Source organism: Thermodesulfovibrio thiophilus DSM 17215 (assembly GCF_000423865.1).
Taxonomy (GTDB): Bacteria; Nitrospirota; Thermodesulfovibrionia; order Thermodesulfovibrionales; family Thermodesulfovibrionaceae; genus Thermodesulfovibrio; species Thermodesulfovibrio thiophilus.
On sequence record NZ_AUIU01000018.1, the window covers coordinates 1 to 56,798 of the forward strand.

Annotated in this window: 61 protein-coding genes, 4 tRNA genes, 1 pseudogene and 1 riboswitch (1 of these 67 running past the window's edge); of the genes and pseudogenes, 23 read left to right on the plus strand and 43 right to left on the minus strand. The window is 34.1% G+C overall.

The annotated features are described in order from the left end of the window. The first annotated feature begins 240 nt into the window (after positions 1 to 240). Positions 241 to 314, plus strand: a tRNA-Arg gene (locus G581_RS0108950). A gap of 359 nt (positions 315 to 673) precedes the next feature. Here G581_RS0108950 and G581_RS11810 read toward each other — a convergent pair. The 9 genes from G581_RS11810 to G581_RS0109000 form a co-directional block, all read right to left on the minus strand. Beyond that, entirely contained in the window at positions 674 to 1,141 is a 468-nt protein-coding gene (locus tag G581_RS11810) for a rhodanese-like domain-containing protein (protein WP_051179160.1), read from the minus strand. A gap of 512 nt (positions 1,142 to 1,653) precedes the next feature. Continuing rightward, the gene (gene pyrF, locus G581_RS0108965) at positions 1,654 to 2,355 is read right to left on the minus strand and encodes an orotidine-5'-phosphate decarboxylase (protein ID WP_028845522.1); all 702 of its coding nucleotides are present in this window, start codon (positions 2,353 to 2,355) and stop codon (positions 1,654 to 1,656) included. After that, positions 2,352 to 2,900 (minus strand): dCTP deaminase, encoded by a 549-nt coding sequence (gene dcd / locus G581_RS0108970; protein ID WP_028845523.1) that lies wholly within the window; start codon positions 2,898 to 2,900, stop codon positions 2,352 to 2,354. Before dcd ends, pyrF begins: the two co-directional genes overlap by 4 nt. 5 nt (positions 2,901 to 2,905) lie before the next feature. Beyond that, entirely contained in the window at positions 2,906 to 4,807 is a 1,902-nt protein-coding gene (locus G581_RS11815; protein WP_051179162.1) for an ATP-binding protein, read from the minus strand. A 2-nt stretch (positions 4,808 to 4,809) separates the two neighbouring features. Beyond that, positions 4,810 to 5,031 (minus strand): sulfurtransferase TusA family protein, encoded by a 222-nt coding sequence (locus tag G581_RS0108980; RefSeq protein ID WP_028845524.1) that lies wholly within the window; start codon positions 5,029 to 5,031, stop codon positions 4,810 to 4,812. Further along, positions 5,024 to 5,266 carry a HypC/HybG/HupF family hydrogenase formation chaperone gene (locus G581_RS0108985; protein WP_028845525.1) on the minus strand — a complete coding sequence of 81 codons (243 nt, stop codon included), beginning with the start codon at positions 5,264 to 5,266 and terminating at the stop codon, positions 5,024 to 5,026. Before G581_RS0108985 ends, G581_RS0108980 begins: the two co-directional genes overlap by 8 nt. Next, a complete protein-coding gene (locus G581_RS0108990) occupies positions 5,236 to 5,727 on the minus strand; it encodes a HyaD/HybD family hydrogenase maturation endopeptidase (protein ID WP_028845526.1) in 492 nt (163 codons plus the stop codon). The genes G581_RS0108985 and G581_RS0108990 overlap by 31 nt, the downstream gene beginning before the upstream one ends. 73 nt (positions 5,728 to 5,800) lie before the next feature. Beyond that, on the minus strand, positions 5,801 to 7,471 hold the full coding sequence (locus tag G581_RS0108995; RefSeq protein ID WP_028845527.1) for a nickel-dependent hydrogenase large subunit: 1,671 nt from the start codon (positions 7,469 to 7,471) through the stop codon (positions 5,801 to 5,803). A 15-nt stretch (positions 7,472 to 7,486) separates the two neighbouring features. After that, positions 7,487 to 8,500 (minus strand): hydrogenase small subunit, encoded by a 1,014-nt coding sequence (locus G581_RS0109000; protein ID WP_028845528.1) that lies wholly within the window; start codon positions 8,498 to 8,500, stop codon positions 7,487 to 7,489. A gap of 274 nt (positions 8,501 to 8,774) precedes the next feature. Between G581_RS0109000 and G581_RS0109005 the strand changes: the two genes are divergently transcribed. Beyond that, positions 8,775 to 9,092, plus strand: coding sequence for a hypothetical protein (locus G581_RS0109005; RefSeq protein WP_028845529.1), 318 nt, complete (start codon positions 8,775 to 8,777; stop codon positions 9,090 to 9,092). Between the two features lie 181 nt (positions 9,093 to 9,273). Next, positions 9,274 to 10,437, plus strand: a complete 1,164-nt coding sequence (locus G581_RS0109010) for an MFS transporter (RefSeq protein ID WP_028845530.1) — start codon at positions 9,274 to 9,276, stop codon at positions 10,435 to 10,437. On the opposite strand, the gene G581_RS0109015 is transcribed toward G581_RS0109010, so the two are convergent. The 10 genes from G581_RS0109015 to mltG all read right to left on the minus strand — a co-directional run bounded on the left by G581_RS0109015 (position 10,415) and on the right by mltG (position 20,123). Then, positions 10,415 to 11,056 (minus strand): response regulator, encoded by a 642-nt coding sequence (locus G581_RS0109015; protein ID WP_028845531.1) that lies wholly within the window; start codon positions 11,054 to 11,056, stop codon positions 10,415 to 10,417. The genes G581_RS0109010 and G581_RS0109015 overlap by 23 nt on opposite strands. Beyond that, the gene (locus G581_RS11820) at positions 11,049 to 13,010 is read right to left on the minus strand and encodes a sensor histidine kinase (protein WP_169368432.1); all 1,962 of its coding nucleotides are present in this window, start codon (positions 13,008 to 13,010) and stop codon (positions 11,049 to 11,051) included. Before G581_RS11820 ends, G581_RS0109015 begins: the two co-directional genes overlap by 8 nt. Before the next feature lie 181 nt (positions 13,011 to 13,191). Continuing rightward, positions 13,192 to 14,427, minus strand: coding sequence for a glucose-1-phosphate adenylyltransferase (gene glgC, locus G581_RS0109025; RefSeq protein WP_028845532.1), 1,236 nt, complete (start codon positions 14,425 to 14,427; stop codon positions 13,192 to 13,194). A 14-nt stretch (positions 14,428 to 14,441) separates the two neighbouring features. Next, positions 14,442 to 14,945: a C39 family peptidase gene (locus G581_RS11295; RefSeq protein ID WP_051179167.1), complete on the minus strand. Its 504-nt coding sequence runs from the start codon at positions 14,943 to 14,945 to the stop codon at positions 14,442 to 14,444. Then, a complete protein-coding gene (gene prmC, locus G581_RS0109035) occupies positions 14,942 to 15,793 on the minus strand; it encodes a peptide chain release factor N(5)-glutamine methyltransferase (protein ID WP_028845533.1) in 852 nt (283 codons plus the stop codon). The genes G581_RS11295 and prmC overlap by 4 nt, the downstream gene beginning before the upstream one ends. After that, complete coding sequence (gene prfA / locus G581_RS0109040; RefSeq protein WP_028845534.1) at positions 15,790 to 16,851, minus strand: peptide chain release factor 1; 1,062 nt, start codon at positions 16,849 to 16,851, stop codon at positions 15,790 to 15,792. The genes prmC and prfA overlap by 4 nt, the downstream gene beginning before the upstream one ends. After that, positions 16,844 to 17,731 carry a DUF1385 domain-containing protein gene (locus tag G581_RS0109045; RefSeq protein ID WP_028845535.1) on the minus strand — a complete coding sequence of 296 codons (888 nt, stop codon included), beginning with the start codon at positions 17,729 to 17,731 and terminating at the stop codon, positions 16,844 to 16,846. Before G581_RS0109045 ends, prfA begins: the two co-directional genes overlap by 8 nt. An 81-nt stretch (positions 17,732 to 17,812) precedes the next feature. Beyond that, positions 17,813 to 18,013 carry a 50S ribosomal protein L31 gene (gene rpmE, locus G581_RS0109050; RefSeq protein WP_028845536.1) on the minus strand — a complete coding sequence of 67 codons (201 nt, stop codon included), beginning with the start codon at positions 18,011 to 18,013 and terminating at the stop codon, positions 17,813 to 17,815. Positions 18,014 to 18,076: 63 nt separating this feature from the next. Next, entirely contained in the window at positions 18,077 to 19,132 is a 1,056-nt protein-coding gene (gene ispG / locus G581_RS0109060) for a flavodoxin-dependent (E)-4-hydroxy-3-methylbut-2-enyl-diphosphate synthase (RefSeq protein ID WP_038065782.1), read from the minus strand. Next, positions 19,125 to 20,123, minus strand: coding sequence for an endolytic transglycosylase MltG (gene mltG / locus G581_RS11300; RefSeq protein WP_051179169.1), 999 nt, complete (start codon positions 20,121 to 20,123; stop codon positions 19,125 to 19,127). The genes ispG and mltG overlap by 8 nt, the downstream gene beginning before the upstream one ends. Positions 20,124 to 20,198: 75 nt before the next feature. Here mltG and selD point away from each other — a divergent pair, with 75 nt between their 5' ends. The 3 genes from selD to G581_RS0109085 all read left to right on the plus strand — a co-directional run bounded on the left by selD (position 20,199) and on the right by G581_RS0109085 (position 22,735). Then, entirely contained in the window at positions 20,199 to 21,224 is a 1,026-nt protein-coding gene (gene selD, locus G581_RS0109075) for a selenide, water dikinase SelD (protein WP_083962692.1), read from the plus strand. 112 nt (positions 21,225 to 21,336) lie between these two features. Further along, a complete protein-coding gene (locus G581_RS0109080; RefSeq protein WP_028845540.1) occupies positions 21,337 to 21,816 on the plus strand; it encodes an Hsp20/alpha crystallin family protein in 480 nt (159 codons plus the stop codon). 43 nt (positions 21,817 to 21,859) lie between these two features. Further along, on the plus strand, positions 21,860 to 22,735 hold the full coding sequence (locus G581_RS0109085) for an NAD-dependent epimerase/dehydratase family protein (RefSeq protein ID WP_028845541.1): 876 nt from the start codon (positions 21,860 to 21,862) through the stop codon (positions 22,733 to 22,735). Here G581_RS0109085 and G581_RS0109090 read toward each other — a convergent pair. After that, a complete protein-coding gene (locus G581_RS0109090) occupies positions 22,732 to 23,967 on the minus strand; it encodes a molybdopterin molybdotransferase MoeA (RefSeq protein ID WP_028845542.1) in 1,236 nt (411 codons plus the stop codon). The genes G581_RS0109085 and G581_RS0109090 overlap by 4 nt on opposite strands. A gap of 109 nt (positions 23,968 to 24,076) precedes the next feature. Here G581_RS0109090 and G581_RS11305 point away from each other — a divergent pair, with 109 nt between their 5' ends. Together G581_RS11305 and G581_RS0109100 are read left to right on the plus strand one after the other, a co-directional pair. Continuing rightward, positions 24,077 to 24,817, plus strand: a complete 741-nt coding sequence (locus G581_RS11305; protein WP_051179174.1) for a segregation and condensation protein A — start codon at positions 24,077 to 24,079, stop codon at positions 24,815 to 24,817. Further along, positions 24,795 to 25,274 carry a metallophosphoesterase gene (locus tag G581_RS0109100; RefSeq protein ID WP_028845543.1) on the plus strand — a complete coding sequence of 160 codons (480 nt, stop codon included), beginning with the start codon at positions 24,795 to 24,797 and terminating at the stop codon, positions 25,272 to 25,274. The genes G581_RS11305 and G581_RS0109100 overlap by 23 nt, the downstream gene beginning before the upstream one ends. On the opposite strand, the gene G581_RS0109105 is transcribed toward G581_RS0109100, so the two are convergent. Further along, entirely contained in the window at positions 25,248 to 26,183 is a 936-nt protein-coding gene (locus tag G581_RS0109105; RefSeq protein ID WP_028845544.1) for a radical SAM protein, read from the minus strand. The genes G581_RS0109100 and G581_RS0109105 overlap by 27 nt on opposite strands. Before the next feature lie 274 nt (positions 26,184 to 26,457). On the opposite strand from G581_RS0109105, the gene G581_RS11310 reads away from it, so the two are divergent. Then, on the plus strand, positions 26,458 to 27,438 hold the full coding sequence (locus G581_RS11310) for an NAD(P)-binding domain-containing protein (protein ID WP_051179176.1): 981 nt from the start codon (positions 26,458 to 26,460) through the stop codon (positions 27,436 to 27,438). Here the strand turns inward: G581_RS11310 and thiC are convergent. From thiC to thiS, 4 genes are read right to left on the minus strand one after another with little or no spacing between them, the layout of a single operon-like run. Beyond that, positions 27,410 to 28,696, minus strand: coding sequence for a phosphomethylpyrimidine synthase ThiC (gene thiC / locus G581_RS0109115; RefSeq protein ID WP_204365495.1), 1,287 nt, complete (start codon positions 28,694 to 28,696; stop codon positions 27,410 to 27,412). The genes G581_RS11310 and thiC overlap by 29 nt on opposite strands. Next, complete coding sequence (gene thiE / locus G581_RS0109120; protein ID WP_028845546.1) at positions 28,693 to 29,307, minus strand: thiamine phosphate synthase; 615 nt, start codon at positions 29,305 to 29,307, stop codon at positions 28,693 to 28,695. The genes thiC and thiE overlap by 4 nt, the downstream gene beginning before the upstream one ends. After that, a complete protein-coding gene (locus G581_RS0109125) occupies positions 29,304 to 30,077 on the minus strand; it encodes a thiazole synthase (RefSeq protein WP_028845547.1) in 774 nt (257 codons plus the stop codon). The genes thiE and G581_RS0109125 overlap by 4 nt, the downstream gene beginning before the upstream one ends. A 1-nt stretch (position 30,078) precedes the next feature. Beyond that, complete coding sequence (thiS, locus tag G581_RS0109130; protein ID WP_239639058.1) at positions 30,079 to 30,282, minus strand: sulfur carrier protein ThiS; 204 nt, start codon at positions 30,280 to 30,282, stop codon at positions 30,079 to 30,081. Between the two features lie 55 nt (positions 30,283 to 30,337). Continuing rightward, a riboswitch (TPP riboswitch) is annotated at positions 30,338 to 30,443 on the minus strand. 119 nt (positions 30,444 to 30,562) lie between these two features. Between thiS and rd the strand changes: the two genes are divergently transcribed. Together rd and G581_RS11315 are read left to right on the plus strand one after the other, a co-directional pair. After that, positions 30,563 to 30,724, plus strand: coding sequence for a rubredoxin (gene rd / locus G581_RS0109135; protein ID WP_028845549.1), 162 nt, complete (start codon positions 30,563 to 30,565; stop codon positions 30,722 to 30,724). Between the two features lie 15 nt (positions 30,725 to 30,739). Continuing rightward, positions 30,740 to 31,228 (plus strand): ferritin family protein, encoded by a 489-nt coding sequence (locus G581_RS11315; RefSeq protein ID WP_051179178.1) that lies wholly within the window; start codon positions 30,740 to 30,742, stop codon positions 31,226 to 31,228. 26 nt (positions 31,229 to 31,254) lie between these two features. Here the strand turns inward: G581_RS11315 and dapB are convergent, their stop codons facing one another. Further along, positions 31,255 to 32,058, minus strand: a complete 804-nt coding sequence (dapB, locus tag G581_RS0109145; RefSeq protein ID WP_028845550.1) for a 4-hydroxy-tetrahydrodipicolinate reductase — start codon at positions 32,056 to 32,058, stop codon at positions 31,255 to 31,257. Then, positions 32,012 to 32,230: a DNA gyrase inhibitor YacG gene (gene yacG / locus G581_RS11955; RefSeq protein ID WP_083962693.1), complete on the minus strand. Its 219-nt coding sequence runs from the start codon at positions 32,228 to 32,230 to the stop codon at positions 32,012 to 32,014. The genes dapB and yacG overlap by 47 nt, the downstream gene beginning before the upstream one ends. A 59-nt stretch (positions 32,231 to 32,289) precedes the next feature. Between yacG and G581_RS0109150 the strand changes: the two genes are divergently transcribed. Genes G581_RS0109150 through G581_RS0109160 form a run of 3 tightly spaced genes read left to right on the plus strand, consistent with a single transcriptional unit; the run spans position 32,290 to position 35,623 of the window. Beyond that, a complete protein-coding gene (locus tag G581_RS0109150) occupies positions 32,290 to 34,044 on the plus strand; it encodes an adenosylcobalamin-dependent ribonucleoside-diphosphate reductase (protein WP_028845551.1) in 1,755 nt (584 codons plus the stop codon). Next, complete coding sequence (locus G581_RS0109155; protein WP_028845552.1) at positions 34,041 to 34,883, plus strand: ABC transporter ATP-binding protein; 843 nt, start codon at positions 34,041 to 34,043, stop codon at positions 34,881 to 34,883. Before G581_RS0109150 ends, G581_RS0109155 begins: the two co-directional genes overlap by 4 nt. Beyond that, the gene (locus G581_RS0109160; RefSeq protein ID WP_028845553.1) at positions 34,880 to 35,623 is read left to right on the plus strand and encodes an ABC transporter permease; all 744 of its coding nucleotides are present in this window, start codon (positions 34,880 to 34,882) and stop codon (positions 35,621 to 35,623) included. Before G581_RS0109155 ends, G581_RS0109160 begins: the two co-directional genes overlap by 4 nt. Before the next feature lie 49 nt (positions 35,624 to 35,672). Here G581_RS0109160 and G581_RS0109165 read toward each other — a convergent pair whose 3' ends face one another. The 5 genes from G581_RS0109165 to G581_RS0109185 are packed head-to-tail and all read right to left on the minus strand — an operon-like array spanning position 35,673 to position 43,539. Beyond that, complete coding sequence (locus G581_RS0109165) at positions 35,673 to 36,791, minus strand: radical SAM/SPASM domain-containing protein (RefSeq protein WP_028845554.1); 1,119 nt, start codon at positions 36,789 to 36,791, stop codon at positions 35,673 to 35,675. After that, positions 36,767 to 38,119, minus strand: coding sequence for a sigma-54-dependent transcriptional regulator (locus G581_RS0109170; protein WP_038065787.1), 1,353 nt, complete (start codon positions 38,117 to 38,119; stop codon positions 36,767 to 36,769). Before G581_RS0109170 ends, G581_RS0109165 begins: the two co-directional genes overlap by 25 nt. Further along, on the minus strand, positions 38,119 to 40,812 hold the full coding sequence (locus tag G581_RS11320; protein WP_051179182.1) for a bifunctional acetate--CoA ligase family protein/GNAT family N-acetyltransferase: 2,694 nt from the start codon (positions 40,810 to 40,812) through the stop codon (positions 38,119 to 38,121). Before G581_RS11320 ends, G581_RS0109170 begins: the two co-directional genes overlap by 1 nt. After that, positions 40,799 to 43,279, minus strand: a complete 2,481-nt coding sequence (gene gyrA, locus G581_RS0109180; RefSeq protein WP_028845556.1) for a DNA gyrase subunit A — start codon at positions 43,277 to 43,279, stop codon at positions 40,799 to 40,801. Before gyrA ends, G581_RS11320 begins: the two co-directional genes overlap by 14 nt. A 59-nt stretch (positions 43,280 to 43,338) precedes the next feature. Then, a complete protein-coding gene (locus tag G581_RS0109185; protein ID WP_028845557.1) occupies positions 43,339 to 43,539 on the minus strand; it encodes an FmdB family zinc ribbon protein in 201 nt (66 codons plus the stop codon). 90 nt (positions 43,540 to 43,629) lie between these two features. Between G581_RS0109185 and G581_RS0109190 the strand changes: the two genes are divergently transcribed. Genes G581_RS0109190 through G581_RS0109200 form a run of 3 tightly spaced genes read left to right on the plus strand, consistent with a single transcriptional unit; the run spans position 43,630 to position 45,466 of the window. Beyond that, the gene (locus G581_RS0109190; protein WP_028845558.1) at positions 43,630 to 43,872 is read left to right on the plus strand and encodes a hypothetical protein; all 243 of its coding nucleotides are present in this window, start codon (positions 43,630 to 43,632) and stop codon (positions 43,870 to 43,872) included. Next, the gene (locus G581_RS0109195) at positions 43,873 to 44,535 is read left to right on the plus strand and encodes a phosphorylase family protein (RefSeq protein WP_028845559.1); all 663 of its coding nucleotides are present in this window, start codon (positions 43,873 to 43,875) and stop codon (positions 44,533 to 44,535) included. A 40-nt stretch (positions 44,536 to 44,575) separates the two neighbouring features. Then, a complete protein-coding gene (locus G581_RS0109200; RefSeq protein WP_028845560.1) occupies positions 44,576 to 45,466 on the plus strand; it encodes a mechanosensitive ion channel family protein in 891 nt (296 codons plus the stop codon). Between the two features lie 346 nt (positions 45,467 to 45,812). Here the strand turns inward: G581_RS0109200 and G581_RS0109205 are convergent, their stop codons facing one another. The 5 genes from G581_RS0109205 to G581_RS0109225 all read right to left on the minus strand — a co-directional run bounded on the left by G581_RS0109205 (position 45,813) and on the right by G581_RS0109225 (position 50,161). Then, a complete protein-coding gene (locus tag G581_RS0109205; protein ID WP_028845561.1) occupies positions 45,813 to 46,646 on the minus strand; it encodes a TraB/GumN family protein in 834 nt (277 codons plus the stop codon). Continuing rightward, positions 46,643 to 47,488, minus strand: a complete 846-nt coding sequence (locus G581_RS0109210) for a hypothetical protein (protein ID WP_028845562.1) — start codon at positions 47,486 to 47,488, stop codon at positions 46,643 to 46,645. Before G581_RS0109210 ends, G581_RS0109205 begins: the two co-directional genes overlap by 4 nt. Continuing rightward, positions 47,482 to 48,372 carry a hypothetical protein gene (locus tag G581_RS0109215; RefSeq protein WP_028845563.1) on the minus strand — a complete coding sequence of 297 codons (891 nt, stop codon included), beginning with the start codon at positions 48,370 to 48,372 and terminating at the stop codon, positions 47,482 to 47,484. Before G581_RS0109215 ends, G581_RS0109210 begins: the two co-directional genes overlap by 7 nt. 79 nt (positions 48,373 to 48,451) lie before the next feature. Next, positions 48,452 to 48,922 (minus strand): rhodanese-like domain-containing protein, encoded by a 471-nt coding sequence (locus tag G581_RS0109220; RefSeq protein ID WP_028845564.1) that lies wholly within the window; start codon positions 48,920 to 48,922, stop codon positions 48,452 to 48,454. Between the two features lie 222 nt (positions 48,923 to 49,144). Beyond that, a complete protein-coding gene (locus G581_RS0109225; protein ID WP_028845565.1) occupies positions 49,145 to 50,161 on the minus strand; it encodes an alpha-hydroxy-acid oxidizing protein in 1,017 nt (338 codons plus the stop codon). Between the two features lie 47 nt (positions 50,162 to 50,208). On the opposite strand from G581_RS0109225, the gene G581_RS0109230 reads away from it, so the two are divergent. Beyond that, positions 50,209 to 50,281, plus strand: a tRNA-Ala gene (locus G581_RS0109230). Between the two features lie 150 nt (positions 50,282 to 50,431). On the opposite strand, the gene G581_RS0109235 is transcribed toward G581_RS0109230, so the two are convergent. Beyond that, a complete protein-coding gene (locus tag G581_RS0109235) occupies positions 50,432 to 50,836 on the minus strand; it encodes a site-specific integrase (RefSeq protein ID WP_028845566.1) in 405 nt (134 codons plus the stop codon). Between the two features lie 88 nt (positions 50,837 to 50,924). Next, positions 50,925 to 51,461, minus strand: coding sequence for a transposase (locus G581_RS0109240; RefSeq protein WP_028845567.1), 537 nt, complete (start codon positions 51,459 to 51,461; stop codon positions 50,925 to 50,927). Here G581_RS0109240 and G581_RS12465 point away from each other — a divergent pair. The 3 genes from G581_RS12465 to G581_RS0109250 all read left to right on the plus strand — a co-directional run bounded on the left by G581_RS12465 (position 51,460) and on the right by G581_RS0109250 (position 51,914). After that, a complete protein-coding gene (locus G581_RS12465; protein ID WP_156875253.1) occupies positions 51,460 to 51,612 on the plus strand; it encodes a transposase in 153 nt (50 codons plus the stop codon). The genes G581_RS0109240 and G581_RS12465 overlap by 2 nt on opposite strands. Positions 51,613 to 51,760: 148 nt before the next feature. Then, positions 51,761 to 51,834: transfer RNA gene (locus G581_RS0109245), tRNA-Ile, on the plus strand. Positions 51,835 to 51,841: 7 nt separating this feature from the next. Continuing rightward, a tRNA-Ala gene (locus G581_RS0109250) sits at positions 51,842 to 51,914 on the plus strand. 9 nt (positions 51,915 to 51,923) lie between these two features. Here G581_RS0109250 and G581_RS12470 read toward each other — a convergent pair. Next, a pseudogene (locus tag G581_RS12470) lies at positions 51,924 to 52,133 on the minus strand (tyrosine-type recombinase/integrase); the annotation flags it as partial. Positions 52,134 to 52,300: 167 nt separating this feature from the next. Then, entirely contained in the window at positions 52,301 to 52,777 is a 477-nt protein-coding gene (locus G581_RS11325; RefSeq protein ID WP_051179184.1) for an SH3 domain-containing protein, read from the minus strand. A gap of 257 nt (positions 52,778 to 53,034) precedes the next feature. On the opposite strand from G581_RS11325, the gene treZ reads away from it, so the two are divergent. Then, on the plus strand, positions 53,035 to 54,849 hold the full coding sequence (treZ, locus tag G581_RS0109260) for a malto-oligosyltrehalose trehalohydrolase (RefSeq protein ID WP_028845568.1): 1,815 nt from the start codon (positions 53,035 to 53,037) through the stop codon (positions 54,847 to 54,849). A 143-nt stretch (positions 54,850 to 54,992) separates the two neighbouring features. On the opposite strand, the gene G581_RS0109265 is transcribed toward treZ, so the two are convergent. Together G581_RS0109265 and G581_RS0109270 are read right to left on the minus strand one after the other, a co-directional pair. Beyond that, entirely contained in the window at positions 54,993 to 55,415 is a 423-nt protein-coding gene (locus tag G581_RS0109265; RefSeq protein WP_156875254.1) for a hypothetical protein, read from the minus strand. Between the two features lie 160 nt (positions 55,416 to 55,575). Then, positions 55,576 to 55,767 carry a hypothetical protein gene (locus tag G581_RS0109270; protein WP_028845570.1) on the minus strand — a complete coding sequence of 64 codons (192 nt, stop codon included), beginning with the start codon at positions 55,765 to 55,767 and terminating at the stop codon, positions 55,576 to 55,578. Positions 55,768 to 56,065: 298 nt separating this feature from the next. Here G581_RS0109270 and phnD point away from each other — a divergent pair, with 298 nt between their 5' ends. Further along, a protein-coding gene (gene phnD / locus G581_RS0109275; RefSeq protein WP_038065791.1) for a phosphate/phosphite/phosphonate ABC transporter substrate-binding protein crosses the window boundary here: on the plus strand, positions 56,066 to 56,798 show its 5' portion. It continues 143 nt past the right edge of the window; 733 of the gene's 876 nt are visible here — the first part of the coding sequence; the start codon lies at positions 56,066 to 56,068; the stop codon falls past the right edge of the window.

The following is a 56,798-nucleotide window of genomic DNA, read 5'->3' on the forward strand; positions in this document are numbered from 1 at the left end:
ATAGCGTTTCAAGTCCTCAAGTGTTACCTGTCCAGTCGATGCAAGAAAATAAGATGGCACAGAGTGATTGCCTTTATCCAATATATATTTCATAAGGAAAGAATAATATAAAACTGAATCAACATTCAAGGGAAAAATCGCCTTTCATCCCCTCCCTCACGGAAGGGAACTCCTCGGCGAGAAAGTTAAATAAATCAATGTTGAAATAAAATAGTTAAAATTTTTAAAATAGCATATTGTGCGCCTGTAGCTCAGTCGGATAGAGCAACTGCCTTCTAAGCAGTGGGCCGGGGGTTCGAATCCCTCCAGGCGCGCTTCTAAAATTTTTCAAAAAAACCAAAATCTTAAATTTCTACAAAAAGTAACAGTAAAAAATTGATATTATAAAACTACAGATTTAACTGAAAGTGTGGGGAAATTTAATTATCTTAATTTTCCAAAAAAGAACACCGCAACATCTTGACATAACAGTTGACCAAGCTAGAACAAACAGGAAAATTGCTGCATCAAACTAGGCAACAAAAATTAAAGAAAACTTTGAAAAAGATATATACTAAACATGCTAAAACCCCAGAAACTCAGCAGACTAACAAGATAATAGTGTGTCTAAGTTCTGGGGTCCATTTTATAATCCAACAAAAATAAAATATTTCATTTTTATTAATCTCAGCCGTTATTTTTTAATGCCTTTACCCATACCCTGAGGTTCACCCTTTTCTATAGCTTCTTTAGCCTGTTGCCAGGCTTCAAATCCACCTTTAAGATTATAAATATTCTTATATCCAAGTTTTTTTAAATCACAAGCCACAATGGAACCTCTTCCGCCAGTTTTGCAATAAATAAGATAAGTTTTTTCTTTATCTGGCAACCAGTTATAAGCCTGAAAATCCATCAACCCTCTTGGAGCCCATATTGCACTGGGGATATGTCCATCAATGTATTCTGGATATTCACGAACATCTACAATAATAGCTCCTTTTGCAATTAATTCTTTCGCTCCCTTTACATCGACTACATTAATGCCACATTGTTGAGCTTCTTTGACTCTTTCATCACTGAGTGGAGTTGCAGCCCAGGTAAAGTTTGTTAAAATTAAAACAACAAATGAGACCTTAATTAAAGTGTTAATCAATCTTCTCATAATGAACCTCCTAGACAAAAATTTTTTATCTGCAAAACAGATAAAGTAATTAGTAATTTTATAATATTTAAATTTTATTTGTTTGTCAATCTAACGAAATTCTTCAAAAACAATCTCTCTCTGAAAAGTAATTGTTTGCCCAGAATTGAAAAAACGAGCAACCATTCATTTAACCTAATTAATGGTAAATTTAATAAATGGAGGTTATCAGAATGGTTGCACAGTTCAGAAAGGAGCTTTTGTCCCTTTCTATCCCCAAATGAGAATTAATAATGCTTCATTTTTTAAGGAGTTTGAGGGACACAGTCCCTCAAAGAGTATACAAAATGAAGAGCAAATATTTAATCATCAAGCACAATAAAATATGCGCATAATACCTACCTCAGTATGTTTCTTGGTCTAACCAACTCCTTACAATCTTAATTAAATCATCTATTCTGAAAGGGGCAGGAAATAAAACCTCATCTAAAAGGGATTGTAAAAAATGTTAAATGATTATTTGCAGTATAGTTTTATTGGAAAATACTTTGAATCGTTTCTAAGGGATTTTGTGAAGAAGTGATAGCTCTTCCAACAACAATATAATCTGCACCACGTAAAAATGCCTCTTTTGGAGTAACAGTTCTTTTTTGGTCATTTGATTCTGCTTTAAAAATCCGAATACCAGGTGTTACAACTAAAAAGCTCTGCCCGCATAACTCTTTTATCGCGTTAACCTCATGGGCAGACGAGACAACACCATCAAGCCCTGCGTTTTTAGCCATTAAGGCAAGTCTTTTTACAAAATCCACAACAGACAAATTTATCCCGATATCTTGTAAATCCTGTTCATTAAGACTTGTTAAAGAGGTAACTCCAATTATTTTTGTAGTTAAATCTTCTCTGAACGCATGCTCTTTAACGGCTTCAACAGCTTTTTGAAGCATATGAAAGCCTCCAGTTGTATGCACTGTAAGCATATCGATATCATGCTGCAAAGCTCCTTTAATGGCTTTATATACAGTGTTTGGAATATCATGAAGTTTCAGGTCAAGGAAAATCTTTTTATTAAGTCTTTTAATCTGGTTTATTATATCTGGCCCCTCGTTTATAAAAAGCTCAAGTCCAATTTTATAAAAATTAATCCATCCCTCAAGAGTTCTGACAATATTTAAAGCATTGTTTTTATCAGAAAAATCAAGAGCAACTATAATCCGACTGGTATCAATACTCATATTTTAGGTAATACTATGCCTTGTTGAGCCTGATATTTGCCTTTTCTATCAGCATAGGAAACCTCACACTCTTCTTCTGCCTTAAGAAATATCAGCTGTGCAATTCCTTCGTTTGCATATATTTTTGCAGGAAGTGGTGTTGTATTTGAAATTTCAATGGTTAAAAAACCCTCCCACATTGGTTCAAGAGGCGTTACGTTTACAATAATGCCGCATCGAGCATAGGTTGACTTGCCAATACAGATAACAAGCACGTCTCTTGGGATTCGAAAATACTCAACAGAACGGGCAAGAGCAAAGGAGTTCGGTGGAATTATGCACACATCTCCTTTAATCTCAACAAAGCTCTTAGGATCAAAATCTTTTGGATCAACAACAGTGTTGTTTATGTTTGTGAATATTTTAAACTCATCTGCCACTCGCATGTCATATCCATAGGAACTTACACCATATGATATAACTCCCTCTCTTACAAGTCCTTCTTCAAACTGTTCAATCATTCCCTTCCGAGCCATCTGTTTTATCCATCTGTCATTTCTTACCATACTATTTACTCCTTTTCATCAATAATATTTCTTATTTTCTGTAAAATTTCTTCAGAGTCTAAACTTTTTTCTACAGAGATAACATCTTTTAAAGCAACTGGATGTCCGCTCATTATGATAATTTTTGCATCTGGTTTAATTGCTTTTATTCTTTTCATAACCTCTAAACCGGGTAATCCAGGCATAACAAGATCAATAAGGCATAACGCGATTTTATCCTTGTTTATTTCAAATATGTTTAATGCTTCATTTCCATTTTTTGCTTCATATACTGTATATCCATATTCTCTAAGAAAAGAAGATATGAAGCCTCTGGCCTGTTCATCATCGTCAACAACAAGAACTGTTTCTGTGCCTTTTAATGATTGTCTGTCCATAATTTGTCTTGCTTTTTTTTCTTTTACAGGCAAATATATTTTAAATGTAGTTCCCTTGCCGGGTTCGCTATAAACATAAATTTGCCCATTATACTGTCTTATAAATCCAAAAACTGTTGATAATCCAAGTCCTGTACCTTTACCCTGTGGTTTTGTTGTAAAAAATGGTTCAAACAATCTCTGTTTTGTCTCTTCATCCATTCCAATACCTGTATCAGTAATACATAACGCAATATATTGACCAGGTTTTATAAGAGGATGCGTATAAGCGTATGCATTGTCCAATAAAAGTTCTTTAAGTCCTATGGTGAGTTCGCCACCTTCTGGCATTGCATCACGGGCATTGGTAATAAGATTCATCAAAATTATCTCAAGGTGCGCAGGATCTATTTCGTAGAATAGTTCTGTTTCAGGAAGGGTTAACTTAAGGTCAATATCTTTTCCTATAATTGGTTTTATAAATTCAAAAAATTCTTTAAGATATCTATTCAAATTGATAGGCTTAATACCTGACAGCTCTTCTTTTCGACTAAATGTAAGTAATTTTTTTGCAAGATCTTTTGCTCTTTCTCCCGTCTCAATTATTTTTTCTACAAAATTTTTCAGCGAAGGGTCTTCTATTTTTGCATGTAAAAGTCCTGCAAATCCTATTATTCCGGTAAGAATATTATTAAACTCATGGGCAATTCTTCCAGAGAGAAAACCAAGAGATTCCATTTTCTGTGAGTGAATAAGCTGTTGCTGTATCTTTTTTCTTTCTGATATATCAATTATTGAAACAATTGATTTTTTTGTATAAGGAATCATTCCTACATTAAGTAGTATATCTTTTGTTTTACCTGTTTTATCTTTTAGCTTTGACTCATACTGTCTTGGAGCTAAAGATGGCGATATTCTTCTTAATTTATGATATTCAATCATTTTATCTAACACTTCTTCAGTGAAAAATGCTGTCCACTTCATTTTTCCTTCAATATTCTCTTTATTGTATCCAGTTAAAGCTTCAAATTCAGTATTTGCATATTCAACAGTCATATCCTCTTCAACAACAATTATTGCAGTCCCAACATATGAAAAGATGGCTTTTTCCTGCTCAAGAAGTTGAAGTATCTCCTGATCCTGTTTTTTTATATTTTCGATGTAATTAAGGAATGTTTCTTTTTGCTTATTGATAAGTTGTCCAAGCATTTGGACAATTTCTAACTGAGAGTCCTCTGAAGCAGTTGCTGAAAAATCTCCCTCTTGAATTCTCTTTAAAACATCAAAATGTTCACATATCCCTAGCGCAAGCTCATGCGTAAGATTAATCATGCTTTCAACTTCTTCTGATAGTTTATTGATTGAATTAATAAGCCTTTGAACTGCATATCTTTTAAATGTCAGTTCTATTCTATGTGATGTGTCTCCCTGAGCTATTTTATTCAAAACATCTGAACATAAATGAAGAACTTCACTTATAGAATACCTGTATTCACAGGAAGGATTATCACATCTTAAGTATCCACCATAAGAACAGGGATTTTCTTTCATTACTAAATCCGTATTGTTACCTTTATTTTATTCCCAAATCTTTCAATATTCAGGATAGTTTTACCAAGTTTTAAACACCAGGCCTTTATATCTTTTTCGAAAGTTGGACAATCACTAACTATATCAATAACTTCGCCCTGCTTAAGCTGTGAATAAAGACTGCTTAATTTAAGAATTGGCAAGGGGCATCTAAGTCCTGAAAAATCTAAGAACCTATCAGCCAACCCTTTCCTGTTCCTCCATCTCCTGGAATATCTTCTGGAATATCTTTAGTGCTTCTTCTGCCTCAGGTGGATCCATTTTGTTTATTGCAAATCCTGCGTGAACCAAAACATAATCTCCGATCTTTGGTTCCTCAGGCAATAACATAAGAGAAATCTGCTTTTTCAACCCCATTACATCCACTGTTGCCATGTAGCCATCAAGCTCTATGATTTTTGAAGGGACTGCAAGACACATTTTACACCCCAGCTTTCAATTATTTTTAAAATTTCCTCAATTAATTTATTTAGTTTACCAGCTATAGTGTCAGAAAGGTCAAGTCCGACATCGATAGTTTCAGGCTGAATCCCCACGAGGATCAATTCTTCAGGCATTACATCCATAAAACGAGCAACATCTAAAAGGTCCTGTACTCCTACATGATGAATTGAAAGTTTTGTTTTTAAATATGGAGGGATTTCGTCCTCCTTTAAAATTTTTATAAAACCCGGTTCTTTATGAAAATCAACTACATCAACAATAATAATCTTATCGAATTTTTCTATATAAGGCAGTAGATCAAGACCTAGAGTACCTCCATCAATAAGCTCGATTTCTGGTTCAAATTTATAGTTCTCTTTTAAAATTTCAGTAACTTTTGGGCCAGCTCCTTCATCTTTCATGAGTATATTTCCAACACCGATAATGCCTATTTTCATTTTCTTCTCCTACAATAAAAAATAAAAAGCCCTCCATTTTAAGGAGGGCTTAAAGCAGTTAGTTAAATACAGATTACTCCTCTTTGATCTCAATTGTATGCATACCACATGCCATACATGGATCATAAGAGTGAATGGTTCTCAAAAGTTCAAGAGGTTTATTGGAATCAGCAACCGGTGTTCCAACCAGAGCTTCTTCAACAGGACTTCTCTGTCCCTTGTGGTCCCTCGGAGAAAGATTCCATGTTGATGGAACAACCATCTGGTAATTTGCAATCTTTGCATCTTTTATGACAACGAAATGAGCAAGGCATCCACGTGGTGCTTCATGGAACCCAACTCCCTGACACTCTTTAGGCCAGCTCTTCGGATTCCATTTGTCTGTATCTGCAATCTTTGTATCGCCTTTCTTCATATTAGCAGCAAGCTCCAGTATATACTCTTTTGTCTTTTTTGCCATAAGCAGAGTTTCAATTCCTCTTGCAGCGGTTCTTCCCAGAGTTGAAAACAAAGCTTCCGGGCCAACCCCTAGTTTCTTTAAAACCATATCAGCAACTTCTTTTACATCATGATGTCCTGATGCATATGCGACAAGGACTCTTGCAAGCGGACCAACCTCCATTGGAAGCTCATCGTATCTTATTGCCTTGCCCCAGCTGTATTTCCCTTCTACATTGAGATATTCATAGGGTGGCTTTGGTCCTGTATAGTTAGGAGTTGTTTCACCCTCCCATGGATGTAGTCCTGCATTTTCGCCCTTTGAATATTTATACCATGAGTGAGTTATGTATTCCTTGAATTTTTTATGGTCAAATTTTTCTATTTTTGCTAGATTCTTATTGATTATTACTCCTCCAGGGAAGTAAAATTTACCATTAGCATCTGGATAATCTCCATATACAAGGAAATTACCGAAACCACCAATTCCCGCCCAATCTTTATAGAATGATGCTACTGCAAGAAGATCAGGTATGTAAACTTTTTCCACAAATTCTATTGCTTTATCAGCATACTTAAGCATAAAAGCAATGCTGTCAGCATTCAATGCGTTCTGGCTTTCTGGATCAACAGGTGTTGACTGACCCCCAACAATAAATGTCTGAGGATGGGGGTTTTTTGATCCAAGAAGAACCTGAATCTTTATTATCTCTCTTTGTATATCCAGAGCTTCAAGATAGTGAGCTACTGCCATAAGATTTGCCTCAGGTGGCAGTTTATACGCTGGATGACCCCAGTATCCATTAGAAAATATTCCAAGTTGACCTGATTCAACGAAAGCTTTAACTTTATCCTGCACAGCTTTAAAATAAGTTGCAGAATTTTTGGGCCAGGAAGATATGCTCTTTGCAAGCTCTGAAGTTTTTTGAGGATCTGCTTTTAAAGCTGATACAACATCGACCCAGTCAAGCGCATGAAGATGATAAAAATGAATAATATGGTCCTGAACATTCTGATTGGCCATTATGATGTTTCTTAAAATTCTCGCATTTTCAGGAATTTTTGCTCCGATTGCATCCTCAACAGCCCTTACTGATGCAATTGCATGAACAGTAGTACAAACACCACACGCTCTCTGTGCATAAGCCCATGCATCTCTTGGGTCTTTTCCCTTTAAAATAATTTCCATACCACGCCACATTGTGCAGGAAGAATAAGCATCCTTTACTTTGCCATCACTTACAGTGGCTTCAACTCTTAAATGTCCTTCTATCCTTGTTACAGGATCAATAACTAATCTTGCCATACATACCCCCTTTATTTATTCTTTTTTATCTTTTCTTGAAATTAAACCAGATACTGCCATTGCACCAAGCCCTACCTTAGCATAAAAGTGATTTTTCTCAGCAGATGCGTAAAGATTGTTATCCCAGAACTTGGGCTCTGAACAGCTAATACATGGATGCCCGGCCATAATAGGCCAGCTAACTCCCTCATTCCATCTTATTGTAGGACAGTTATGATTTGTAAAAGGACCCTTACATCCCATTTCAAATAGACACCATCCCTGTCTGTGTCCTTTATCTCCCCATGCTTTGACAAACTCACCTGTGTCAAAGTGTCCTCTTCTTTCACAGTTATCATGTATAAGCTTTCCATAGGCAAAAAGCGGTCTTTTTAATTTATCAACTGATGGAAGTTTACCAAATGTCAGGAAATATACAACTGTTGCAGTAAAGTTTTCAACATTCAGAGGACATCCAGGAAGGTTTATGACAGGCTTATCCTTAATAACATCCATTACACCAACAGCACCAGTTGGATTTGGCTTTGCTGCTGGTACTCCGCCAAAGCATGCACAGTTTCCAACCGCAATTACTGCCATAGCATCCTTGCATACTTCTTTAAGTAAATAATCTGAAGATTTGCCACCAATTGTGCAGTAAACTCCTCCATCTTTTGATGAAATTGCTCCTTCAACAACTACCAGGTATTTACCTTTGTAATTCTTGATTGCATCGTTAAGTGATTTTTCGGCCTGATGCCCTGCTGCAGCCATTATTGTTTCGTGATATTCAAGAGATATAACATCAAGAACAATCTTACCTATTGCTGGCTTGCTTGCTCGTAGAATGCTTTCAGAACAACCTGCACAGTCTTGATATTCAAGCCATACAACTACTGGTTTTTGTTTTTTTTCCATTGCTTCAGCAATTGTTGGAACAAAGGAAGAGGATAGCCCTAAAACCGCTGCGGTAGTACCACAGAACTTCAGGAAGTCTCTTCTTGAGACTCCTTTACGCACCAATCCTTCATAGATTGTTTCCCTTTCCATATATACCCCCTGAAAAATTTTTTGTGTATAAAAGTGTATAATGTTTTTTTAAATTTGTCAACTTTTTCCGTATTTTCAGGAAAATAAAATTGTGTTCAATCAATAAATCAAAAGTTATAACATAACTAAGAAAAGCTTAAAAGATAAGAAAATTGATATGTCCTCTTCTAAAATAAAAATATTTGGACAGAATCCACTAGGTTACTAAAAAACAAGCAAATAACAAAATATTTAAGGTTTTCATTATAAACCCAAATAAGTTATAATTAATCATATGTTGTCAGCTAAAATTTATAAAAAATTAATAATTTTAATTTTTATCCTATTATGGCAAAGTCCTGTTATTTTTGCCCAATCTGATATTGATTTCGATCACAATACTTCTCTTAAAAATTGTTTAACACAATGTGACAAGACATATAAGGCAGAAATGGTAGGATGCAACATGGGTTCATTAGTGGGAGCTGATTCCAAACCTATGAGAGATAATGCAGCAAGCGTTATGTGTTACCAAAAAGCAAAAGAAAGCTACAATAACTGTCGACAAACTTGCCAGTCAAAAGAAATAATAATTCAGGATAAAGAAAAATAAATCTATTTTTTAAACAAAATGTCTACCGCATTTCAGTAGTAATGCTTACCACTTCTTTCCAGAAAGTCCATAAATATTAATTTAATAATCCCTTTTATTATTATGTTTAAAAGCTAGGTTTAATTTGGATCATTTATAAAAGTTTAAAAAACAAAATTATAGCATTATAATAGTAGATATTATGCCAATTAAAGAGTTTATTGCCATTATTTATACTACTGTAATGACCATTTCGGCACTGCATATGCCAGAACCACTATTACCGATACTGGCTGGTTCTTTAAAAGTTGAAATGGATACTATACCACTTATTATGAGTGCGACATATATTCCTCTGACAACTATTCCTCTGATTTCTGGAATTATGCTTAAATTTCTTTCGCCGAAAAATATGATCCTTCTTGCAGCTTTAATACATTCATTAATTGTTTTTTTGATTTCTATTGCAGAAAATCTCTATTTAGTTATTTGTTTGAGATTTATAGAAGGTTTTTTAATTTCAGCTATTCTTACTTCAAATACCACTTATATTGCATTAAAATCTGTACAGGGAAGAATTCAATTTTTTATTTCATATTATATTGCCTTTACCATCATTGGTGGATTGTTTGGAAGGATTTTCAGCAGTATCATAGCTAACTATTTTGGATGGAGAATATGTTTTCAAATAATGTCTGTAAGCTTACTTATAGTTATTCCCGTGGTTTATTATTTTCTTGAAAATATAAAATTACCAAAAAGCATTGACACTAAAAGCCACAGTGATCAAGATAGTTTTAAAGAATTAAAAATGGTTTTTTTGGATAAAACATATCTATATATTTATATTTCTATTTTCTGTCTGTTTTTTGTTTTTTCAGCTATAACTAATTTTTTACCTTTTAGAATTAAAAACATTGATAAAGAAAGCAGTCAGATAGTTATAGGATTTATTTATACTGGATATATCACGGGAATATTTATGTCTTTTATTGCAACTTCAATAATAAAATGGATCGGAAATGAAAGAAAGACCATGCTCGCTGGTTTTATTATGTATGGTTTTTTCCTTCTATTATTGAGTATACCTAGTATACCGATAATTTTTCTTACAATGTTTGGCTTTTGCTCGGGTATGTTTCTTGTGCACTCAGTTGCTTCTGGTTATCTCAATAAAATAGCAACAATACCAAAAAGTCTTGTTAATGGGGCATACATTGCTTTTTATTATTCTGGTGGCGTTCTTGGTTCATACATTCCAGGTCTTATATATAAAAATTTTGGATGGGGAACTTTTATAGGATTATTATTTGTTTTCATTATTACCGGCCTGTGTATTATAACTAAACTATCAGACCATGCGTGATAGCATAGTTTATAATTTCGGCATTATTCTGTAGTTCAAGTTTTTCAAGAATCCTGGCTCTGTAAGTACTTACAGTTTTAATGCTTATAGAAAGATCCTTTGAAATTTCTCTAAGAGTTTTTCCTCTGGCTATCATAAGCAAAACCTGAAACTCTCTTTCTGAAAGTTTTTCATGAAGAGGTATATCATTAGATTTATCAAGATAATGAAGCAATTTTTCTGAAAAACTCTGAGGAATATATTTACCGCCCTTGACTATTTTTTCAACAGCTCTTAAAAGTTCTTCAGGATCCGCAGATTTTGTTATATAACCTGAAGCTCCTAATTTTAATGAACGCATTGCATATTGTTCTTCTGGATACATACTCAGCATTAGTACTTTTACTTCAGGATATAATGTTTTAATTTTTTTTAAAGTTTCTATCCCATTAATATCTGGCATGGCTATATCAAGAAAAACAATATCAAACTTTTCCCTTGAAATAATATCAAGAGCTTCGTGTCCGTTTTTTGCCTCTTTACAGTCCTCGATATAAGAAGTATCAAGAAGAATTTCTTTTAATCCTTTTCTAAAAAGAGTATGGTCGTCAATAATTAAAACTTTGAGTTTTTCAATCATCGGGCTTCAAAGGCAATGAAATGATCACCTCTGTTCCTCCTTCTGGTATTCTGTGAATATCAATGGTTGCATTTATAGAGTATGCTCTTTCTCTCATAGCCATCAAACCAAATGATCCTAAACTCTTTATTTTTTCTTCTGATATCCCTATCCCATTGTCTTTAATAATCAATGAAAGACTTCCATCAGACCTAAATATTTTAATATTTACTTCCGTAGCTTTAGCATGTCTGGCTATATTTGTAAGACCCTCCTGAAAGATTCTAAAAAGATTTAAAGATACATTTTTTGATAAATTAAAACCATCATCTGATATGGTAATATTACAATGTATTGAAGTATTTCGTTCAAATTCTCTAATCTGCCACATTATAGCATCCTGAAGGCTTAAGTGGTCAATAAGTGATGGACGTAGCCTGTTTGATATATTCTGAACCTGTTTTATCAACGCATTTACTATGCTTAATGTCTCGTTAAATTTTTTTCGCAAATTATAGTCCTCGATTCGTTTTTTTATCCATGACAGACTTAATTTTAAAGCAGTTAGAGACTGACCCAACTCATCATGAATTTCTCTTGCAATCTCTTTTCTTTCATTCTCTCTTATATTCTGTAAATATAAAGAGAGTTTTCTCAATGCTTCTTTGGATTTTGTCAGTTCTTCTTCAATGCGTTTTCTATAAGTAATATCCCTTCCTATTGTTTTTGTTTTAACAAAATTGCCTTTCTCATCAACTTCAACAAACACATTTAATGAAGCAGTAAACTCAGAGCCATCTTTCCTTATAAAATCTCTTTCTATTTGAATAAAATTATAGTTATCTATTAAAGGGAAAAATTTTGCCTGAGCTCTTTTTGAATCTTCTGTCATGAAATAAGTCAAAGGTTTGCCTATTATTTCTTCTTTTTTGTAGCCCAACATTTTTGCTTCTGTTTCATTACACTCAATAATTATTCCGTTTTTATCAACAGAATGATACATATCAGGCGCATTATCATAAAGATCCCTGTATTTTTTTTCTGAAATTCTCAATTCTTGTTCAATTTTCTTTCTTTTTGAAATATTGATTGCAAGAATAACTATTATCAGGGATAAAGTAATAAAAACTAGAATAATCATAATTAAGGTGTCTCTGTATTTTATGAAAAAACTTTCAGGAATATTTATAACTCTACTTTCTCTGGGAAGTTGTTTTAAAGATATGTTGAATTTTTTAAGTTCTTTGTAATCAAACATGTATTCGTTTGGGCTATCTTTAATTACAGGAATTTCAGAAGGTAATTTACCATGCAAAACCTCTAAAGCAAGTTCTCCAGCTTTTTTGCCCTGCAGGAACGCACTTGTCAGCTTTCCTCCTACAATACCTCTGCCAAGATAGAAATCCCATACACCATATATTGGAACCCGACTATGAGAGTAAAGCAAATCAAGACTCTCTTCATAGGCAAAAAAATTACCAGTTCTGTCCCTGTTTGCAAGGAGAAGGAGTATGATGCTTTTAGATGGAATTTTTTCAACTTCTTTTGGCAATTCTTTCATATCAGGATTTTCAAGCATAATGAAATTTATGCTGCTTGGAAATCTTGGTAATATTTCAATAAGACTTTTTTTCATCGCAAGCCCTGTAGTTGTTATATCATTAATAATATAAACTCTCTGAGTATCACGATGAAGTTTAAGTGCAATATCAATGGTTCCCGCAATATCTGTCTCTTCAGCAACTCCTGTGAACCATTTTCTATGTTTTTCTATTAATTTATCAGAGAAGTCATTAACACCACAGAAAATAACAGGTGTACGGTAAAACAGTTGTTGATAATATTTTCCTATAAACAGCAAAGCGTCATTGTCAGAGACAACTATCAGATCGAACTTAATTCCATTGTACTTTTGTTTCATGAAATTAAAAAACTTTTCAAAATATCTTTCTCCATAAAAACGTTTAGTGTCCATATATTCTATATAAAAATCGATATGGTCTTCCTCAGGTTTTAATGATTTTTTAATGCCCTGCAATATATTGTCCGTCCAGCTTAATCCCTGATGGTAAGAGTTAATGACTAAAATCTTTTTCTTTTCCTGAGCGTTTGCAGATAAACAAAAACAACAACAGAAAATAAAAATAATACAACTTTTAAATATGTTTAATTTCCTTAATCCATTCATTATATCGTGCTGCTCTTGGAAGAATACATATCCCTGAAACATCTATATGACATCGAAAACGATCCTTTTCAGGTGAAAGACCAATTTCTTCTCCATCATAGACAACATTTTTTTTGTCAATTATAACACGAGAAAGTTTACTGTTTCTTTTTATGACAACATCATCCATAATAAGAGAATCCGTTATCTCGGTATTTCTTTCAACTATCACTCCACTTCCTATAAAAGAGTTTTCTATCTTGCCTCCGTATATCAAAGCTCCATCAGCAATAACACTGTTTTTTATTTCTCCATCAAGAATTTTTACAGGTGGACCATCATATTTTGCAGGATAAATTGTCCACATTTTATTGTCAATCTCAAAGATTGGTTTTTCCCCAAGCATATCCATATGTGCATCAAAGTATGCTTTAATTGTACCTACATCTCTCCAGTAACCCTGTTCCTCATAAGGTTTAATATCTGAGACTCTGTTTTTGCCAAAATCATAAGCATAAACACTATAACCTTTTTCCACAAGGTCCGGAAGGACATGAGCACCAAAATCATGTTGTTTTTTCTTTTCAGCACGCACCAATGCATCAATCAAAATGTTGGTATTGAATATATAATTGCCCATTGATACATAAGCCATTTCAGGATTGTCAGGCATCGATATTGGTTGTTTAGGTTTTTCCTGAAATCCTGTTATTCTCTGGTCTGGTTGTGTTACTATAACGCCAAATGATGAGGCTTCTTTTATTGAAACAGGTCTTGCAGCTACTGTAACCTGAGCGTTATTTTCAATATGAAATTTTAACATCTGCCTTATATCCATCCTGTAAATATGATCTGCACCAAAAATTAATACAATATCTGTTTCATGATCTTTAATTAAGCCTATATTTTGAAAAACTGCATCAGCTGTTCCCTGAAACCATTCAGGTCCCATTCTCATCTGAGGAGGGACTACTGTCACAAAATGATTGCGTCCAACAGAGGAAAAAAACCAGTTCTGCCTGATGTGTTCGATAAGGGACTGAGATTTATATTGAACAAGAAGATATATTGAATAAACATAAGAATTAACAAGATTACTCAAAACAAAATCAACTATACGATATCTTGCTCCAAAAGGCACAGAAGGTTTTGACCTGAAAGATGTTAATGGAAAAAGTCTTTCACCTTTACCACCTGCAAGAACTATTGCCAATACATCAGGCATGGATTAAGTCCTCCTTATCTTGTTATTAAAAGTGTCCAGAAATCTGTCTTTCTCCATTTTTTTAAAAAATCATGGATTTTTATTTTTTTATTCATCTCTGTTCCAGAATTTACTATAACAAAATCATCACTAAATCCTACAACCACCATAAAATGATATTTTCTATAAAACCAGTATCCCTCATCTGTCATTACAATCAAAGGTTTGTCAGCCTGAATTTTTTCTTTTATATCTTCGATACTTCCTGTGTATTGAACAGCTTTAAAGCCCCTTTTTTGTGCAAAGATAATCATATCAAAATCAGATGTTCCACGTGCTCCTTTACTGTAAATATCTTTTGCTATTTCATCAGGTGTTATTTCCATCCCCAGAAAATTCAAAACCGTAGCTAAAGATGAAGGACCACACTGAAAATCTTCAGAAGGGAAAAAAGGAACAGAATTGATTATATATTCCTGAGCATTAAGAACTTGTGGAAACAGAAAAAAGAAAATTATAATATACTTTAAACTTTTCATACTACTCTGTTTTTTAATATCATAACTCTTTCAATTCCTGCAAGGTCTTTTACGTTTTTTATTATTTCAAAGCCATTAGATTTTGAAATATCTTTAACTGTTTCTGTCTGTCCCAACCCTAGTTCCAGAAAAATCAGTCCATCATTTATGAGATATTCTTTCGCTCTTTTTAATATTTCTCTGTAAAATTGCAGTCCGTCTGCTCCACCGTTCAAAGCCTCGAAAGGTTCATAATCTTTAACTTCACTCTGTAATGTATAAATTTCTTCTGTTTTAATATATGGTGGATTGGCAGTAATACATGTAAATAATTTTTTTTTTAGAGGTTCAAAGAGATTGCCAACAATAAAGCTGGCATTTTTGATATTATTCAGGGTTTTAGTTTCATTCGCATAAAAAATCGCTCTTTTTGATAAATCAATACCATATACTTTAGATTGGGGAATGTTTTTAGCAATTGCAAGTGCAATACAGCCTGAGCCTGTGCACAGATCCAGTATTGTTTTCCCTCGATTTATAATTAAGTCTTTCCTTTTGATAACTTCTTCAACTAAAATCTCTGTCTCAGGCCTCGGAATCAACACTCCTTGCCCAACTTTTATTCTGATATTATAAAACTCGCATTCTTCCAGAATATACTGTAGCGGTTCTTTTTTTAAACGTCTTTTGACAAGGAAATTGATAGTTTCAGCCTGTTCAGAAGTCAGATCAGGATTTTGAGTATAAAGCTTTATTTTTTCAATTTTTAAAACATGGCAGACAATATCCTCTGCTTGTTTTTCTGGATGGTCAAAGTTTTGTTCTTTTAAAACTCTGACTATCTCTTTTATTTGATCAAAAGCTTTCACATCTCCTTAAGCTTTTCTGCCTGATAGTAGGATGTTAATGCATCAATCATTTCGTCAAGATTTCCGTTTAAAACCTGGTCAAGCTTATATAGAGTCAATCCTATTCTGTGGTCTGTAATCCTGTTCTGAGGGAAGTTGTAAGTTCTTATTCTTTCACTTCTTTCACCTGTTCCTACCTGCCCCTTTCTCTCAGCAGCCCTTTCTGCTTCTTTTTTCTGTGTCTCTATTTCAAACAAACGAGCTCTTAAAACCTTCATGGCCTTTTCTCTATTTTTCATTTGAGATCGTTCATCCTGACATTGAACAATTATTCCTGTTGGAATATGAACAATTCTCACCGCCGAGTAGGCAGTATTTACTGACTGTCCTCCCGGTCCTGATGCGCAAAATGTATCAATTCGTAAATCTTTTTCATCAATTTTTATATCAACCTCCTCCGCCTCTGGAAGCACTGCTACTGTTGCAGTTGATGTATGAATCCTGCCTGATCCTTCTGTTAAGGGAATTCTCTGAACTCTATGCACTCCGCTTTCATATTTTAATTTGCTGAATGCACCCTTGCCTGAAATTGTGGCAATTATTTCTTTCAAACCTCCTAATCCTGTTGAATGAGTATCAATAATTTCCACTTTCCAGCCTTTTGATTCAGCATATTTTGAATACATTCTGAACAGATCTGCAGCAAAAAGAGCAGCTTCCTCACCGCCTGTTCCCGCTCTTATTTCAAGAATTACATTTTTCTCATCTCTTGGGTCTTTTGGTAAAAGTAAAATTTTAAGTTCCTGTTCAATCTGAGATTTCCTTCTTCTGAGTTCCTGCAACTCTTCTTCAGCAAGCTCCTTTAACTCTGAGTCATTACTTTTAAGTATCTCTTCAGTCTCTTCAATCTGTTGAAGAACTTTTTTATATTCTCTAAATTTAGTAACAATAGGCTCAAGATTGAGTCTTTCCTTAGAATATTTCATGTATTCTTCTTTGTCTGAAATTATATCAGGGGTTGAAAGAGCCTGTGTTATTTTTTCATATTTATTTTCTACTTCTATTAATTTTTCAAGCATTGGATTCTTTCTCCTTTTCAGAAAAGCTTAATACTGCTTTCAAAGCTTCGCATGCAACCTCTATTTGTGAAGAATCTGGCTCTTTTGTAGTAATTTTCTGAAAGCCAAGACCAGGAAATATAATAATTCTACCGAGAAAATTATTTTGCCATTTTGCAGAGAGTTTTAAAATTTCATAAGATACTCCTGCAATAACAGGTAAAAGCACAATTCTTGATACAGCTTTCAACAAAAAGTTCCATGAAGATGGAATCATTGAAAATACAAGTATGCTTATAATAAGAACAATAAATATAAAACTTGTTCCACATCTTACATGAAGTCTTGAATATTTTTGTATATTTTCAGCAATCAATTGCTCTCCTGATTCAAAAGCATTTATAGTTTTATGTTCAGCCCCGTGATAGGCAAATATTCGTTTCATCTGTGACCACATGCTTATTATAACCACATATCCTATGAATACAAATATTCGTATAATGCCATCAACAAAGTTAAAAATAAACGAATTTGTTGATACAATTTCCATTAAATAACCTGTTAGCCTGGTCATATACAAAGGTAAAATAATAAACAAGGATATTCCTATTATCAATGCTAAAAACAATGATAGAGCTAGACTCCATGGGCTTGACTTTTCTTCCTTAAAAACAACTTTACTGCTGAAATCTATCGCTTTCATACCAAGCCAGAGGGTTTCAAAGAGAATAAAAAATCCACGAATTACAGGTATTTTTGAAATAACACTCTGTTTTTTAAATTTTTCTGATTTGATTATAATTTCACCGTCTGGGTTTCGAACAGCAACAGCCCACCCCTTTGGTGATTTCATCATAACTCCTTCAATTACAGCCTGTCCACCTACAGTAACATCTTTCATTTCTTATACTCCTGAGATTGCAAATAAAAAGGGGTTAGAAAAATGTATAATTTATCTAACCCCCTGCACAAAACTTAACAGCTATTTTTTACCGTATTTCTTTATAAACTTCTCTACTCTACCTTCTGCATCAACAATCTTCTGCTTTCCTGTGTAAAAAGGATGGCATTTAGAACAAATATCCACTTTAATAACAGGTTTTGTTGAACGAGTGATAAATGTTTCACCACATGCACATACAACCTTTGCCTCTTTGTATTCAGGATGAATTTTTTCTTTCATCTTCTCCTCCGTCATAAAGTTTAACAATTAATTTTATCCTGAAATATATTTTTTTAGCAAGCATTAAGGTTTTATCTCATCAAGTAAGGCTTTCACAACTTCACTTTCTTTAACAGTTTTTACTATTTTACCTTTTACAAAAACTATCCCCTGTGCTCTGCCCCCGGCAATTCCATAATCTGCTTCTCTTGCCTCACCGGGACCATTAACAGCACATCCCATAACAGCAACTTTTAAAGGTTTTTTTATATTTTTCAATGCATTTTTTACCTGTTTTACCATTTTTTTTATATCTACTTCACATCTTCCACATGTAGGACAACTTATTATTTCAACCCCATACTCTCTCAATCCTGTTACTCTTAAGATTTCATACGCAACATTAACCTCAATAACTGGTGAATCAGTTAATGAAACTCTTACTGTATCACCGATTCCTTCAAGAAGTAACATTCCTATACCAATAGCACTTTTTACCGCTCCCTCTGGTATGGGCCCTGTTTCTGTAATGCCAACATGCAGTGGATAGTCATGCTTGTTACTGAAGAGATTATAAGCCTCTACTGTTTTTAACACATCAGAAGCTTTAAGAGAAACTTTAATATCATGAAAGTCGAGTTCTTCAAGTATTTCAATATGTCTTTCTGCTGCTTCCACCATTGCCTGCGCAGTTGGATCACTGTATTTTTGCAGTAAATCCTTTGGCAATGAGCCTGCATTAACACCTATTCTGATTGGAACTTTTTTATCCTTTGCAGCATTAACAACTTCTTTTACTTTCCATTTAGCACCAATGTTTCCAGGGTTAATTCTTAATCCATCAACACCCTGAAATATTGCTTCAAGTGCAAGCATATAGTTGAAATGAATGTCTGCAATTAGAGGAATCTTTATTTTTCTTTTAATTTCTCCCAAAGCTCTGGCAGCCTCCATATCCGGCACAGCCACTCTTATAATTTCACATCCAGCTCGTTCAAGTTGTTTTATCTGTCTTACAGTTTTTTTTATATCTCTTGTATCTGTCTTGGTCATAGATTGAACAGCAACAGCAGCACCATTTCCAATTGGTACATTGCCTATATAAAGTCTTCTCGTTTTTTTTCGTTCAGACTTATTCATCACTCTTATTTCCTCTTAACATATTGATAGCTGAAATATGAGCCTGATAATCAACGGAGAATTCATGAGTACCGTCGCCTTTGGAAACAAAATAAAGATAAGGCACTTTTGCAGGATATAAGGCAGCAAGAATTGATTTTAACCCCGGACATGCAATAGGTCCTGGTGGAAGTTTTTTGATTATATAAGTGTTGTATGGAGATTTATTTTTAAGGTCCTTTTTCGTAACACCAGTTTTGTATCTTTTTACCCCATAAATTGCTGTTGGATCTGCCTGTAGAGGCATTCCAATCCTGAGCCTATTATGATAAACTGCTGAAATTAAAGGCTTTTCCTCTTCAACCTTTGCTTCTTTCTCAATTATTGATGCAAGTGTTACAACTTCATTTACAGTCCACCCCATTTTTTCTGTTTGTTTTCTTAATTCTTCATTATATACCTGCCAGAATTTTTTAATCATCATTGTCAATATTTCATTTATATTCATTCCTTTAGGAATCTCATAGACAGAAGGAAATAAATAACCTTCTATGCTTGGTGCCTGTATATTCATGGAACTCAAGAAAGCTGGATCAGTAGCAAGATTCCATAGTGCCTGTTTAAATTCAGGATTAATCTGTGCAAGTTTATCAGCTATTTCATAAAGACTATCTCCCTCTATAACAGTCAATTTATACTCAATTATTCTGCCTTCGAGTAATTTCTTTAAAATATCAAGCATTGTCATATCTTTTGTAATCAGATAATAACCAGCCCTTGCCTTTTTTTCTATGCCAAGCAGTTTGCCAGCGATTATAAACACATGCTCGTCTTTTATAAGACCTTTGTCTTTGAAAGTTGATGCTATTGCATAAAAACTCGCACCTTTTGGAATGTAAACTTCTATGTCTTTATGAATTTTCAGAGGTTTTTCAAGAACTATTGCTACATAAATGCTGAAAAAACAAATATATAGCATGAAAACAACTACAAGAGACTTCCAGAATTTCATTTTGAAATATTATCAAATAATTAATCTAAATCGCAACTTTTATGATAGAATTTAATATAAACAAGAGGAGAAAACATGCTTACAGAAAAAGTTAAAGCTGCTGGTTGAGCAGCCAAAATAGGTCCTGGGGACCTGGAGGAAATTTTAAAATACATATCTTTTCCATCAGATGCAAATCTTCTTGTTGGTTCTGAAGACTGGTCTGATGCAGGGATATATCGATTAAAAAATGATCTCGCAATAGTGCAGAGTATCGATTTTTTCACTCCCATTGTTGATAGTCCATATGGGTTCGGACAGATAGCAGTTGCAAATGCATTAAGTGATATCTATGCTGTTGGCGCAAAGCCTATTTTAGCTCTTAATATCGTCTGCTTTCCAATAAATGATATGGAGAAATCGATTCTTGGAGAAATTTTAAAAGGCGGTGCTGATAAACTTAATGAAGCTGGCGCTTTAATGATAGGAGGACACAGCGTAGAAGACCCTGAAATCAAATATGGAATTGCAGCTACAGGAGTTGTTCATCCTGAAAAATTTGTCACAAATAGAGGAGCCAAAAAAGGAGATATTCTAATTCTTACAAAACCTATTGGCACTGGAATTTTATCAACTGCTCTTAAGGGAAAGCTTCTAGATAAAACAATAACACATCTTCTCACTCAAACAATGTCAACATTAAATAAAACAGCATCAGAAGTTATGATGGAAACTGGAGTAAATGCATGTACTGATATTACAGGATTTGGATTATTAGGACATACCCTTGAGATGGCAAGAGCAAGCAAGGTAACGATCAAAATATGGAAGAATAAAGTGCCCTTGCTCCCAAAAGTTTATGATTTTGCCTCCATGGGAGTGGTTCCTGCAGGCGGAAGAAGGAATGTAAAGTACTGTTCAAAAGCAATTGATACTGGCAATACAGACCCTATAACTCTTGATATTCTTTCAGATCCTCAGACATCAGGCGGCCTTCTGATGTCTGTTCCATCAGATAAAGCAGATAGTTTAATTTCACAATTAAAAAATAAAGGAATTCAATCCGCAACAGCAGTAGGCGAAATCATAGAGGAAAGTCAGGGGAAAATTATTATCTCTTGACATGATATGTATAAAAAAATTTAATAAAACCTCTTGACAAATTTGATTCTTAGTTGTTATATTTAGTCAGATAATATCAATACAATAAAAAACTTAAAAGGAGGTGTTAACTATGGCAAGAAAAGAAACAAAAGATGTAGCAAGAATTGAACCTTCAATCATGGCTCCTTTTGAAGAAATTGACCGTCTTTTTGATGAATTTATGAGAAGACCTTTTTCTATTTTTGGTTCACTTATGCCAAGATTAAGGGCTGAAGCCGAGGTAATATCCCCTGCTGTAGACATATATGAAGAGGGTGATCATCTGGTTGTAAAAGCAGAGCTTCCTGGTATAAACAAAGAAGATATTGATGTAAAAATAACTGATGACTATATCACCATTTCTGGCGAGAAAAAGAAGGAAGAGAAAGTAGAACAAAAAGATTACTACAGATATGAGCGTTCTTATGGTTCCTTCTCAAGAACATTCACGCTTCCAGTGGATGTTGATATAGATAAAGCTCAGGCAAAGTTTGAAAACGGTGTGCTTGAGATAAGAATTCCAAAAACAGAAGAAGCAAAGACAAAAGAAAGAAAACTTCAGATCGAGTAAATATGCGGGAGGGCAAATGCCCTCCCTTTAACTTTAACAATAAATGTTAAAACTTCTTATTACAGGTGCAACAGGATTTGTCGGACGATATGTTGTAACCCAGGCATTACAAAAAGGTTATGATATTCATCTGATTGTGAGAAATTATCAAAAAGCAATAGCTCTATTTGGAAAAGAAATTAAAACTTACCAAATTGATGACCTGACCCAGAAAACTCAATTAGCAAAAATAATAGAAAACATTAGCCCTCAATATGTTATTAATCTCATAGGAATTATTAAAGAAATAAAATCACAGGCGGTCACTTTTGAAAAAGTGCATTATGAGTATTCAAAGTGTCTTTTTGAAGTTTTAAAGGATTATTCTGCAGTCAAGGTTATCCATATGAGTGCTCTTGGAGTTGATGAAAAAGCTCCTTCCAGATATCATAAAACTAAACTTATGGCTGAAAAGGAGTTGATTAAAAGCGGAATTCCATTTGTGATAATTCGTCCTTCTTTTATTATAGGTCCTGAACAACTACTTTTTGTAAAGCTAAAATCAATTTTAAAGAAGACTCCTGTGTTACTCTTTCCCGATATTCACAATTACTTTTTTCAACCGGTTGACGTAAGAGATGTTGCAACTTGCTTTTTAAATGCAATCGAGCATGAAGAAAATGAAATTTTTGAACTCTGTGGAGATCAAAAAGTAAGTTTGAAAGATATGGTTAAGGATTTTATAAAAACTGTTGGAGGTAAAGTTTTATTTATAGCTATACCCGGATTGTTTCTAAAATTATTTGCAACTGAACAGTATAAAATGATGTGGAAAGATAATATATGCGGACATTCTATAGATGCTTTATCAATGCAAAAAATTTTAGGCAGACAACCAATTCCATATAAAGAACAGATAAAATGGGCAGCTAAATTCTAATCTATAATTATGACAGAAACTTCTTCGCCTTCTTCAACTCCAAGAAGGTCTGAAGGAATGCGAAGAACACCATCAGCCTTTACAAGGCTCATTATCAGTCCAGATTTACTCAAAAGAGGATCTGCCCATATTTCACCATTTTTTTCTTCAAGATGAACTCTTATGAAATCCTCTCGTCCAGCCTGAGAGTGAATACTGCGTGCTATCCTTGCCTTTATAATGTTTTTAAATATTTTATCCGTTAACCCGAGCATCTGATTGAGCACAGGTTTTACAAAAAGTTCAAAGCATATATACACAGCAACAGGATGACCTGGAAGTCCAAAAACAGGCTTGCTATTGCAGAGTCCTCCGATAACAGGTTTGCCAGGTTTTATTGATGCTCCGTGAAAAAGAACTCCTGGCAACCCTAGTTCATCAATAATTTTTGCTGTTAGATCTTTAATGCCAGCAGAAGTTCCACCTGTTATAAGAACAACATCACTGATTTCATGAGCTTTTTTTGTAATCTCCTTTATCGCAGTGTAATCATCTCGTACAATTCCCATTTTTAATGGTATGCCTCCGCACTGCATTGTTAATCCTGCAAGAGTAAAAGAATTAACATCTCTTACTTTACCCAGTGTGTTTTTCTCTGTATGAGGAATTATTTCATCTCCAGTGAGAATTATTGAAACAACAGGCTTTTTTATCACCTGCAGTTCTGTAATTCCCAGTCCTGCAAGAGCTCCAATATCCTGAGGCTTCAGTTTATGTCCTGCTTTTATTACAACTTCTCCAGTTTTTGTATCCTCGTCTCTAAATATTACATTTTCCCCAGGAGATACAGCTCGCAAAATTTCAATCATGTTCTCAGATACTATGTTTACATGCTCAATCATAACAACCGCATCTGCTCCAGCAGGAAGCATACCCCCGGTAGCTATTGAAGCGGCTTCACCATTGGACAGGCTAAAGTCAGGGATAGCCCCCATGGGTATATCTCCTTTGATTGTGAGATAAGCTGGTGAGCTTTCTCTGGCACCAAATGTATCAGATGACCTCACTGCAAAGCCATCAACAGTTGAACGCTCAAATCCCGGAAGGTCTTCTTGTGAAAGAACATCCTCAGCAGTAACTCTATCATATGTCTCTTCAATAGGCATTGTTTCAGATGGGAGGCATCTAAAAGAAATTTGTTCAAGAATAATCCTGATAGCATCTTCTGGAAGCAGATATTTTTTATCAAGCATATTGTCTCATTATACAATGAACAACTCTCACATAACCAGTTATGTTAATAAAATTTATATGTGTTATAACATAACAAGTTATGTATGCTAAAATTTTAATTAAGATACAATGTTCATAAACCAATCAGAGATATTGAATAACCATATACTTCAGGTGGCTTTACCTGTATTTGAAGGACCTCTTGATTTGCTTTTTTATCTGATAAAGCAAAATAAAATTGATATTTATGATATTCCGATAGCTCTTATCACCAAGCAGTATCTTGCATATCTTGATATTATGAAAGAACTTGACATTAATATTGCCTCAGAGTTTCTTCTTATGGCATCCACTCTGATTTATATTAAATCAAAAATGTTGCTTCCCAAACCAGAGCAACAAGATGATGAAGATGATCCCAGGCAGGAGCTTGTTGATCAATTAATCGAATACCAGCAGTTTAAAGAAGCATCGAAAGCTCTAAAAGAACGTTATAATGTATGGTCAAAAGCCTATCCAAGAAAAACCTCGAATGAAGAAGAGTTTTCAATTCAGGAACTCAGCATATTTGACCTATTAACAGCCATTAAAAAAATTTTTGACAAACCTGCGCCAAAGATATATATTCCACAGGAAACTGTCAGGGTTGAAGAAAAAATTGAGGAAATTCTGAATGTATTGAATTTAAAAAAATCAGTTGTTTTTGATGAACTCTTCAATCCAGGAGTTACAAAGCTTGAAATTATAGTAACATTTCTCGCATTACTGGAGCTGTTAAGACTCAAGATTGTTAAAGCTTATCAGGAAAAACCTTTTGGTGGAATCTTAATAAATATGGAGGATAACAATGAAAGCAGGAGTTATATCTGACACACATGACAATATGGAAAATATAAGGAAAGCTTTAAAAATTTTCAATGAAAACAGTGTAAAAGCAATACTTCACGGTGGAGATTTTGTTTCTCCGTTCACATGGCGAGTTTTTAAGAATTTTGATGGTGAGTTTTACGGAGTGTTTGGAAACAATGATGGAGACAGAGTTCTTTTAAAAAAAATGTATGGAGACAGAATTCAGCCTCAGATAAGAATGATTGAAATCGAAGGAAGGAAAATCGCGTTGATGCATGAACCTCAGATGATTGATGCACTTGCTCAATCAGGTAATTTTGATATTGTCATTTATGGGCATACTCATGAGGTTGATATTCACAAAATAAACAATACATTGATTATAAATCCTGGAGAGGCATGTGGCTGGCTTTATGGAAAAGCAACAGTGGTGCTTTTAAATCTTGATGACTTAAAGCCAGAGTTGATCGCTCTTTAAATAGAGCCAACAGTCAATTCTTGTTAGTCCATATTTAAGAGCAATCCTGATTGCATCATCAAACTCTTTTTTTGTGATTCTTCTATTGAGTTCAGGATATTCATCAGCCTGCCAGCATGGTCTGTACTGATTCATTATGTTTATGTAAGTATTTTTGGAAATTTTTGAAATAAAATTTAAAACATCCTCTGTGCCTGCTATATTGTTCGGTAAAACAAGATGCCTTACAATTAACCCACGAATTGCAACTCCATCTTGATTGATAATCAAGTCACCAACCTGTCTGTGCATCTCTATCAATGCCTGTTTTGCAATTTCTACATAGTTTTTAATCTTCGAGTATTTTTCTGCAAGACTGCTGTCTCCATATTTAAAATCAGGCATATAAATATCAATTATTCCATCAAGATTTTTCAAGCTTTCAATAGCTTCATATCCTCCAGAGTTATAAACAATTGGAATTTTTAAACCTTTTTCTCTTGCAATATAAAGTGATTTAAGTATTTGAGGAATCTGATGGGTTGGAGTAACGAGGTTTACATTGTGGCAGCCTGAATTCTGAAGATAAAGCATAATAGAAGCAAGATCTTCATAAGAGACCTCTTCACCCTCTCCAAGATGGCTTATTGTCCAGTTTTGGCAGTATACGCAGGCTAAATTACAGAAGCCAAAAAAGATTGTTCCAGAGCCATATTGTCCAACAAGAGGAGCTTCCTCTCCAAAATGTGGTCCCCAACTTGAAATATATGCTTTATCAAGCACCCTACAGGCTCCTCTTTTACCAGCTGTTCTATCAACACCGCAGTTTCTTGGACAGAGACCGCATTTTCTGATTATGTCAAAAAAATATTCGATCTTTTTTTTAAACTCATTATCTGAAAATTTAAGGTATGCAGGAATAAATTCCATAAAGTTATATTAGCATATCCTTAAGCTACCAATAGAATGCAGATTACATCCTGAATAAAATTTTCAGGATAAAAACATCATTAAATTTGAAAGCTGTTTTCCTTTAAAATAAAATTTCTTTGAAATAGTTTTAAGTTATACATTGTCAAACCTCTTATCTTTTTACGGTTATCCATTCTTTTCAATTATACGAAAACAATTCTTTTTAAAGAGTATTTTTGAGGGAGGTTCACAGTTTGTAAAGAAATGAAGTTTATCAGTATAATAAAAACTTATGAGAAGATTATTAGTTGCTATAATTGGTGCAGGTCCTGCAGGCATTGCTGCTGCAGTTGAATTAAAAGCAGCTGGGATAAAAGATGTTGCTATTTTTGAAAAAGCAGGTCATTTTTGTTCTACTATAAGGAGGCTCTATCCTGAAGGCAAAAGGGTGGATAAATATTACAAAGGCATCAATATCAATTCAGAAGGAGTTTGTTCGTTTGAAACAGAAACAAAGGAACAATTTCTTGAAAGAATGGCAAGATACATTAATGATTATCAGATAGAAATCAATTACAATATAGAGATCAATGGATTAGAAAGGCGTGAAAATTTTTATATTATCAAAGCAGGAACATATCCAGTTGCTGAAGCTTATGTTGTTATTATTGCTACAGGTGTTTTTGATAGACCAAAAAAGCCACCGTATCCAATTCCTGAAGAAATAAAAAATAGAATTTTTTTTGAAATTCCGAAAGAATTACCAGAGGATGAAAAAATATTGATTGTGGGCGGGGGAAATACAGCTGCTGAATTAGCATGTATTTTAGCAGGAAAGTGTGATGTATATTTATCTTATCGAAGACCTGAATTTTTTAGAATTAATGAAGAAAACCTCAAAGAGCTTGAACAAAGAAAAGATTATATAACTTTTTTTATGGGTACGGAAATAAAAGGATTAGAACCTGCAAATGATGCAGTAAGAGTTGTTTTCAACAATGGGCATACTGAGGTATTTTCGAAAGTTTTTTACTGTCTGGGTGGCAGCACTCCAAAAAACTTTCTTGAGAAAATGGGAGTTCGTATTAAAGATTCTTTACCTGAAATTGACGAATTTGGAGAAACCAATCTTGAAAGAGTATTTCTTGTCGGTGATGTAGCTGTAAAAAGAGGAAGCATACTCTATGCATTTCATATGGCTCATATATCAGTAAGAAGAATTATAGAAAAATATTTAAAAAACTTTACTCGACAGCCTGTCTGGAAATCTTAATAGCACAAAATTCTCCACACATACTACATACCTGCTCATCCTTAACAGGAGGCCTTTCCTCACGCATTGCCTTTACTTTGTCAGGATTAAAACATAATGAGATCTGTCCCTGCCAGTCAAAGTTTCTTCTACAATCAGCCATTTTTTTGTCTCTTTCCCATGCTTTTGGATTTCCCTTGGCAAGATCCGCAGCATGTGCAGCTATCTTTGAAGCAATCACTCCCTCTTTCACATCTTCTTTATCAGGAAGTCTTATGTGTTCAGAAGGTGTGACATAGCAGAGAAAATCTGCACCATAATAACCAGCAATCGCGCCTCCAATTGCCGCTGCAATATGGTCATATCCCATGGCACAATCTGTAACAAGAGGACCAAGAACATAAAATGGAGACTCTTTGCAGATATGTTTCTGAAGTTTGATATTTGTCTCAACATGATTGAGTGGAAGATGCCCAGGTCCTTCAATAATACATTGAACACCTTCTGATACTGCAATATCTTTCAGTTTTCCTATTGTTATGAGTTCAAGGATTTGATATTTGTCTGTAGCATCAGCCAGACATCCAGGTCTCATTCCATCGCCAAGACTAAGAGTCAAATCATATTTTTTTGCAATATCAATGAGTCTATCAAAATATTCATATAATGGATTTTCTCTTTCATTCCGACAAATCCAGTCGGCAAGTATTGAACCACCTCTGCTTACAATTGGTAAAACTCTATGTCCCTTTTTAAGCATTTCAACTATTTTCATTGTTACGCCACAGTGAACAGTTATGAAATCAACACCATCCATTGCATGCTGTTCAATTACCTCAAATATATCATCAACTGTCATTTTAACAATGCTCCCATATTTTTCAATTGCTCTGACAGCAACTTCATAAATTGGAACAGTGCCCAGACTTACAGGAGAATGTTCAATAATCGATTTCCTCATCTCTTTTAGAGGCCCTCCTGTTGACAGGTCCATAACAGCATCAGCTCCGTATTTAACTGAAATCTGAAGTTTTTCAAGCTCCTCTTTAATATCAGTTTTATCTTTTGATGTGCCTATGTTTGCATTTATTTTTGTTCTTAATCCTTTTCCTATCCCAAGAGGCTTTATATTTCTTTCTTTATTCCTTGTTATTACAGCCTTTCCTGAAACAATAAGCTCTGCCAGAGCATCTGGTGAAATATCCTCTTCCATTGCCACCTGTTTCATCTCTTCAGTTATAATGCCTTTTTTGGCTAATTGTATTCTTGTCATGGTTATTCTCCTAAAATTTTTAAATATTGTTTAACAGCTTCTTCGATATTTGATTGAGCAAGAATGCCGCTTATCAATGCAACTCCATCACAGTGTGAAAAAACAGTTTTCATATTATCATGTTTGATTCCTCCAACTGCGAAAACAGGGCATCTGACTTTTGATTTAACTTTTTTTAAGATTTCAACTCCGAGAGGTTCACCATATTGAGACTTTGAAGGAGTGTAAAAAACCGGACCAAAAGTTATAAAATCAGCCCATTCCGAGGATTCGATAGCTTCTTTAAGTGAGTGAGTTGAAACGCCTATTAAAAATTTATCTTTCCAAACTTTTTTTACAATATCCGGAGGTAATCCATTCTGTGGGAGATGCACTCCATCTGCCTCAACTGCCATAGCAACATCAACCCTGTCATTTATAAAAAATAAAGCATCATTTCGCCTCGTAATCTCCCTTAATTTTTTGGCAAGAAAATAAAACTCTCTGGTGGTCATGTCTTTTTCTCTCAATTGGAAAGCTTTTATGCCTGTTTTTAAAGCAGTGTCAACAGCATTAAGAAAGGACTCTTCTGATGAAAAAAGCTTTCTGTCACTTATAAGATAGAATTTAAAGTTCATGTGAGCATTCCTTCAAGTGGTGAACTGGCAGAAGCATATAGTTTTTTAGGAATCCTTCCGGATTTATAAGCAAGTCTGCCTGCAATCCAGGCATGTTTTAGAGCTTCTGCCATCATTACTGGATTTTTAGCTCCAGCAATTGCAGTATTTACTAACACCGCATCACAACCAAGCTCCATTGCTATTGCAACATCCGAGGCAGTTCCAACTCCTGCATCAACTATTACAGGCAAATTAACTGTTTCAAGAATTATTTTAATATTATATGGGTTTCTTATACCCAGTCCTGAGCCTATTGGAGCACCCAGTGGCATAACTGCTGCTGCTCCAGCATCTGCAAGGCGTTTTGCAGTTATCGGGTCATCGTTTGTGTAGGGGAATACTATAAATCCTTCTTTGGCAAGAATTTCTGTTGCCTTAAGCAGTCCGCATACATCCGGAAATAGTGTTTTGTCGTCTCCTATAACTTCAAGTTTTACCATATCTGAAACTCCTGCTTCTCGAGCCAATCTGGCATATCTTAAAGCTTCTTCTACAGTGTAACATCCTGCTGTATTTGGAAGAATTTTATATTTCCTTGGATCAATGTAGTCAAGCAAATTTTCCTTTGAACGATCAATAATATTTACTCTTCTAACTGCAACTGTTACAACATCGGCTCCAGATGCTTCAATAGCAAGAGTAGTTTCCTCAAAACTTTTATATTTGCCAGTGCCAACCCAGAGCCTTGAGTTAAACTCAATGCCTCTGATTATGAGTTTATCATCCATTTTATCCTCCTCCTCCTACAAAGTTAACGATTTCTATTGAATCGCCATCTTTTATTGTAAATTCATTGAAACGTTCTTTTTTAACAATTTCCAAATTAACCTCAACAACGACCCTATCTGGATCTATCTGAAGTTCAGAAAGAAGTTCAGCAATTGTACTTGCAGAAACATTCATAAGCACACCATTAACTTTAACATTTATCATATCAATCCCCTTAAAATAAAAAACCTCTATCCCATCTGGAATAGAGGCTGGTTTCTATCTGTCTGTTCCTATTCCCTACGCCGGTATTATCCGGGTCAGGTTCAAGGGGTCTTCCCTTAATGGAAACTCTCAGGTCTTACCGACCTCCCCCACGGACTACTTGATTTTATAACTTTATCAATAAACCTGTCAACTAAGTCTAAATTCCGTCCTTTGACTTATAAAAAAGGAATAAATTAAAATAATTTTTAAATAATTTCATTTAGCAGGAGGATTAGTTATGAAAAAGTACAAATGTAGTGTATGTGGCTATGTTTATGATCCGGCACAGGGAGATCCTGATAATGGGATAGCGCCTGGAACAGCTTTTGAAAATTTGCCTGATACATGGAGTTGTCCCGTCTGTGGTGCAACAAAAGATATGTTTGAACCAGAGGAGTAATATAGGAGGTTAGTGATGAAATCAGTAGAACTTGCTTTAAAGATGGAGACAGATGCAGTAAAATTTTATACTGAGGCTGCAGAAAAAGTTTCTCATCCAGTTGGAAAGAAGATGTTTCTCTCTATTGCTGAAGATGAAAAGAATCATATAAAAATGATTGAAGAAGTGCTGAAAGGGCTTGAATTAACATACATAGAAGCTAATCCCGTGAAAACAATGAAAACAATTTTTGAAGAAATGAAAGACAACTTAATGGAAAGAATTCAGGCTCAAACAGATGATCTTGAAGCCTTCAAAATAGCCATGGAAATGGAAAAAGAAGGAGTTGAGTTTTATAAAAAAGTCTTTAATGAAGTTAATACTGAAAAAGAGAAAAAACTTTTTGAAAGATTAATATACGAAGAGGAACAACATTATAAAATTTTCTCTGAAACTTATAACTTTATGAAAGATACCGGAAACTGGTTTATGTGGAAGGAGTTTTCAATTGTTGAGGGCGGATAAATAAAAAGGAGGGTTTCCCCTCCTTTTTATTTAATACCTAATACATCTGCCATATCATAAAGTCCAGCAGATTTGTTAGTAAGCCAGATTACAGCTCTTAAAGCACCTCTTGCAAAGGTATCCCTGCTTGATGCTTTATGAGTAATTTCTATCCTCTCTCCAAGTCCTCCAAATAGAACGGTATGTTCACCAACAATATCTCCTGCTCTGACTGTCTGAATACCAATCTCATGTTTTGTTCTTTCACCAATCATGCCTTTTCTCGCATATACTGCAACATCATCAAGGTTTCTATTCAGAGCTTCAGCAATAATTTTTGCCATTTTGATTGCTGTTCCACTTGGTGCATCCTTTTTCATCCTGTGATGAGCCTCTACAATTTCAATATCATAATCATCGCCAAGTACTTTTGCTACATCTTTTAAAATTTTGAATAAAAGATTCACACCAATACTCATATTGGGAGATAACACAACTGGAATATCTCTTGCACATTCCTGAATAAGAGCAATCTGCTGGTTATTCAATCCTGTAGTGCCAATAACCATTGATTTTTTAAATTTTTTTGCTACCTGGACATATTCTACTGTTGCTTCGGGATTTGTGAAATTAACAAATATGTCAGTTTCATCAACAACTTTATTAATGTCATCAACAATGGTAACACCTATTTGCCCAATGCCTGCCATTACTCCTGCATCAACTCCTACATTTGGATTTGTTTTTGACTCAACTGCTCCAACCAGTCTTATATCAGAATAATCTTTTGAAAGAGCAATAATTCTACTGCCCATTCTTCCTGCTGCACCGCATACTGTCAGCTTTATCATCGTCTTCCTCCTGCGTATTTATATTTTCATCTACTTCTTCAGTTTTGATTGAATAGTATTCATGAAACCAGTTCCAAAGGTCAATTATTTTGCAATTTTTAGAGCAAAAAGGTCTCCATGGATTAGCTTTTATATCAACTGCTTTATTACAAACAGGGCATTTAGCTTTCATGATTAAATTTTAATGCTTCATATCCTTAAGATGCAACTTATATATGATACACTATATAAATGGAGCTTACAGAAAGAGCTAAAATAGTTCTTAAAATAAGATATTTACGTAAAGATGAACAGGGCAACATAATTGAAACTCCAGCAGAACTTTTTTATAGAGTTGCAAGTTATGTTGCAAAAGCTGAAGAGTTTTATAAACAAAATCCATCAGAATGGACTGAGAAATATTATAATCTCATCAGTTCCTTGAGATTTTTACCTAACTCTCCCGCATTAATGAATGCTGGAAAGCAAAAAGCTCAACTTGCAGCATGTTTTGTTTTGCCTGTTAAAGACTCAATCGAGCAAATATTTAAAACTCTTAAAGATGCTGCATTAATACTTCAGAGTGGTGGTGGAACAGGCTTTAACTTTTCTCATCTGAGACCCAAAGGAGATATTGTTCGTTCTACAGGTGGCGTAGCAAGTGGTCCTGTTTCATTTATGAAAATATTTGATAAAGCTTCTGATGTTATTAAACAGGGAGGAGCAAGGCGTGGGGCTAATATGGGAATTCTCAGAGTTGACCATCCTGACATCATGGAATTCATAAGATTAAAGAAATTTGAAAGTCTTAACAACTTCAATATTTCAGTTGCTATTACAGATACTTTTATGGAAGCTCTTCTGAAAGATGACTATTATCCATTAATAAATCCCAGAAACAGAGAAATTGTAAAAAAAGTTAAAGCAAAGGACGTTTTTAATGAACTTGTGGAGTCCGCATGGGAGACAGGAGATCCAGGTGTAATTTTTCTTGATACCATTAACAGATACAATCCAACTCCTCACATTGGTGAGATTGAAAGCACAAATCCATGCGGAGAACAGCCACTTCTTCCTTACGAAGCCTGCATTCTTGGATCCATTAATCTGTCAAACTATATAAAAAAAGAAACATTTGATTTTCAACTACTTGAGCACGATGTGAAGCTTGCCACACGCTTTCTTGATGACGCCATAGATGTTACTCATTATCCTGTGCCTGAGGTTGAAAAAATGCATAAAGGCAACAGAAAAATCGGACTTGGTATAATGGGTTGGGCAGACTGCCTTGTTAGACTTGGAATTCCTTATAATCATAAAAAAGCTTTTGAAATGGCTGAAAAACTGATGAAATTTATCCATGACAAATCTCACGAAGCATCTAAAGAACTCGCTGAAAAACGTGGAGTTTTCCCAAATTTTAAAGGTTCTATATGGGACAAAATCGGAACTCCATTAAGGAATGCAACCACAACAACAATCGCTCCAACAGGAACAATTTCAATTATTGCAGACTGCTCAAGTGGAATAGAACCATATTTTTTACTTGCCTACAAGCATAGAATTCTTGATACAGAGTTTGAAATAATAAATCAATATCTTATTGACATAGCAAAAAAAGAAGGATTCTATAGTGAAAATTTCATAAATGCAATCAGACAGAAAGGAGTTTTAAGAGGGATTCCCTTCATCCCTCTTAAAATTAAAAAAATTTTTAAAACAGCCCTTGAGATTACTCCAGAACAGCACATTGAAATGCAGTCAGCATTTCAGAAATATACTGACAATGCAGTATCAAAAACAATAAATTTACCGCAGAGGACAAAAAAAGAGGAAGTTGCAAAAATATTTATCCTCGCTTATAAAAAAGGGCTCAAAGGAGTAACTATTTTCAGATATGGTTCAAAAAGTGGAACACTTCTTAAGGTAAGTGATGCTCATCTGACAGAATGCTGCGAAGTCAGAGGAAGAAGACCAAAGATAACCAGGTTTCATGATGTTGTATGATAAAACTTGAAAATATTTCAAAAAGCTATGGAAAGCTGAAAGCAGTTCAGGAACTGAACCTGGAAATTAAAAAAGGTGAGATATTCGGGCTTCTTGGACCAAATGGAGCAGGGAAAACAACAACTGTAAAGATTCTTACCACTCTTACAAGGCCTGATTCAGGTAAATGTTTTATTGATGGAATAGATGTTATTAATACTCCTCAGGAGATAAAGAGCATTATAGGAGTGGTGCCGCAGGAAAACAATCTTGAGCGTGAACTTACTGTGTATGAAAATCTTTTAATCTATGGAATGCTTCACAGGGTTAAAGATTTAAAACTAAAAATCAATGAAAGAATTGAATCTATGAAAATTGCTGATAAAAAACAATCCATTGTTTCAACTCTTTCAGGAGGACTACAGAGAAGAACACTTGTTGCAAGAGCGTTACTGCCAGAACCAAAAGTTTTATTTCTTGATGAGCCATCAATTGGTCTTGACCCTCAAATTAGAAGAGAGCTTTGGCAAATAATTAGAAAGATAAAATTTGAGGGCAAAACGGTATTTTTAACAACCCATTACATTGAAGAAGCAGAAGCACTATGTGACAGAGTTGGCATCCTATCGCATGGTAAACTTATAGCACTTGGCAGTCCATCAGAATTAAAAAGAAATGTCGGAGAGTATGTAGTTGAATTTTTTAATATAAATGGTGAAATAGTAAGTGAAGTCTGCTACAGCAAAGAACAGGCTTATGAAATAGCCAGACAAAAAAGTGATGGAGTAACAATAAGAAAGTCTAATCTCGAAGATGTTTTTGTAAAATTAACCGGAGAAAGAATTAAAAAAAACCCATGAACGGATGGTATCCTGTTTTTCTCAAAGAGATGCTCCAGTTTAAAAGAAAGCTTTTAAGACTCGGTTATATTTTTTCTGCTATGATGGCTCCTATAATCTATTTTGTAACTTTTGGGCTTGGACTTGGAAGAACAGTGAGATTAACTGAAGGAACGGATTATTTAACTTTTCTGCTTCCAGGTCTTGTTGCAATGAGTTCAATGAACAACTCTTATTCATGGGTTGCAAGTTCATTAAATTTAAGCAGAATTTATTTTAAAACATTTCAGGTACTGGTTCAATCACCAATAAATCCTTTTTCAATCATGATTGGAGAGGTTCTTGCAGGAATGGTGAAAGGACTTTTCGCATCACTACTTATCATTGCTATTGGATTGGTTGTTCCTTCAAACTTTTCAATAAATTTTATTTTTGTCATCACTTTGCTTCTTAATTGTTTCATGTTTGCTTCTCTTGGTGTAATAACAGGCATGATAACAAAATCTCATGAAGATACTGCAACATACTCAAACTTTTTTATAATGCCAATGGCTTTCTTTAGCGGAACTTTTTTTTCAATCGATAGAATTCCCGCATTTTTTAAACCGATCATCTATATAATGCCTCTTACTTATACAAATATTTTAATAAGAAAACAACATATTGATTCAGAAACAATTCTGTTTTTCGGTATTGTTATTTTTTATTGTCTTGTGTTTTTCATTATCGGTTCAGCTCTGATGAAAAACTATAGTGAATAAAAACTGTCACACATTTTTTGAAGTTAAAAACATATTTCAGGTGTTTAAATCAGTACAGTTTGATTTTATTATAAAAGAATGGCTTCAGGGTTTTAAGTGCAAGAATTGAAAAAATAGGTTTTAAAATAGATGAAACTCTTGACTTACTTCCAAGACACACTTTGCAGTAAGGATGAATAACTTTAAACTTTTTAAATCCTTCAACTATTTCTTTTAAATACTCTGATGAAAGAATTTCTTTGAGAGATTGTTCCTTTAGATTTCCAATTGTTGTATTACCATTAAAATCAACACAACATAGAGTAACATCGCCATTATAAAGAATGCTGAAATGGTCTCTCATACCAAAACAGTATCCTGCTAATGCTTTGTATATTTTTCCATCATAAAATGCATTGCCCCAATCTTCAAACATATAGGTTTCAAAAAACACCTTCGGACAGACCTCAACAACATTCCATTTATAGGAAACCAATTTTTTAAGATTTTCCAATGCCTTTTGCTTTATAGATTCTTCAACATTGGAAATGCCATTTATATATTCCATCCATTCCTTGAAAGTTTCCCTTAATTGTTCAGTAGATGAGATGACATCTATTTTACCGATGCTTTTTTCCAGGTATTTGTGATGAAATCTTGTATTGAGAAAACGAAATTTAAATATTGTATCTTTGTATTTTGAATGATAAGCTGAGAAGAACTTCAAAATGCCATTCCTATAGTCATCAAATGTTAAAGGACCGGCTTTTCTGAGCATGAATGATTTTTCATCAGGAGTTTGAAGAGATATATCAATCTGATATAGATTGTATTCTAAAAGTTGTTCTCCTATTCTGCCTCCAATTCTTCCTCCATTTGTTGTAAGACCTACTTTTATACCTGTTTTCTGGGCATGTGATAATATTTCAAAGAAATCAGGATGCATTGTAGGCTCGCCCATTACATGAAACGTAATTTTTTCGCAAATATTGTTTTCATAAAGCTCTGAAATTATATTTTTAGCAAGCTCTTTATCCATATATCCATATTTTCTCTTCATAACAGACTTAGGACAGAAAACACAGTTGAAATCACATATATTTGTTAATTCAATATGAACTCGTTGAAGAGGAATATCAATATGTCCAAGCCGTTGCTTTTTAATCACTGAGTTCTTGTTATTCCCCATTTTTTCCTTTTCTCCCATAAAGCTTTCCTTGTTATTCCAAGCATATCTGCAAGTTCCTGTTCAGTATAAAATGATTGGTACTTTAAAATAAACTCTTTTGTATATTCTTCAATTGACAGCACAGGAATTTCTTTTCTTTTATCCACTAGTCTTTCCAAAGTTTTTATATGTTCTGGAAGATCTTCTGGTTTTATTGAATCATACTCTGAAAATACAACTGACTGTTCGATAACATTCTGCAATTCTCTTACATTCCCAGGCCATGAATATTTAAGAAGAAGTTGCATGGTTTGAGGTTCAATTTTTTTAATATCTTTGCCCATTTTTATTGCAAACTTACGCATGAAGTGATAGGCTAAAATTTCAATATCTTTGACTCTTTCTCTAAGCGGAGGAATGTACAGGGTAATAACATTTAACCTGAAATATAAATCTTCTCTAAAATTTCCTTTTTTTATCTCTTCAGTAAGATCCTTATTGGTTGCAGAGATAAATCGCAAATCAACTTTTTTGATTGTAACACTACCCAAAGGTCTTATTTCTTTATCTTCTATTACTCTTAAAAGCTTTGCCTGAAGGCTAATAGGTAAATCACCTATTTCATCAAGAAAAACAGTACCTCCATCTGCTATTTCAAGAAGTCCTTTTTTATCAAATGTTGCTCCTGTAAAAGACCCTTTTACAAAACCAAAAAGTTCACTTTCAAGCAAATTATCCGGCAGGCTCGCGCAATTAATTGCAACAAATGGTTTTTTCTTTCTGTAGCTTGCTTCATGAATTGCTCTTGCAAAGAGTTCTTTGCCTGTTCCTGTTTCACCAAGAAGTACAACATTGGTAGGAGTATTTGCTATTTTTTTTATTTTTTCAAGTAGAAGTTTGATTTCTACAGATTCTCCTATAATTGATATAAACTCTTCTGATTGTTTGATTTGCGGTTTTTCTTTTACGATTTCTTCTTTTTCCATTTGAATCCTTAAAATCTGCTTTAAAGATGCCATTACTTCATCATAAATAAATGGTTTAACAATATAGTCATCAACCTTCAATTTCAGGGATTTTAATGCAGAGGCTATTGATGGATAAGAAGTTGTTACAATAATTTTAGCTGAAGGATTTAATTTTTTAATTTTTCTGACAAACTCCAGCCCATCTCCGTCTGGAAGTTCTATTTCTGTTACTACAAAATCATGAATATATGTTGTGTAATTGTTTAATGCTTCTTTAAGTGTTGCAACACAGTCAACTATAAAATTTTCTTTTCTAAGCCTGTTACTGAGGCTTTCTCTTACATTATAATCAGAATCTACTATCATTAACCGTTCGTTCATCAGGTACTGTCAAGATGCAAGACTACTTTTATACTGTCTTCCTCAACACGATCTTTTTTAAAGCCTAATCTCTCTGAAAGTCCAATCATATAAGTATTTATCCTCAAAATATCCATCCAGATTCTTTTTACTCCTAAATCTCTTGCCACTTCAATAGCAGAACTGCATAGGGCTTTACCGACTCCCTTCCCCTGCCATTCATCTTCAACTAAAATTGCCATTTCTGCATCTATTCCATCTGGATCTCTTGAGAGTCTAACATCACTTACAATTTTTTCTTCATCTCCCTTTTTGACAACACATACAAATGCTAATTCTCTATCGTAGTCAACCTGACAGAATCTGACAAGATTTTCATGTCTCAAATCAATTGCTCTCTGAAAAAATCTTAAACTTATTGTTCTTTCTGAGCATCTTCCAAGTAAAGCAGCAATCATGCCCTCATCTTCCGGCTTGATTGGTCTGACTATCGCTTTTGTTCCATCTTTTAATTCTACTTCTTTGTACAAATGTACAGGATATGGACAAATGCTTAGATGAGGTGGACAGAACTCTCCCTTTACCACAGTTTTTTGCTTTGGAGCAGTTTTATCGAAAATAATGCTACAGTCAAGGGCGAAAATTTCTGAATCAGTTATAAAAACAGGATTAATATCAAATTCTTTTATTTGTGGAAAATCAGATATCAAATACGAAAATTTTACAACTGTTTCTTCAAGCTTTTTTAATATATTTTCGTAGTATGGATATTTTTGAAGATATCTGTAAATCTTCGTTTCTTCCATCAATCTCCTTGTCAGTGTTTGATTTAAAGGCGGAAGTCCGATTGAATAATCTTCCAGTGCTTCCAGAAGATTTCCACCTGTACCAAACAGAATAACTGAGCCAAAGGTAGGATCTTTTTTGGCACCAATAGCTATTTCATATCCATAGGTTATAACCATTGGCTGAATAATTACAGAAGCATGAGCATCTCCATGTTCCTCCGCGAGCCTTTTAAGCCATTTAAAACCTTCAACAGCCTCTACTTCATCTCTCACATCAAGAATAACTCCACCTTCCCTGAATTTATGTATTATTCGGGGTGTGTCTATTTTAAGAGCTAATGGATAGCCTATTTCAGCTATGGCATTTTTTAATTCTTCTATATTATCAGCCTTTTTAGTAAGTATTACAGGAATTCCATAAGCTGAAAGAATTTCTGAAGCTTCAAAAAATGTTGGAATTGTTCTTCCTTCTGATATTGCATTCTCAATTATGTCTGCTACTCGTTCTTTGTTAAAATTTATATCGTTAAGGATGGTTTGAGGAGTTTCCAGTAGAAGCTTTAAGTTTAAGTCATATCGATACATATACATAAAAGTTCTTACAGCCTGTTCAGGTGTTACAAATGTAGGAATACCCTGCAAGTTAAGAACTTCTCTGCCTTCTCTGACAAGTTCTGCTCCCATCCAGTTTGTAAGAACAGGTTTATATGGATGATCTTTTGCTAACTTTGCAACTTTTGTAGCGGTTTCAACAGGTTCAGCTCCAAGTGATGGTGTTAACATCACTAAAACACCGTCTACATTTTTATCTTTAAGAACAATTCCAAGAGATTTTTCATAATCCTCTGGTTTTGCATTGGATATTAAATCAAGAGGATTTCTTATAATTCGTGCAGGAACATTTCCCTCTAATTGCTTTACAGTGTCTTCGGAAAATTCAGCAAGTTCTCCTCCGGATTTAAGCAAGCCATCTACTGCTGTAACAGCAGGTGCACCTGCATTTGTAATAATCGCAAGTCTTTTTCCTCTTGGTCTTCTCTGTTTTGAAAGGGTTTCAGTAATATAAAACATATCAAGGGTTTCATCTACTCTTACAGCACCTGCTCTTTTAAATGCAGAATCATATACCTTGTCTTCACCGGCAAGCAGTCCTGAATGAGTTAATGCTATTTCCAGTGATTCAACAAATTTACCTGACTTTACCACAACAATAGGTTTTGAAAAAGCAAATGAACGAGCAGATGTCATGAATTTTCTGCCATTTTTTATAGACTGCATATATATAACTATTGCCCTTGTTGAAGGATCCACTCCAAAAAAATCAATAAGATCAGCAAAATCTATATCTATATCAGAACCAAGTGCAACAAAATAGCTAAAACCTATGTTTTTGTCCGCACCTCTATCTAAAAGAGCAATAGAAAGAGTAGCACTCTGTGAGATTAGAGCAATACTACCTTTATTAAGTTTTCTTTTAAAAAGACTTGCATTAAGGTTTATTCCAGGTCTTATAAAGCCAAGAGTATTAGGTCCCAGAAGTCTGAAACCATATTTTCTGTGAATCTTTTCAATTTCCTCCTCTACACGCATTGCATCTTTAACCTTTGTTCTGAAATCAGGACACATCAAAATAACTCCCTTAACTTTTTTTTGGCCACATTCTTCAAGAAGCTCTAAAATGTTTGTCCCGCATTCATTTGCCAAGATAACAAGGTCTATTTCTTTTGAAATATCGTTCAGTCTTTTATAAGCCTCTACTCCCTGTATGGAATCTGATTGAGGATTTACCGGATAAACGATCCCTTTATATCCCTCAGTAATAAGATTTCTGAAAACAGTATAACCCATGGTTCCTAGAAGATTATCAGCACCTATAACAGCAATTCTTCTTGGATTAAAAAAATAATCAAGGTTATATATTGACACTGCTGTCCTCCTCTAATATTCGCCCAATACTTACCACTTTGTCTTCAGGAGCGAGATCTATAAGTCTTACTCCAGTTGTAGCTCTGCCCTGAGGCCGAATTTGAGAAACTTTAAGCCTGATCATTTTACTGCTGCTACAGATTATAATTTCATCATCTTCTTTAACTTGAAGGGCGGATACAACATAACCTGTTTTTTCAGAAAGCTTGATATTTTTTACCCCTGTACCTCCTCTATGCTGTAAACGATATTCATTAATAGGAGTTTTTTTACCAATGCCTTTTTCTGTAATTGTTAATATAAATGAGTTTTCAGATACAATATCTGCTGATACAACTTCATCCTGCGATTCTGAAAATCTGATTCCAATAACTCCTCTGGCTGATCTACCAGTTGGTCTTACATCTTTCTCATCAAATCTAACTGCCATGCCCATTTTGGTAGCTATAATTAACTGGTTATGTCCTGTTGTCTTTCTTACTGATATTAATTCATCATTGTCTTCAAGAGCTATGGCAATAACACCTTTACTTCTTATATTTTTAAATTCGTCAAGAGATGTTTTTTTAACAAAGCCCTTTTTTGTAAACATTGTAAGAAAGCCTTCTTCAAGATCCTTGCACACAAGTTTGGTGGTTATTTTTTCACCTTCCTGAAGAGGAAGCAGATTTATAATAGGTTTACCTTTGGATACTCTGCCAGCTTCTGGAATCTGATAAATCTTCAAGCAGTAAACCCTTCCGTAATTACTGAAGAACATTATATGATCATGTGTTGAACCAATTAAAACATCTTCAAGATAGTCATCTATTGCAGTCTCCATTGGAGTTAATCCCTTCCCACCTCTTTTCTGACTTCTGTAATCAGACAGAGAAGTTCTCTTTATATAACTGAGATGAGTCATTGTTATTACCATGTCTTCCTCAGTAATCAGATCTTCAAAGTTTATCTCTTTTGTTTCAGCTGTTATTTCAGTTCTTCGTTCGTCAGCATATTTTTGTTTTATCTCTATTAATTCATTTTTTATGATTTCCTTAAGTAAGTCTTCACTTTCAAGAATTGCTCTTAGTCTTTGTATTTCTTTAAGAATGGCTTCGTAATCGCTTATTATCTTGTCTCTCTCAAGCCCTGTTAGTCTCTGTAGCCTCATGTCAAGAATTGCCTGAGCCTGAATTTCTGTGAGAGGAAATCTTGTTATCAGTTTTATCCTCGCTTCCTCAGGATTCTGAGATTTTCTTATGATTGCTATAACTTCATCAAGATTTTCAACAGCTATTTTGAGACCTTCAAGAATATGGGCAGAATGTTCTGCTTTTTTTAGTTCAAAGACTGTTCGTTTTAAAACAACATCTCTTCTATGTTTCAAGAATTCATGGAGAACTTCTTTAAGAGTTAAAATTCTGGGCTGTCCATCAACAATTGCAAGCATTATTCCACCAAAGGTTGTCTCCATCTGAGTGTGTTTGTACAGATTATTAAGAATAACCTCTGGCATTTCTCCTTTTTTTAGCTCCAGAACAACTCTTATTCCCTCTCTATTAGACTCATCCCTTATTTCTGTAATTCCCTCGATTTTTTTCCCTCTTACAAGTTCGGCTATTTTCTCAATTAGCCTGGCTTTGTTAACCTGATAAGGAATCTCTGTGATTATGATTCTCTCTTTTGTAGCTTTAGTTTCTGATTCTCTTTCAAACAGTTCAATTTCTTTTGGTTTTTTACCCTTTGTTTCTCTTTCAACTTTTACTTTTGCCCTTATTTTTATAATTCCTCTACCTGTACGATAAAGGTCTTTAATTCCTTCTATACCATAAATTATTCCACCTGTTGGAAAGTCAGGTCCATGAATAAAATGCATTAGAGTCTCAACTGAAGTATCAGGCTTTTCAAGAAGTTGCACCAGAGCATCAATGATTTCATTAAGATTATGTGGAGGAATGTTTGTAGCCATTCCAACAGCTATCCCAGATGAACCATTTATAAGAAGATTTGGAATTCGTGCAGGAAGAACAAGAGGTTCTTCTGTTGTTGAATCAAAATTTGGTACAAATGGAACAGTCTCTTTATCAATATCCTGAAGCAACTCTTCAGCTATTTTTGTGAGTCTTGCTTCAGTATAACGGTATGCAGCAGGAGGGTCTCCGTCAATAGAGCCAAAGTTACCCTGTCCATCAATAAGAGGATAGCGCATGTTGAAGTCCTGCGCAAGTCTGACAAGAGCATCATAAACGGCCTGGTCACCATGGGGATGATATTTCTTTAAAACTTCACCCACAACTCCAGCGCATTTTGAATATTTTTTACCAGCAAGTAGCCCCTCTCTGAACATAGCATAGAGAATTCGTCTTTGCACAGGTTTCAACCCATCCCTTACATCAGGCAAGGCTCTACCAATGATTACGCTCATTGCATAATCAAGGTAGCTGACTTTCATCTCATCTGCAATATTAACTTTTGAAACATTTGACATAATTACTCCTTATTACTCCTTTTTATTGCCTTTCAGAATAAGAATTGGGAAATATTGAATTATTTACAGGAACTACAGGAAGATGCGTTACAGGATGAGCATCCTGAATTGCCTTTTTGAACACCTTTCATTGCAAATGTGGAAAATTTTTTCTTGATGTTATCAGAACCACATTTTGGGCATGAAACACTCTTATTGCCAAGAACTAGAATCTCAAAAAACTCTCCACATTTTTTACATTCATACTCATACACAGGCATTGTATCACCTCAAAAAATTTGATTTAAGCCTTTTTATTATATCATAGCTTGCCTTATGCTAAAAAATTCTTTTAAAGTAAATAATACGACATGAAATACAGATTTAAATCAGCAACAGAAACAAACAGTAAATACTTTAAAACTTTCATTTTTGCAATCAGCAATGAAATAGATAATATAGAATTAAAAATAAAAATGTATGATATTGGTTCCATGTTAAAACAAAATGATCATCTTGCAGAATTTCTAAAAACTCTTTGGACAGAAAAAATCGTACTTCAGAAAATGAAAAATTTTGAAAACAGAATTAATTTTGTTGAGGCAGCATCATAATTGATAGCCCTTTTTTTTGCAACAGCTATAGAATCGAAATTAATTACTAAAAAAATCTCGTGTAAATCGAATCTGCTAATAAGAAATAATATGTTCATAAAAGGTACCATAAACAATTCAGAAATAGTTCTATGTGTATCTGGAGTTGGTAAAGTAAATGCTACCATATCATCTCTTCTGGCTTTTAACCATTTTCCTATTAGCAAAGCTGTTATATCAGGAATAGCAGGTGCCTATCCATCATCTGGACTTAATATTTGTGATATTGCGATAGCTGAGAAGGAAATTATCGCTGATGAGGGCTTACTGATAAACTGTGAAGATAGTAATAATTCTTTTATTTTCATGAATACTGAAACAATTCCTCTTTATATACCTGATGTTATGAAAAATTTAAAAAGTGGAACATTTTTAACTGTCTCAATATGTACGGGGAATATTCAAAGAGCAAAGTTTCTAGAAAAAAATTTCAATGCAATATGTGAAAATATGGAAGGTGCTGCAATAGCAAAGGTAGCTCAAATCTATGGTATCCCCTGTATAGAACTTAGAAGCATAAGCAATATTATCACTGATAGAACTAAGCTTCTAACTTCTGAACAGGTAAGCAAGACTGCAGAAGTAGTTCAGAAATTTATACTTGACAATCTTAACTTAATTTAATATATATCGATGATTTAAAAACAGGAGAAAAGTTATGAATATGCAAAAATTATTAGATGAACTATTCAGCGTTTCATTTCTGAAAGGTATATTGCACATTATAGTAATTCTTATCCTCACATGGCTCGCATTAAGACTCGCCAAAAGGTTTTCTGCAGGGCTTATTCGTTTAATTATCAGGAAAAAAGAGGACGAAGAATTTCAGAAACGGACAACAACACTGGGAAATATTGTTAGATATGCTCTTATTTCTATTATAGTTGCAATTTCGGGAATTACAGTTCTAAGAGAAGTAGGGATTGACATTGGGCCTATTCTGGCTACTGCCGGAATAGGAGGACTTGCTATCGGGTTCGGTGCTCAATCACTGGTAAAAGATGTTATTAGTGGCTTTTTCATCCTTATGGAAGATCAGATTCGAGTGGGCGATGTAGTAGAAATCGGAGGTAAGAGTGGATCTGTAGAGAAGATAAGTTTGAAAACCACCGTATTACGTGATATGTCAGGAAATGTACACTACGTTCCAAATGGACAAATTAGCGTTGTTACTAATATGACCAAAGAATACTCAAGGTACGTTTTTGAAATAGGAGTTGCTTATAAAGAAGATGTTGATGAGGTGATGGAAATAATTAAAAAAATTGACGAGGAAATGCGTCATGACCCTGAATTTAAGGATGACATTCTTGAGCCAATTGAAGTATTAGGCGTTGATCAATTTGCCGATTCAGCAGTTATTATTAAAGCTCGAACTACCACTCTTCCTATCAAACAGTGGCGTGTAGCTCGCGAGTTCAACAGAAGAATCAAAAAACGATTTGATGAGCTTAAAATAGAAATTCCTTTTCCTCATGTTACAGTTTATATGGGAGAAGGGAAAGATGGGCAAGCTCCACCTCTTCGTATTGTAAAGGACAATTGCCAGAAATAAATGTAACACATTGTAAAAAGGCCATTAAAATAAGCTGGGGATTGCTCATATTATTTAAGTATATAACTGTTATAATCAACTGCACTGTCAAATATTTTGTATAAATTTGATAATGGGAAGCTTAAAAAAGCTAAACACGCATCTATTGATTGACTCAATGATTCCACAGCAGGCGGTACGGAATCTTTTCCATCCTGACACCTCCACTACTTTATTGTATTGTATTGTATTGATTTTTTTATCTTGATGTCCATTATTTCCATATTATCTCATACAATTTCTTTCAATCAGAATTTTATGGTGTTTATATTAATCAATTCTGACTTTATTTTTATAACAACCAGCGTCAATGGTATGGTTTTATTTTATATCCATTTTCAATTAATCGCTCTGTTATACCTTTTATATGAATTGTGCCGCAAAATACCAATATGCTATTTCTTTCTAAAAAAGGATGCATTCTTTCATATAGAATTAAGTCTCGCTTTTCAACAATTGATTCACATCGAGTGGGAAAATTTTCAGAAATAAACATTAGATTTTGAATATCACCTTTAAGATAGTATTTCTTATATTTTTTTGAGTATTTATCCCACTGTTCAAAATTTTTTATAAAACTTAATATTCTTTTTACAGGTATATTTTCAAGAGCTTGAATTTGTTCATCAATTGTCTCAAGAAAAACTATCTGCTTATTGAATTTTTTTGCTATCTTGTAGGCCTCTTTGTCAACAGAGTATTTCCATTGTCTTTTCTTAAGAAACTCCGACCACAGAGCAAAAAAACCACTCCACACTTTTAACTCTTTAAGCTGTTCAATATAAGACTCTTCCATCTGTTTCTGTAAATCTTTAAAATGATAGCCTGTTGCAAACTGATAACTATCAGATAAAAGAAGCTTTTGAATCAAATCTCTTAAAACGCCATATTCCACAACATCTAGAAGAGATCTGTCATCACTTGTTTTAAACCCTCTCTGTATAACCTTATTCATGCTCTTCTCATCTAGAGGTCCTTCAAATAATACTGTATCTACTTTGCTTATATAGTATTCAAGAGATCTCTCAAATCTGTACGGAGAAAAATGAGCAGAGCCTATCAGGTAAGATTCTAGATTATTCTTTCTTATAGCCCAGATCATTTTAAGTTTTCTATCCCTGAAAAATATTCCTCTTATCATCTTATTAAAAATGAGTCAATAAGTGTAGATTCTGTTTTAGTAATCCTGTATCCGCAGAGTTCATATTTAAGAAATGGAACTCCACCCCATTTTTCTTTAAATCTTCTCAATCCTTCATTAACACCGAGCCCCAGATGAATATATTTCTTGTTTTCTTGCCTGGCAATATTTATCATTTCATGAAAGGCAAGATCAGAAGCATGAGGAATATAGTTGTTTCTGTCATATGTTCCAATAACATAAGTGATAAAATCTGGTCCTCCAACATCCAGAACATAAAAGGCTATGAGATTGTCTTTTTTATCCATACAATCAAGCACTACTGCGGTTTTTGAATATGTAACAAAATCATTAATATTTAAAAAAAGGTCAGCCACTCTTTTAGAAGGTTTTTTTATTTCTATGAATTCCTTTATAAGTCTTAGATGTTCTTTAGAAATCTCGCTATTTCTTCTGACAGTTAGATACATAGATGCTTTTTTTATCTGCCTAATTAGCTCCTTTTTTATGCTCAATTTTTCAAGATCAAGTATATAGTAATCATCTGTTTCTCTTTCCATACATAGCTTTTCAAGTTCAGATGGTATTTGAGGAGTTATAAACCAAACATAGCATGGGTTAAACTTTCTTATACTTGATTGTAAACTGTTAATGAAATTCTGTTCTGAAAAGTTTTTGTTTAGAGGATAACCAATGAAAATAAGGACATCTCCTCTTACAAATCCCAGATAATCATTAATGAGAAAAGCTTTTGCCTTTGAAAGAGGAATCATCAGATTCAAAATATGTTCAGGGATGTAGGCATTTTTTAGAATATGATCTTTTTCTTTATTTTTCAACATCTTTTAAAAAGATTATACAAAAAACTAGGAAATCTTTTTTTTGTTTTATAAAAATAAAATTCATATTTAAGAAATGGAACTCCACCCCATTTTTTCTTGAAGAATTGAACACCTTCATTAATTCCCAATCCAAGATTTATATATTTTTTATTATTTTCTTTTGCTGTTTTTATAATTTCATGGAGTATTAAATCTGAAACACCCGGAACTGTTTTTTTAGAACTGAAGTTGAACATATAAAACGCATAATCATCAGCAAAAAAGTCAGCTATGCCAAAAGCAATGAGTTTTTCATTCCTGTCTTTTGCATTAAAAATAAACACGGTTTCACAACTCGAGATATAATCTGGAATTCTCTCAAAAATGTATTTAGTCGCTTCAGATACAGAATGAGTCTCATAAAACTGAGAAATAATAGAAAGATGGTCTTTTCCGAAATTTTTAGTTTTCTCGATATAAAGTTCCCTTGATGCTCTGTTTATCATATTTCTTACTTTTTGAGAAATTTCTAACTCCTCTAAATTAACTCTCCAGTAAGCATCTGTCTCTTTACTCAAACATCTGGCTTTACTGTATGATATTTCTTCACCGATTAGAGCCAAATAATCAGGCTTAAAGATCTGTATTAGTTTTTCTATAATTTCTATTACATAAGCATCAGCTTGAATTTGAGAAAGAGGATATCCAATAAATACAAGAGTTCTGTTTCCAAAATAAAAAACATAGTCTTTTACAATAAAACACTCATTATCTGAAACTGTTCCTACATAGCATGGTAGATGTTCTGGAATATAGGCATTTTTTTTAATGTAAAGCTCTTCAGATAGTGTTATCATATTAACTGTTTTGATGAAATTAACAGCTATAATACATCTTTTAAACAAAAAAAGTGTATATCATCATTAAAATTAAACCAGAAGAGCTGATAGTTAAAACTGTTATCTCTTCTGGTTCATTCTATTTCTACCAGAGAATACCCACCACGCTTCTTCCAGCTTCTGCAGCCAGCTCAATAATACCTCCTTTAAACATGTAGGCATTATTAAACCCAACTGCCCTTAATGCCATTACTGTAGCTGATGCCCTTGTCCCTGTATGGCATACAACAACAATTTTCTTATCAGTTGGAAGCTTTTGTAAATTTTCTTCCTTAAAAAGTTCATGCATTGGTATCTTCAGAGTATTTTTATATGTAATTCCAACAATTTGCATTTCCTGAGGAGTTCTGATATCAAGAATTACAAAGTCTTCATTTGCCCTGATCATCTCAAATAGTTGCTTTGCATTGATTTCACATGGTTTTTTTGCAATCATCTCAGGAGTTAGCTGAGAAAAAACTGAATTAAATTTTGAAGCTGTTTCTCCATCAAATCCATATGATACTGATGTAAATAAAAATAAAAAACTCAAACAGAATACAAAATACTGCTTCATAATGCACCTCCTAACCAAATTGTTTTTTTAATTATTATTAATTAATTTATTATATTATTATTGAAATATTTTTTTCAAAATAACAAGTTTTATATTCTACTAAGTGGCTTGAAAGTTCAATAACTCTGAGATATAATCATAAAACTTATGAAGTATAAACTTATCTTTTAATTTTATATTGTAACAAAAGAATGCCCGGTTATTATGCCGGGCATCATAGAGTTAGACTCTTAAAATATCTTTCGATACATTTTTTACAGATCCAACTCCTGTAAGAAGCATTGCCTGTTTAAGGTCATTTCTAATAGTTTCAAAATAAAGTTTAAGTGCTTCTCTTCCGCCTCCAAAAACTGCGATTATAACAGGTCTACCAATAAGAACACAATCAGCTCCAAGTGCAAGAAGCTTTAAAACATCAGCTCCCGAGCGAACACCTCCATCAGCAATAATTGTTATCTTTCCTTTCATTTTTTCTGTAATCTCAGGTAAAACATCAGCAACACCAGGAGTATGATCAAGAACTCTTCCTCCATGATTGGAAACAACAATTGCTGAAATACCTAAGTTATATGCTATTTCAGCTTCCTTAACAGTCATGATTCCTTTTAAAATAAAAGGAAGTTTTGTTGATTTTACCACTTCTTCAATCTCTTTTGGAGATTTTGGGCTGACTGGCTGACCTTTAAGTGCCATTGTTATAAGACCAGCTCCATCAATATCAATTCCAACTGCCACAGCACCAGCATCCTCAGCCTGACGGATTCGCTTTATTATTTCATCTTGGGCTCTTGGTTTAATTATTGGAATCCCTTTGCCATTGTTCATTTTTATTGCCTCAATACCACTACCATACATTAAAGGGTCTGCTCCATCACCAGTCCATCCAACTGTTCCTGCCATAAGAGAGCCTGCAATAACCTCTTGAGCATAAATTTCCTCTGTAACAGCTCCACCCATATTATATGTACTTCCTGTTACCGGCGCAGCCATTACCGGTAGAGAAAGAGGCTGTTTGAAAATCTCAATTGATGTATCAGGCTGTTTTACATCATGGATCGCCGAAAGATTAAGTTTATATTTATTCAATGCCTCAATATTAGACCTAAATGAAGAGCCTGTTCCAACACCTCCCATTCCTGGAACTTCGCCTGAACAAACTACTCCATTACATACAGGACAAACACGGCAGTAAGGCTTCAATCTTTCTTTTGCTATCTTTTTAACTTCTTGCCAGTTCATTTAAACCCTCCTTAAAATGTTTTAAATATGATATTATAAAACAAATCGGGCGGTTAGCTCAGTTGGGAGAGCGCCAGAATCGCAATCTGGAGGCCGGGGGTTCGACTCCCCTACCGTCCATTAAGCAAAATCAATGGCTTATGAAAATCATAAAAAGATAATTTTTCTGCACTGTAAGAAAATTGTAAGAATCAGGTACTTTTTGGGGCGATTTTTGGAGTATTTTGTCCTAAAAAATTATCAAGTTTTTTCACTACGTCCTGTTTGTGTTCAGGAGCCAGGAAGTGAGTATCTGAGGGTCATTTTAATATCTTTATGTCCAAGAAGTTCTTTAACTGTTGTTAAATCATATCCGTTCATAACAAGCTGAGTTGCAAATGTATGTCTTAAGTCGTGGAAGTGAAAGTCTTTTATGTCTGCCTTTCTGCATACGGTGTTGAAGCCTCTTTTTGCATCATGGCAAGATTTTCCTGTATCGGGGTTATAAAACACGTATTCAGTATCAAGTCTTCTCTGTGTGAACAACTGAGCAAGCAGCTGTTTAAGAGTATTGTTTAAGGGTATTTCTCTTCTTTCACCGTTTTTGGTTTTAGTAAACAGGATAAATCCGTGGCAGTTGTCAATAAAACTGTGTCTATTCTCTAAACCTGGAATTAAAGATCTGTCTAATTTCATATAGCACCTCTTTTGATACAGTAAGGGTTTTCTCCATCTATCCAGGGTTATTCTGTTTACAATAACATAGATAGAAATCTCAGCTGTCTTAACTGACTAGAAATATCCACCATGATTGACTGCATAAGGGTTCAAATGCATTCACTGCCTCCTCATAGTTGTTGATTAACTTGATTCTGTTTATTTCTTCGTTAAATCTGCAGGCATCTTCCTTTGACATATTTCTGAATATATTCCTCTGCATATGTATAAAGCAGAGTTGATGATCAGTCTGAGGAAAAGATTTCTTTGGGGAGTAACTTTGAAGTATCAGATTAAGCAGCAAATCTTGAAAGTCTCTGTCGTATCTCTGCCACTGCTGTGGTAACACTTGAGGTCTAAACTGTCCTGTTCTGTCTCTTGGAATTTTAAGAGATAAATTACCTAAAAGACAGGCAAGATTCCTTGGATAAAATCCATTTGCTTTGTTTTGTGTTGACTGATCTGATTTAAGAAAAAAATCCCTTTCCTTTAGCATAAAAAGATTAATCAATGCTTCACTTAGATACTTTATTGCAGATGCAGGTTCCATCTCTGCTATCTGTGTTACAAAATCCTCTAATCCCATTTGTCTAATTTTTTGCATGGTTTCCTCCCTTATATTGATTTTCTTTTTTTGTTTTTCAAAGAACATGTGGAAGAAATTAAGAACAACAAATGTGATAGAGAGATCTTTTAGAGAATTAAGAAGACGGACAAAAACAATGAGTTGCTTTAATAATGTAAAAAGTATTTAAAGAATAAGTTTCGCAGTAATTAATTAATCACTTAAATGAACAATACAGGAGTAAACCTCTTTATGAATTTACACATAATTCTTGACACTACCCGAATTTCGTTGAATTGACAAAATTAATCATTTTCAGGTATTTTTATAGTATTAATGGGCCTATAGCTCAGTTGGTTAGAGCGCACCCCTGATAAGGGTGAGGTGGTTGGTTCGACTCCAACTAGGCCCATGGGAATGGGGGTGTAGCTCAGTTGGGAGAGCGCCTGCTTTGCACGCAGGAGGTCGTGGGTTCGAATCCCTTCACCTCCATATTTAAAATCAATGAGTTACGAAGATTTTTAGAAGCCTCATTTTTTCGATTCCGATAGAATTGTGATAAATTAGATTTTCCAATAATTTGGCGGCCTGCCTTTTATGAGCCTGTGATAAGTGTGAGTATCTGAGGGTCATTTTAATATCCTTGTGTCCCGGTAACTTTTGAGCTGTTTTAAGGTCAGCGCCACTGATAATTAACTGACTTGCAAATGTATGTCTTAATCGTGAAAGTGTCTCTTATACTGTCTTTTAAACTGCTCCATTAAAGCTTCCTTTTAAGTCCTGGAATGCTTTCTCTGTATCGGGGTTATAAAACAGATAAGATAGTATAAATAGTTATGTATAAATTCATACTATTAGATTAAAACTCAAATAATTTATTATGGTATCCATAAATAACTTTTATGAATCCACCCTGAGTCACCCCACTGATCTTGAAATTTTACCCAGTTTCCTTGAATTTTTATTACTTTAAAGGAATAATATTTTTCTACAAAACCTAATTTAGAGTACTTTGTGGAAGGTCCGCCTCTTACGTTGACTTTTTTTGCTTTGACAACGCCGCATTTTATCTGATCTGTCACAAGACTTTTATGGACCCAGTTAACATCTCCATCCACATCTTTAACAGCATACCAATTTCTATCTACACTCAGTCCAACTTTAACAAGAGGCATATATTTACCAACTGTCCATGCTTTTTTGTAACTCGTGCTAGGACCTAATCTTATATTTGCCGACTCTGTTTTTATACACAGAGCTTCAGAAAAATTATTAAAAATAAAAATATTAATAATTATTAATAAAATCGTTTTTATACTTATAAGCTTTGAAGTTGAAAAATAGTTTTTCACCATAGCCCCCCTTCTCATTTAGTATAAATTTTGAAAAATAGGTTCAAATTACAAACAATTTTTAAAATGTTATAGAAACGGGAAGTAAATTTAGAATAACAATAGTTTGAATTGTATTTTAATTTAAGTCATATCTTATAATAGTAGAGTTTAATTAAATTGATCAAGTTGCAGAAAAGGGGTCAATAATTAAAATGTTAGTTTTAAAAAAGCTTTTGAAGATAATATGATACTGAATTATATTCCGTTTATTTGAAGCAATGAAAACCTGGACATTACATATAGGAGCAAATATAAAAAAAGATGGAGTTTTTTTCAGAGTTTGGGCTCCAAAATCTTCCTCCATTTCTGTTTGTTTAGTAGAAGGAAAGAAAAAGTATCAAATGAAGAAAGAAGAAAAGGGATACTATTCAGCATTTGTGAAAGGGATTAAGGCAGGCAGTAGATACTTTTATCTTATTGATAATGATAAACTAAGACCAGATCCTGTATCAAGATTTCAGTCTGAAGGCGTTGACGGTTCTTCTATGGTTGTTAACCCATATGAATTTAATTGGGATGATCAATCCTGGAAGGGAATCTCTTTTGAAGATCTCATAATATATGAACTTCATACAGGAACCTTTACAAAAGAAGGGACATTTGAAGCTATTATTCCTTATTTAAATTATTTAAAGAACGATCTGGGTATAAATGCTATTGAACTTATGCCTGTTGGTCAATTTTCAGGAGAAAGAAACTGGGGTTATGATGGAACTTATATCTATGCTCCTCAGAATAGTTATGGAGGACCTGAAGGTTTAAAAAAACTGATAAACAGTTGTCATAATCTGGGGATTGCCGTTATTCTTGATGTTGTCTATAATCACCTGGGTCCAGAGGGAAATTATTTATCTGATTATGGTTATTACTTTACGGATAAATACAAAACTCCATGGGGTCCTGCTTTTAATTATGATGATGCATATAGCGATGAAGTGAGAGAGTTTATCATTAATAATGCTATTTACTGGGTTAAGGAGTACCATATTGATGGATTGAGACTAGATGCAATACATGGAATATTTGATTTCAGCCCTAAACACATTATCTCTGATATAAGAAAGGCGGTGCACAACGAGGGTAAAAAACTCGACAGAAAAGTTTTTATTATTGCTGAAAGTGATTTAAATGACGTGAGGGTTGTAAATCCGCCATATAAAGGAGGCTACGGTGTTGATGCCCAATGGAATGATGATTTTCATCATTCACTGCATAGTTTATTAACAGAGGAAAAGATTGGATATTATCAGGATTTTGGGCATTTCAATCAGCTCGTTAAGGCATTAAAAGAAGGTTTTGCATATACGGGGCAGTATTCCGGTTATAGAAAAAAAAGGCATGGAAGCTCATCAAAACATTTACCTCCTTCAAGATTTGTCGCCTTTTCACAAAACCATGATCAAATAGGAAATAGAATGATGGGTGAAAGATTAAGTAGCATAATTGGCACAGATTCTTTAAAACTTGCTGCTGCTATTGTAGTTTTATCTCCTTTTATACCTCTTATTTTTATGGGAGAGGAGTATGCTGAAAACAGCCCTTTTCAATATTTTGTAAGTCACTCTGATCCCGAATTAATAGACAATGTAAGAAAAGGAAGAACAGATGAATTTGCTTCCTTCAACTGGCAGGAAGAAATTCCTGATCCACAAGATGCAAAGACGTTCTTACGTTCAAAAATTGATCTCAATCTCAGGTATTCCGGAAAACACAAAGAGATTTTTAAAGTTTACAGAACTCTTATAAAACTTAGGAAAGATAATCCTTCGCTGGGGGTATTTGAAAGAAAAAATATAAAGGTGGAGTCCTTTGACAGAGTTTTAATCATAAAACGGAAACTAAATCGAGAACAGACTGCTTGCATATTTAACTTTCATAATAGAGCCGCAAGCATAGAGGTAAAGCTTGATACTGGTACGTGGATAAATCTATTTAGTATTACAGAAAGCCTTGAAAATACCATTGTTTCTAATGGCTCTGTTGTTATTGAACTTGATAAATATGCATTTCTTATTTTAAAAAAGTTAAAATAGATGATAAATGATTCAGCAACCTGTAATATAAAATTCCTCTCTACGTCTTTCCTCAAAATAAAATCTCTCTGAATTAGTTTTAAAAATATATTTTTGAGCTAAACTCTTTCGCATAGTTCACTAATTCCATTCTCGTGACTGTACTATCCACCGCCATAAAGCTGTTTTCCAATGCGCGGATTAAGGTTTATGAATATAGTGATTGTGTTGCCTTTCTTTTTATAGACTGTTTGAACTGGTTCTGAAATCCCAAATACCCATGGCAGGTATACCGGTTTAAGCTCATAACCAACCATATCCCCTTCATCCTTTATACCAGTGCATTTAACCTTGCTTACATAAACTGGATTTTTTAAAACTTCATTAACTATTTTTAAGGCTTCCTTTTCATTCACATTTTTAAATACTCTGTATTTAAATTCAGGAGCATACGGAATTATCTTAATATTGTCATCAACTCTATCAAGAACTATAAATGTTTCAGGATCATAATCAAAAGTATTTGAATAAATAATCAAATCGTAACTACCTTTTATGTCCTGCTCATTACATTGTTCTATGATCATAACATGTAAATTATCAGGGCTGTTAAAAACATTTATTATTCCAGTTCATAGGTTCATAATATAAGAATTAGTTGCTGGATGGCAAGGGAAAAATTTCTATCTCTATACAAGATTAAAAAATATTTTTTACAAGGGAGGCAATTTGCCATGGACTTCCTCTTTAAGTAAACTCATACCGCATCCAGTACGTATCCCGTATTTTTGAATAAAACTTCTGAAAACTGATAGTTATAAACGCAGAACCCTGATATGTTCTTATGACTGTTGGAATACCATAAACCTTCATACACTGCTTAAGGATCTCTACCACAAGCTTAGCAGTTATAGATATACTGTATTTTGTTTGTTTCATAACTTTGCTCATTTCTTATATTTAGATTATATTCGATTTATTCTGTTCCAAAAAACGGAAAGCAGGCCAGGATATATTTTAACCAAAAATTAACATTTCTGTAATATTTATGAAACATTTCTCCTGTAAAATACTATGTAAAGACATGTCATTGCTTTAAATATGGAAAGGAGGTGAAATACGCTAAGTTTATACCGAGGATTTATTGTATTGATGAATAAAAATGTGTCCCAAAGGGGCTTTTATCAGTTTAAGTTTAGCAAAGGAAATCTTAAAAAACAAAATTTAGGGAGGTAAAATGGTAAAAATAAGTAAAAACATTTTTGCTTTAATTTTTGTCGCACTGACGGTTATTCTTTGTTTTAGTCTTGCATCGGCAGCAGGAGATCCAGATCCAAAAATTCTCAAAGTAGCATTGCTACCTGATGAAAACCCCTCAACAGTTATCAAAAACAATGAAGGACTTAAGAATTATCTTGAATCAAGGCTTGGCAAAAAGATTGAGCTTGTAGTTACAACTGATTACTCTTCGATGATAAAGGCAATGCGCCATGGACGTCTCGATCTTGCTTATTTCGGTCCACTATCTTATGTGCTGGCGAAATCCAAAAGCAATATTGAAGCGTTTGCGGCTCTTAAGAAACATGGGAAATGTACTTATCAGGCTGTTGTTATAGCAAATGTTGCATCTGGCATCCGTTCTATTTCCGATATTGCAGGAAAAGATATGGCATATGGAGATCCGGCTTCCACTTCAAGCCACCTGATTCCTAAATCCATGCTTGCAGAAAAAGGTCTTAGCGCAAAAAAGCATTATCGGGAACATTTTCTGGGTAACCATGATGCAGTGGCCATAGCGGTTCAGAATGCCAAAGCACAGGCTGGAGGATTAAGCAAGCCCATTTTTGAATCTCTTGTTCAGCGAGGAATCATCGATCGAAACAAAGTAAAAGTAATTGCAGAATCAAAGGAGTATCCTGAATATCCATGGGCTATGCGCTCCGACTTATCACCTGTATTGAAAGAAAAAG

Coding starts and splice junctions, on each gene's coding strand:
- G581_RS11810 (WP_051179160.1), bottom strand. CDS start 1,141: ATGAGAAGATTGATTAACACTTTAATTAAGGTCTCATTTGTTGTTTTA.
- pyrF (WP_028845522.1), bottom strand. CDS start 2,355: ATGAGTATTGATACCAGTCGGATTATAGTTGCTCTTGATTTTTCTGAT.
- dcd (WP_028845523.1), bottom strand. CDS start 2,900: ATGGTAAGAAATGACAGATGGATAAAACAGATGGCTCGGAAGGGAATG.
- G581_RS11815 (WP_051179162.1), bottom strand. CDS start 4,807: ATGAAAGAAAATCCCTGTTCTTATGGTGGATACTTAAGATGTGATAAT.
- G581_RS0108985 (WP_028845525.1), bottom strand. CDS start 5,266: ATGTGTCTTGCAGTCCCTTCAAAAATCATAGAGCTTGATGGCTACATG.
- G581_RS0108990 (WP_028845526.1), bottom strand. CDS start 5,727: ATGAAAATAGGCATTATCGGTGTTGGAAATATACTCATGAAAGATGAA.
- G581_RS0108995 (WP_028845527.1), bottom strand. CDS start 7,471: ATGGCAAGATTAGTTATTGATCCTGTAACAAGGATAGAAGGACATTTA.
- G581_RS0109000 (WP_028845528.1), bottom strand. CDS start 8,500: ATGGAAAGGGAAACAATCTATGAAGGATTGGTGCGTAAAGGAGTCTCA.
- G581_RS0109005 (WP_028845529.1), top strand. CDS start 8,775: ATGTTGTCAGCTAAAATTTATAAAAAATTAATAATTTTAATTTTTATC.
- G581_RS0109010 (WP_028845530.1), top strand. CDS start 9,274: ATGCCAATTAAAGAGTTTATTGCCATTATTTATACTACTGTAATGACC.
- G581_RS0109015 (WP_028845531.1), bottom strand. CDS start 11,056: ATGATTGAAAAACTCAAAGTTTTAATTATTGACGACCATACTCTTTTT.
- G581_RS11820 (WP_169368432.1), bottom strand. CDS start 13,010: ATGGACACTAAACGTTTTTATGGAGAAAGATATTTTGAAAAGTTTTTT.
- glgC (WP_028845532.1), bottom strand. CDS start 14,427: ATGCCTGATGTATTGGCAATAGTTCTTGCAGGTGGTAAAGGTGAAAGA.
- G581_RS11295 (WP_051179167.1), bottom strand. CDS start 14,945: ATGAAAAGTTTAAAGTATATTATAATTTTCTTTTTTCTGTTTCCACAA.
- prfA (WP_028845534.1), bottom strand. CDS start 16,851: ATGCTTGAAAAATTAATAGAAGTAGAAAATAAATATGAAAAAATAACA.
- G581_RS0109045 (WP_028845535.1), bottom strand. CDS start 17,731: ATGAAAGATGTTACTGTAGGTGGACAGGCTGTAATTGAAGGAGTTATG.
- rpmE (WP_028845536.1), bottom strand. CDS start 18,013: ATGAAAGAAAAAATTCATCCTGAATACAAAGAGGCAAAGGTTGTATGT.
- ispG (WP_038065782.1), bottom strand. CDS start 19,132: ATGAATAAGTCTGAACGAAAAAAAACGAGAAGACTTTATATAGGCAAT.
- mltG (WP_051179169.1), bottom strand. CDS start 20,123: ATGAAATTCTGGAAGTCTCTTGTAGTTGTTTTCATGCTATATATTTGT.
- G581_RS0109080 (WP_028845540.1), top strand. CDS start 21,337: ATGGCAAGAAAAGAAACAAAAGATGTAGCAAGAATTGAACCTTCAATC.
- G581_RS0109085 (WP_028845541.1), top strand. CDS start 21,860: ATGTTAAAACTTCTTATTACAGGTGCAACAGGATTTGTCGGACGATAT.
- G581_RS0109090 (WP_028845542.1), bottom strand. CDS start 23,967: ATGCTTGATAAAAAATATCTGCTTCCAGAAGATGCTATCAGGATTATT.
- G581_RS11305 (WP_051179174.1), top strand. CDS start 24,077: ATGTTCATAAACCAATCAGAGATATTGAATAACCATATACTTCAGGTG.
- G581_RS0109100 (WP_028845543.1), top strand. CDS start 24,795: ATGAAAGCAGGAGTTATATCTGACACACATGACAATATGGAAAATATA.
- G581_RS0109105 (WP_028845544.1), bottom strand. CDS start 26,183: ATGGAATTTATTCCTGCATACCTTAAATTTTCAGATAATGAGTTTAAA.
- G581_RS11310 (WP_051179176.1), top strand. CDS start 26,458: ATGAGAAGATTATTAGTTGCTATAATTGGTGCAGGTCCTGCAGGCATT.
- thiE (WP_028845546.1), bottom strand. CDS start 29,307: ATGAACTTTAAATTCTATCTTATAAGTGACAGAAAGCTTTTTTCATCA.
- G581_RS0109125 (WP_028845547.1), bottom strand. CDS start 30,077: ATGGATGATAAACTCATAATCAGAGGCATTGAGTTTAACTCAAGGCTC.
- thiS (WP_239639058.1), bottom strand. CDS start 30,282: ATGATAAATGTTAAAGTTAATGGTGTGCTTATGAATGTTTCTGCAAGT.
- rd (WP_028845549.1), top strand. CDS start 30,563: ATGAAAAAGTACAAATGTAGTGTATGTGGCTATGTTTATGATCCGGCA.
- G581_RS11315 (WP_051179178.1), top strand. CDS start 30,740: ATGAAATCAGTAGAACTTGCTTTAAAGATGGAGACAGATGCAGTAAAA.
- dapB (WP_028845550.1), bottom strand. CDS start 32,058: ATGATAAAGCTGACAGTATGCGGTGCAGCAGGAAGAATGGGCAGTAGA.
- yacG (WP_083962693.1), bottom strand. CDS start 32,230: ATGAAAGCTAAATGCCCTGTTTGTAATAAAGCAGTTGATATAAAAGCT.
- G581_RS0109150 (WP_028845551.1), top strand. CDS start 32,290: ATGGAGCTTACAGAAAGAGCTAAAATAGTTCTTAAAATAAGATATTTA.
- G581_RS0109155 (WP_028845552.1), top strand. CDS start 34,041: ATGATAAAACTTGAAAATATTTCAAAAAGCTATGGAAAGCTGAAAGCA.
- G581_RS0109160 (WP_028845553.1), top strand. CDS start 34,880: ATGAACGGATGGTATCCTGTTTTTCTCAAAGAGATGCTCCAGTTTAAA.
- G581_RS0109165 (WP_028845554.1), bottom strand. CDS start 36,791: ATGGGGAATAACAAGAACTCAGTGATTAAAAAGCAACGGCTTGGACAT.
- G581_RS0109170 (WP_038065787.1), bottom strand. CDS start 38,119: ATGAACGAACGGTTAATGATAGTAGATTCTGATTATAATGTAAGAGAA.
- gyrA (WP_028845556.1), bottom strand. CDS start 43,279: ATGTCAAATGTTTCAAAAGTTAATATTGCAGATGAGATGAAAGTCAGC.
- G581_RS0109185 (WP_028845557.1), bottom strand. CDS start 43,539: ATGCCTGTGTATGAGTATGAATGTAAAAAATGTGGAGAGTTTTTTGAG.
- G581_RS0109190 (WP_028845558.1), top strand. CDS start 43,630: ATGAAATACAGATTTAAATCAGCAACAGAAACAAACAGTAAATACTTT.
- G581_RS0109200 (WP_028845560.1), top strand. CDS start 44,576: ATGCAAAAATTATTAGATGAACTATTCAGCGTTTCATTTCTGAAAGGT.
- G581_RS0109205 (WP_028845561.1), bottom strand. CDS start 46,646: ATGATAAGAGGAATATTTTTCAGGGATAGAAAACTTAAAATGATCTGG.
- G581_RS0109210 (WP_028845562.1), bottom strand. CDS start 47,488: ATGTTGAAAAATAAAGAAAAAGATCATATTCTAAAAAATGCCTACATC.
- G581_RS0109220 (WP_028845564.1), bottom strand. CDS start 48,922: ATGAAGCAGTATTTTGTATTCTGTTTGAGTTTTTTATTTTTATTTACA.
- G581_RS0109225 (WP_028845565.1), bottom strand. CDS start 50,161: ATGAACTGGCAAGAAGTTAAAAAGATAGCAAAAGAAAGATTGAAGCCT.
- G581_RS0109235 (WP_028845566.1), bottom strand. CDS start 50,836: ATGAAATTAGACAGATCTTTAATTCCAGGTTTAGAGAATAGACACAGT.
- G581_RS12465 (WP_156875253.1), top strand. CDS start 51,460: ATGGTTTCCTCCCTTATATTGATTTTCTTTTTTTGTTTTTCAAAGAAC.
- G581_RS0109240 (WP_028845567.1), bottom strand. CDS start 51,461: ATGCAAAAAATTAGACAAATGGGATTAGAGGATTTTGTAACACAGATA.
- G581_RS11325 (WP_051179184.1), bottom strand. CDS start 52,777: ATGGTGAAAAACTATTTTTCAACTTCAAAGCTTATAAGTATAAAAACG.
- treZ (WP_028845568.1), top strand. CDS start 53,035: ATGAAAACCTGGACATTACATATAGGAGCAAATATAAAAAAAGATGGA.
- G581_RS0109265 (WP_156875254.1), bottom strand. CDS start 55,415: ATGATCATAGAACAATGTAATGAGCAGGACATAAAAGGTAGTTACGAT.
- G581_RS0109270 (WP_028845570.1), bottom strand. CDS start 55,767: ATGAAACAAACAAAATACAGTATATCTATAACTGCTAAGCTTGTGGTA.